62 protein-coding genes and 1 other annotated feature (2 of these 63 running past the window's edge) are annotated in these 55573 nt (G+C 39.9%); of the genes, 37 read left to right on the top strand and 25 right to left on the bottom strand.

Annotated features, from left to right (window positions below; all coding sequences use genetic code 11):
• The 5 genes from CEF22_RS14105 to CEF22_RS14085 all read left to right on the top strand — a co-directional run.
• Positions 1-329, top strand: partial view of an ABC transporter ATP-binding protein gene (locus CEF22_RS14105; protein ID WP_100403369.1) — the 3' portion only. It extends 568 nt beyond the left edge of the window; only the last 329 of its 897 coding nucleotides appear in the window; its start codon lies off the left edge, out of view; the stop codon is at positions 327-329.
• Positions 322-1569, top strand: coding sequence for an ABC transporter permease (locus tag CEF22_RS14100; protein ID WP_100403368.1), 1248 nt, complete (start codon positions 322-324; stop codon positions 1567-1569). The genes CEF22_RS14105 and CEF22_RS14100 overlap by 8 nt, the downstream gene beginning before the upstream one ends.
• Positions 1570-1690: 121 nt before the next feature.
• Positions 1691-2887: an MFS transporter gene (locus CEF22_RS14095; RefSeq protein WP_100403367.1), complete on the top strand. Its 1197-nt coding sequence runs from the start codon at positions 1691-1693 to the stop codon at positions 2885-2887.
• Positions 2888-2936: 49 nt separating this feature from the next.
• Positions 2937-3881 (top strand): 3'-5' exoribonuclease YhaM, encoded by a 945-nt coding sequence (gene yhaM / locus CEF22_RS14090; RefSeq protein ID WP_100403366.1) that lies wholly within the window; start codon positions 2937-2939, stop codon positions 3879-3881.
• 80 nt (positions 3882-3961) lie between these two features.
• Positions 3962-4135, top strand: coding sequence for a sporulation YhaL family protein (locus CEF22_RS14085; RefSeq protein ID WP_100403365.1), 174 nt, complete (start codon positions 3962-3964; stop codon positions 4133-4135).
• A gap of 49 nt (positions 4136-4184) precedes the next feature.
• Here CEF22_RS14085 and CEF22_RS14080 read toward each other — a convergent pair whose 3' ends face one another.
• The 5 genes from CEF22_RS14080 to CEF22_RS14060 all read right to left on the bottom strand — a co-directional run bounded on the left by CEF22_RS14080 (position 4185) and on the right by CEF22_RS14060 (position 7353).
• Entirely contained in the window at positions 4185-5093 is a 909-nt protein-coding gene (locus CEF22_RS14080; RefSeq protein ID WP_100404025.1) for a peptidylprolyl isomerase, read from the bottom strand.
• A 154-nt stretch (positions 5094-5247) separates the two neighbouring features.
• Positions 5248-5427, bottom strand: coding sequence for a hypothetical protein (locus CEF22_RS14075; protein WP_094836735.1), 180 nt, complete (start codon positions 5425-5427; stop codon positions 5248-5250).
• A 109-nt stretch (positions 5428-5536) separates the two neighbouring features.
• A complete protein-coding gene (locus tag CEF22_RS14070) occupies positions 5537-6091 on the bottom strand; it encodes a DUF3267 domain-containing protein (protein ID WP_100403364.1) in 555 nt (184 codons plus the stop codon).
• 183 nt (positions 6092-6274) lie between these two features.
• On the bottom strand, positions 6275-6841 hold the full coding sequence (locus CEF22_RS14065; RefSeq protein ID WP_095479893.1) for an HTH-type transcriptional regulator Hpr: 567 nt from the start codon (positions 6839-6841) through the stop codon (positions 6275-6277).
• 134 nt (positions 6842-6975) lie between these two features.
• The gene (locus tag CEF22_RS14060; protein ID WP_100403363.1) at positions 6976-7353 is read right to left on the bottom strand and encodes a YtxH domain-containing protein; all 378 of its coding nucleotides are present in this window, start codon (positions 7351-7353) and stop codon (positions 6976-6978) included.
• A gap of 179 nt (positions 7354-7532) precedes the next feature.
• Between CEF22_RS14060 and CEF22_RS14055 the strand changes: the two genes are divergently transcribed.
• Positions 7533-7730: a hypothetical protein gene (locus CEF22_RS14055; RefSeq protein ID WP_100403362.1), complete on the top strand. Its 198-nt coding sequence runs from the start codon at positions 7533-7535 to the stop codon at positions 7728-7730.
• 66 nt (positions 7731-7796) lie between these two features.
• Here CEF22_RS14055 and CEF22_RS14050 read toward each other — a convergent pair whose 3' ends face one another.
• Positions 7797-8216, bottom strand: a complete 420-nt coding sequence (locus CEF22_RS14050) for an HIT family protein (protein WP_100403361.1) — start codon at positions 8214-8216, stop codon at positions 7797-7799.
• A gap of 148 nt (positions 8217-8364) precedes the next feature.
• On the opposite strand from CEF22_RS14050, the gene CEF22_RS14045 reads away from it, so the two are divergent.
• Both CEF22_RS14045 and CEF22_RS14040 read left to right on the top strand, forming a co-directional pair.
• Positions 8365-9099 carry an ABC transporter ATP-binding protein gene (locus CEF22_RS14045; RefSeq protein WP_100403360.1) on the top strand — a complete coding sequence of 245 codons (735 nt, stop codon included), beginning with the start codon at positions 8365-8367 and terminating at the stop codon, positions 9097-9099.
• A complete protein-coding gene (locus tag CEF22_RS14040) occupies positions 9096-10322 on the top strand; it encodes an ABC transporter permease (RefSeq protein WP_232726129.1) in 1227 nt (408 codons plus the stop codon). The genes CEF22_RS14045 and CEF22_RS14040 overlap by 4 nt, the downstream gene beginning before the upstream one ends.
• Positions 10323-10370: 48 nt before the next feature.
• Here CEF22_RS14040 and CEF22_RS14035 read toward each other — a convergent pair whose 3' ends face one another.
• Complete coding sequence (locus CEF22_RS14035; protein ID WP_100403358.1) at positions 10371-10886, bottom strand: antibiotic biosynthesis monooxygenase family protein; 516 nt, start codon at positions 10884-10886, stop codon at positions 10371-10373.
• A gap of 712 nt (positions 10887-11598) precedes the next feature.
• Positions 11599-11724, bottom strand: a complete 126-nt coding sequence (locus tag CEF22_RS18950; protein WP_269799386.1) for a hypothetical protein — start codon at positions 11722-11724, stop codon at positions 11599-11601.
• 363 nt (positions 11725-12087) lie between these two features.
• On the opposite strand from CEF22_RS18950, the gene hemE reads away from it, so the two are divergent.
• The 9 genes from hemE to CEF22_RS13990 all read left to right on the top strand — a co-directional run bounded on the left by hemE (position 12088) and on the right by CEF22_RS13990 (position 22339).
• Positions 12088-13128 (top strand): uroporphyrinogen decarboxylase, encoded by a 1041-nt coding sequence (gene hemE, locus CEF22_RS14030; RefSeq protein WP_198508112.1) that lies wholly within the window; start codon positions 12088-12090, stop codon positions 13126-13128.
• A gap of 75 nt (positions 13129-13203) precedes the next feature.
• Positions 13204-14148, top strand: a complete 945-nt coding sequence (gene hemH, locus CEF22_RS14025) for a ferrochelatase (protein WP_100403357.1) — start codon at positions 13204-13206, stop codon at positions 14146-14148.
• Positions 14149-14166: 18 nt separating this feature from the next.
• Positions 14167-15582: a protoporphyrinogen oxidase gene (gene hemY, locus CEF22_RS14020; protein ID WP_100403356.1), complete on the top strand. Its 1416-nt coding sequence runs from the start codon at positions 14167-14169 to the stop codon at positions 15580-15582.
• 228 nt (positions 15583-15810) lie between these two features.
• On the top strand, positions 15811-16383 hold the full coding sequence (locus CEF22_RS14015) for a TetR/AcrR family transcriptional regulator (protein WP_100403355.1): 573 nt from the start codon (positions 15811-15813) through the stop codon (positions 16381-16383).
• A gap of 78 nt (positions 16384-16461) precedes the next feature.
• On the top strand, positions 16462-18765 hold the full coding sequence (locus CEF22_RS14010) for a YhgE/Pip domain-containing protein (RefSeq protein WP_100403354.1): 2304 nt from the start codon (positions 16462-16464) through the stop codon (positions 18763-18765).
• Between the two features lie 119 nt (positions 18766-18884).
• Positions 18885-19850: a YncE family protein gene (locus tag CEF22_RS14005; RefSeq protein WP_100403353.1), complete on the top strand. Its 966-nt coding sequence runs from the start codon at positions 18885-18887 to the stop codon at positions 19848-19850.
• Positions 19847-20527 (top strand): response regulator transcription factor, encoded by a 681-nt coding sequence (locus CEF22_RS14000; protein ID WP_100403352.1) that lies wholly within the window; start codon positions 19847-19849, stop codon positions 20525-20527. The genes CEF22_RS14005 and CEF22_RS14000 overlap by 4 nt, the downstream gene beginning before the upstream one ends.
• On the top strand, positions 20524-21918 hold the full coding sequence (locus CEF22_RS13995) for a sensor histidine kinase (protein ID WP_100403351.1): 1395 nt from the start codon (positions 20524-20526) through the stop codon (positions 21916-21918). Before CEF22_RS14000 ends, CEF22_RS13995 begins: the two co-directional genes overlap by 4 nt.
• 13 nt (positions 21919-21931) lie before the next feature.
• Positions 21932-22339, top strand: coding sequence for a FixH family protein (locus tag CEF22_RS13990; RefSeq protein ID WP_157843241.1), 408 nt, complete (start codon positions 21932-21934; stop codon positions 22337-22339).
• A 116-nt stretch (positions 22340-22455) separates the two neighbouring features.
• Here the strand turns inward: CEF22_RS13990 and yhfH are convergent, their stop codons facing one another.
• On the bottom strand, positions 22456-22590 hold the full coding sequence (gene yhfH / locus CEF22_RS13985) for a protein YhfH (RefSeq protein ID WP_100403349.1): 135 nt from the start codon (positions 22588-22590) through the stop codon (positions 22456-22458).
• Between the two features lie 201 nt (positions 22591-22791).
• Here yhfH and CEF22_RS13980 point away from each other — a divergent pair, with 201 nt between their 5' ends.
• The 3 genes from CEF22_RS13980 to CEF22_RS13970 all read left to right on the top strand — a co-directional run bounded on the left by CEF22_RS13980 (position 22792) and on the right by CEF22_RS13970 (position 25934).
• Positions 22792-23523 carry an MBL fold metallo-hydrolase gene (locus CEF22_RS13980; RefSeq protein ID WP_100403348.1) on the top strand — a complete coding sequence of 244 codons (732 nt, stop codon included), beginning with the start codon at positions 22792-22794 and terminating at the stop codon, positions 23521-23523.
• Between the two features lie 13 nt (positions 23524-23536).
• Complete coding sequence (locus CEF22_RS13975) at positions 23537-24526, top strand: lipoate--protein ligase (RefSeq protein WP_100403347.1); 990 nt, start codon at positions 23537-23539, stop codon at positions 24524-24526.
• A gap of 145 nt (positions 24527-24671) precedes the next feature.
• Positions 24672-25934, top strand: a complete 1263-nt coding sequence (locus tag CEF22_RS13970) for a M48 family metallopeptidase (RefSeq protein ID WP_100404023.1) — start codon at positions 24672-24674, stop codon at positions 25932-25934.
• A 137-nt stretch (positions 25935-26071) separates the two neighbouring features.
• On the opposite strand, the gene CEF22_RS13965 is transcribed toward CEF22_RS13970, so the two are convergent.
• The gene (locus tag CEF22_RS13965; protein WP_157843240.1) at positions 26072-26260 is read right to left on the bottom strand and encodes an IDEAL domain-containing protein; all 189 of its coding nucleotides are present in this window, start codon (positions 26258-26260) and stop codon (positions 26072-26074) included.
• Between the two features lie 200 nt (positions 26261-26460).
• Between CEF22_RS13965 and CEF22_RS13960 the strand changes: the two genes are divergently transcribed.
• The 4 genes from CEF22_RS13960 to addA all read left to right on the top strand — a co-directional run bounded on the left by CEF22_RS13960 (position 26461) and on the right by addA (position 35002).
• Entirely contained in the window at positions 26461-26949 is a 489-nt protein-coding gene (locus CEF22_RS13960; RefSeq protein ID WP_095479875.1) for a competence protein ComK, read from the top strand.
• 109 nt (positions 26950-27058) lie between these two features.
• Positions 27059-27670 carry a TVP38/TMEM64 family protein gene (locus CEF22_RS13955; protein ID WP_100403346.1) on the top strand — a complete coding sequence of 204 codons (612 nt, stop codon included), beginning with the start codon at positions 27059-27061 and terminating at the stop codon, positions 27668-27670.
• 119 nt (positions 27671-27789) lie between these two features.
• On the top strand, positions 27790-31272 hold the full coding sequence (addB, locus tag CEF22_RS13950) for a helicase-exonuclease AddAB subunit AddB (RefSeq protein WP_100403345.1): 3483 nt from the start codon (positions 27790-27792) through the stop codon (positions 31270-31272).
• Positions 31265-35002: a helicase-exonuclease AddAB subunit AddA gene (gene addA, locus CEF22_RS13945; RefSeq protein ID WP_100403344.1), complete on the top strand. Its 3738-nt coding sequence runs from the start codon at positions 31265-31267 to the stop codon at positions 35000-35002. The genes addB and addA overlap by 8 nt, the downstream gene beginning before the upstream one ends.
• A gap of 62 nt (positions 35003-35064) precedes the next feature.
• Here addA and CEF22_RS13940 read toward each other — a convergent pair whose 3' ends face one another.
• Genes CEF22_RS13940 through CEF22_RS13915 form a run of 6 tightly spaced genes read right to left on the bottom strand, consistent with a single transcriptional unit; the run spans position 35065 to position 36900 of the window.
• Complete coding sequence (locus CEF22_RS13940; protein WP_100403343.1) at positions 35065-35283, bottom strand: spore germination protein; 219 nt, start codon at positions 35281-35283, stop codon at positions 35065-35067.
• A 14-nt stretch (positions 35284-35297) separates the two neighbouring features.
• Entirely contained in the window at positions 35298-35663 is a 366-nt protein-coding gene (locus CEF22_RS13935; RefSeq protein WP_100403342.1) for a spore germination protein GerPE, read from the bottom strand.
• Positions 35664-35679: 16 nt separating this feature from the next.
• Complete coding sequence (locus CEF22_RS13930; RefSeq protein ID WP_100403341.1) at positions 35680-35847, bottom strand: spore gernimation protein GerPD; 168 nt, start codon at positions 35845-35847, stop codon at positions 35680-35682.
• Positions 35848-35852: 5 nt separating this feature from the next.
• A complete protein-coding gene (gene gerPC / locus CEF22_RS13925; protein WP_100403340.1) occupies positions 35853-36419 on the bottom strand; it encodes a spore germination protein GerPC in 567 nt (188 codons plus the stop codon).
• Positions 36420-36445: 26 nt separating this feature from the next.
• On the bottom strand, positions 36446-36667 hold the full coding sequence (locus tag CEF22_RS13920; RefSeq protein ID WP_095479869.1) for a spore germination protein GerPB: 222 nt from the start codon (positions 36665-36667) through the stop codon (positions 36446-36448).
• An 11-nt stretch (positions 36668-36678) separates the two neighbouring features.
• The gene (locus CEF22_RS13915; RefSeq protein WP_100403339.1) at positions 36679-36900 is read right to left on the bottom strand and encodes a spore germination protein; all 222 of its coding nucleotides are present in this window, start codon (positions 36898-36900) and stop codon (positions 36679-36681) included.
• Between the two features lie 89 nt (positions 36901-36989).
• Here CEF22_RS13915 and CEF22_RS13910 point away from each other — a divergent pair, with 89 nt between their 5' ends.
• The 4 genes from CEF22_RS13910 (at position 36990) to CEF22_RS13895 (ending at position 41203) form a co-directional block, all read left to right on the top strand.
• The gene (locus tag CEF22_RS13910; protein ID WP_100403338.1) at positions 36990-38144 is read left to right on the top strand and encodes a DUF418 domain-containing protein; all 1155 of its coding nucleotides are present in this window, start codon (positions 36990-36992) and stop codon (positions 38142-38144) included.
• A 19-nt stretch (positions 38145-38163) separates the two neighbouring features.
• The gene (locus CEF22_RS13905) at positions 38164-39039 is read left to right on the top strand and encodes a fumarylacetoacetate hydrolase family protein (RefSeq protein ID WP_100403337.1); all 876 of its coding nucleotides are present in this window, start codon (positions 38164-38166) and stop codon (positions 39037-39039) included.
• Between the two features lie 74 nt (positions 39040-39113).
• A complete protein-coding gene (locus CEF22_RS13900) occupies positions 39114-39476 on the top strand; it encodes a YisL family protein (protein ID WP_094834618.1) in 363 nt (120 codons plus the stop codon).
• Positions 39477-39697: 221 nt separating this feature from the next.
• Complete coding sequence (locus CEF22_RS13895; protein WP_100403336.1) at positions 39698-41203, top strand: alpha-amylase family glycosyl hydrolase; 1506 nt, start codon at positions 39698-39700, stop codon at positions 41201-41203.
• Positions 41204-41256: 53 nt separating this feature from the next.
• Here the strand turns inward: CEF22_RS13895 and CEF22_RS13890 are convergent, their stop codons facing one another.
• Together CEF22_RS13890 and CEF22_RS13885 are read right to left on the bottom strand one after the other, a co-directional pair.
• Positions 41257-41748 carry a YajQ family cyclic di-GMP-binding protein gene (locus CEF22_RS13890; RefSeq protein ID WP_100403335.1) on the bottom strand — a complete coding sequence of 164 codons (492 nt, stop codon included), beginning with the start codon at positions 41746-41748 and terminating at the stop codon, positions 41257-41259.
• 70 nt (positions 41749-41818) lie between these two features.
• Positions 41819-42634 carry a Cof-type HAD-IIB family hydrolase gene (locus CEF22_RS13885; RefSeq protein ID WP_100403334.1) on the bottom strand — a complete coding sequence of 272 codons (816 nt, stop codon included), beginning with the start codon at positions 42632-42634 and terminating at the stop codon, positions 41819-41821.
• 167 nt (positions 42635-42801) lie between these two features.
• On the opposite strand from CEF22_RS13885, the gene CEF22_RS13880 reads away from it, so the two are divergent.
• A complete protein-coding gene (locus CEF22_RS13880) occupies positions 42802-43110 on the top strand; it encodes a metal-sulfur cluster assembly factor (RefSeq protein ID WP_100403333.1) in 309 nt (102 codons plus the stop codon).
• Between the two features lie 47 nt (positions 43111-43157).
• Here the strand turns inward: CEF22_RS13880 and CEF22_RS13875 are convergent, their stop codons facing one another.
• From CEF22_RS13875 to CEF22_RS13865, 3 genes are all read right to left on the bottom strand, one after another.
• Entirely contained in the window at positions 43158-43388 is a 231-nt protein-coding gene (locus tag CEF22_RS13875) for a hypothetical protein (RefSeq protein ID WP_100403332.1), read from the bottom strand.
• 130 nt (positions 43389-43518) lie between these two features.
• Positions 43519-44211 carry a Crp/Fnr family transcriptional regulator gene (locus tag CEF22_RS13870; protein WP_100403331.1) on the bottom strand — a complete coding sequence of 231 codons (693 nt, stop codon included), beginning with the start codon at positions 44209-44211 and terminating at the stop codon, positions 43519-43521.
• 203 nt (positions 44212-44414) lie between these two features.
• Complete coding sequence (locus tag CEF22_RS13865) at positions 44415-45185, bottom strand: undecaprenyl-diphosphate phosphatase (RefSeq protein WP_232726209.1); 771 nt, start codon at positions 45183-45185, stop codon at positions 44415-44417.
• A 224-nt stretch (positions 45186-45409) separates the two neighbouring features.
• On the opposite strand from CEF22_RS13865, the gene clpB reads away from it, so the two are divergent.
• Complete coding sequence (clpB, locus tag CEF22_RS13860) at positions 45410-48007, top strand: ATP-dependent chaperone ClpB (protein WP_100403329.1); 2598 nt, start codon at positions 45410-45412, stop codon at positions 48005-48007.
• Between the two features lie 36 nt (positions 48008-48043).
• Here the strand turns inward: clpB and CEF22_RS13855 are convergent, their stop codons facing one another.
• Complete coding sequence (locus tag CEF22_RS13855) at positions 48044-48226, bottom strand: YjzD family protein (RefSeq protein ID WP_095479857.1); 183 nt, start codon at positions 48224-48226, stop codon at positions 48044-48046.
• A 198-nt stretch (positions 48227-48424) separates the two neighbouring features.
• Here CEF22_RS13855 and CEF22_RS13850 point away from each other — a divergent pair, with 198 nt between their 5' ends.
• The 6 genes from CEF22_RS13850 (at position 48425) to CEF22_RS13825 (ending at position 53143) form a co-directional block, all read left to right on the top strand.
• Positions 48425-49399 (top strand): BMP family ABC transporter substrate-binding protein, encoded by a 975-nt coding sequence (locus tag CEF22_RS13850; RefSeq protein WP_100403328.1) that lies wholly within the window; start codon positions 48425-48427, stop codon positions 49397-49399.
• Positions 49396-49584 carry a ComZ family protein gene (locus CEF22_RS13845; protein WP_100403327.1) on the top strand — a complete coding sequence of 63 codons (189 nt, stop codon included), beginning with the start codon at positions 49396-49398 and terminating at the stop codon, positions 49582-49584. The genes CEF22_RS13850 and CEF22_RS13845 overlap by 4 nt, the downstream gene beginning before the upstream one ends.
• A gap of 176 nt (positions 49585-49760) precedes the next feature.
• Positions 49761-50693 (top strand): beta-ketoacyl-ACP synthase III, encoded by a 933-nt coding sequence (locus CEF22_RS13840; protein WP_100403326.1) that lies wholly within the window; start codon positions 49761-49763, stop codon positions 50691-50693.
• 39 nt (positions 50694-50732) lie between these two features.
• Positions 50733-51974 (top strand): beta-ketoacyl-ACP synthase II, encoded by a 1242-nt coding sequence (gene fabF, locus CEF22_RS13835; protein WP_100403325.1) that lies wholly within the window; start codon positions 50733-50735, stop codon positions 51972-51974.
• A 111-nt stretch (positions 51975-52085) separates the two neighbouring features.
• Positions 52086-52307 carry a hypothetical protein gene (locus CEF22_RS13830; RefSeq protein ID WP_100403324.1) on the top strand — a complete coding sequence of 74 codons (222 nt, stop codon included), beginning with the start codon at positions 52086-52088 and terminating at the stop codon, positions 52305-52307.
• A 74-nt stretch (positions 52308-52381) separates the two neighbouring features.
• Positions 52382-53143 carry a YjbA family protein gene (locus tag CEF22_RS13825; RefSeq protein WP_100403323.1) on the top strand — a complete coding sequence of 254 codons (762 nt, stop codon included), beginning with the start codon at positions 52382-52384 and terminating at the stop codon, positions 53141-53143.
• 61 nt (positions 53144-53204) lie between these two features.
• Here the strand turns inward: CEF22_RS13825 and CEF22_RS18565 are convergent, their stop codons facing one another.
• From CEF22_RS18565 to CEF22_RS18945, 3 genes are all read right to left on the bottom strand, one after another.
• Positions 53205-53360, bottom strand: coding sequence for a hypothetical protein (locus CEF22_RS18565; protein WP_157843239.1), 156 nt, complete (start codon positions 53358-53360; stop codon positions 53205-53207).
• A 67-nt stretch (positions 53361-53427) separates the two neighbouring features.
• On the bottom strand, positions 53428-54420 hold the full coding sequence (trpS, locus tag CEF22_RS13820; protein ID WP_100403322.1) for a tryptophan--tRNA ligase: 993 nt from the start codon (positions 54418-54420) through the stop codon (positions 53428-53430).
• A gap of 60 nt (positions 54421-54480) precedes the next feature.
• Positions 54481-54706, bottom strand: a binding site (T-box leader).
• Between the two features lie 57 nt (positions 54707-54763).
• A complete protein-coding gene (locus CEF22_RS18945) occupies positions 54764-55168 on the bottom strand; it encodes a DUF3899 domain-containing protein (RefSeq protein ID WP_100403321.1) in 405 nt (134 codons plus the stop codon).
• A gap of 330 nt (positions 55169-55498) precedes the next feature.
• Here CEF22_RS18945 and CEF22_RS13810 point away from each other — a divergent pair, with 330 nt between their 5' ends.
• Positions 55499-55573, top strand: the 5' end (the start) of a protein-coding gene (locus CEF22_RS13810; RefSeq protein WP_100403320.1) for a peptide ABC transporter substrate-binding protein. The gene runs 1572 nt beyond the window's last position; only the first 75 of its 1647 coding nucleotides appear in the window; its start codon is at positions 55499-55501; its stop codon lies beyond the right edge, outside the window.

Genomic DNA, 55573 nt, shown 5'->3' with positions numbered 1-55573 from the left:
AGCATGTAGAGGAGCTATGTGAGCATTTATGTATTATGCATCACGGTCGTCCAGTGGTACATGGGAACTTGAGTGAAATTAAACGTTCATTTGGCAAGAAGAACGTGAAAGTGCATGCGGATTTTGATGTGAGCTTTTTAGCGAATGCTCCAGGTGTGTTGAAATCAACGAAGACGGCTGAAGGAATTGTTTTGCAAATTGCCGAGGAAGAGATCTCACAGCGAATTTTTTCAGAGTTACAAGGAAAAGGCTTCGTGCAGAGATTTGAATTAGAAGAGCCTTCTTTGAATGATATCTTTATTGAAAAGGTAGGTGCTTCGTATGAATAGTTTTTGGTTAATGCTATCTCAATCGTACATAAATAAATTTAAGACGAAAGCTTTTCTGTTGACGACGATTATCGTGGCCATTGTTATTATGGCTGGTGCAAACTTTGAAAAAATTGTTGGTGTATTTGATGAAGAAGATGAGAAGACAAAGCTAGCGGCAGTTGATGAAAGTGGGACACTTTTGCAGCCACTAAAGCAACAATTGTCCGCACAAAATAGTGATATTCAGTTAATTGAAGCGACGAAGCAAACGGAAGCCCAATTAACAAAATCTGTCGAAAACGAAAAATATGAAGGGTATATCTTGTTAAAAAGAAATGAACAAGGCCTACCTACAGCTACATATAAAGCATTAAGCGTCGCCAATAGCACATTAGTGAATGAGATCAGTCAAGCTTTACAAATGATTAAAGGGCAAGAAATGGCGAGTCAATTAAAGTTATCGCCAGAAGAAATGGCCCTTTGGAACGCACCTGTTGATGTCGAAAAAGTGGCGCTAGCGAAAGAAGCGAAATCAGAGGAAGAGATGATGCAAGCTCAGGCGCTTGTGTATATTTTATTGTTCTTTATTTATTTGTCGGTCATTATTTATGCGAATATGATTGCTTCTGAAGTAGCGATTGAAAAGTCTTCAAGGGTGATGGAAATTTTGATTTCAAGCGTATCACCGGTGAAGCAAATGTTTGCCAAAATCATTGGCATTGGCTTGCTTGGGATAACGCAAATGGCCGTTTGGTTCGGAGTGGCTTATTATGCGTTCTCTAGTCAATCAGACGATTCAGTCGTCAGTCTATTAGGACTAACAACGGTTTCCGCTCCGTTACTCATCTATGCGATCGTCTTTTTCATTCTTGGCTACTTTTTATATGCGACGATTGCCGCTTTATTAGGCTCGCTCGTCAGCCGGCTAGAGGATGTTCAACAAATGATGATGCCATTAACATTTTCGGTGATGATTGGTTTCTTTCTATCGATGTATGGCCTTGGAAATCCAGAATCTTCGTTCATTACCATTACTTCGTATATTCCTTTCTTTACACCGATGATTATGTTTGTTCGTGTAGGTATGTTAAATATCCCAATGTGGGAGGTCGCAACCGGGATTGGCATTTTACTCGTCTCCATTATTCTATTAGCTGTAATTGGCGCAAGAATTTATCGCGGCGGCGTGTTAATATACGGAAAATCTAGCTCGTTGAAAGATATTAAAAAAGCGATTCAATTATCGAAACATCAATAATGAGAGAGAGGCCTATGATATAAAAGGGCCTCTTTTCTGTTTTTTCTATAATAACTACTCGCACCTGAAGTAATAATTGGTTAAAATAACAATACTGCTACAAGTGAGAGAGGAATGTATTATGAAAAAAAACAAAGGCCCATTATTATTGCTCAGCTTTAATTTATTTATCATTATGGTAGGAATCGGTCTTGTCATTCCTATTTTGCCATTTTATGTGGAAGAGTTTGGAGCGGGAGCAAGGACACTAGGAGCTTTAATTGCGGTGTATTCTTTTATGCAGTTTCTTTTCGCACCGGTATGGGGAAAGCTATCTGACAAAATTGGACGGAAGCCGTTAATCACAGCTGGTTTGCTTGGCTTTGCGGCGGCTGAGTTCATGTTTGCCTTCGCGACTAATATAGGGATGTTATTTATTGCCCGAATATTAGCAGGAGTGTTTGGCTCTGCCTTAATGCCAACAGCAATGGCTTATGTATCTGACGTCACAACGGCTGAAGATCGTGGAAAAGGGATGGGGATTTTAGGAGCGTCAATGGGACTTGGGATTGTCATTGGTCCTGGTATTGGCGGGTGGCTCGCTGAATATGATTTATCATATCCGTTTATTTTTGCTGGAATCGCAGCCGTTATCGCGGCGACTGTGTCCGTGTTGATTTTACCGGAATCATATTCTAAAGAACAGCGGGAGCAGGATGCGCAGAAAAAAGCAAATGAACCGGCAGTCAATCAATGGGAACAATTTAAACAGACGATGTTGAGTCCCGCTGGATTTTTGTTATTTCTTGTGTTCTTATTAAGCTTCGGTCTTGCCAACTTCCAATCGATATTTAGTTATTATTCATGGGAGCGTTACAACTATGGACCGAAAGATGTTGGTCTAATTATGCTCATTATCGGCTTGATCGGTACAGTCGTTCAAGGATACGGTGTCGGGAAAGTAACAAAGAGGTTCGGGGACCGTAACACTGTGCTCGGTTCGTTAATGCTGAGTGCTATTGGCTTTGGGATTATGACACTCGCGACTAATTTTGTTGGTGTGTTAGTAACGACGGGTTTATTTTTCATTGGTAACTCGTTACTTCGACCATCGGTTAACTCTTTACTTTCCAAATATGCGGGTTCACAACAAGGATATATTATGGGGCTGAATAATTCGTTTATGAGCCTTGGAAACGTCGCTGGTCCGCTCGTTGCGGGTATGCTATTTGAATGGAATATTCATTCCCCCTATTTATTTGGAGGAGCTGTGATGTTAGTTGGCTTTCTATTTACTTATCGCTTTGCTATGAAGCACAAAGTACAAGAAGCAAAATAGCCTTTTATGTTATCATTTAATTATCGAGTTGAAGGAGGGAGAAGTAGGGATGTCTCAAGGTATTACACATTATGAAGCAGGACAAAGTGTCGAGTGCTATTTGTTAATTAAGTCTGCGACAAGAAGCATTGCAGTCAACGGCAATCCTTATTTAACGCTGATTTTACAAGATAAAAGCGGAGAAATTGAAGCGAAACTATGGGATGCAAAAGAGGAGACGGAAAAGTTATATCAGCCTCAGACGATTGTGAAAGTAACAGGGGAAATTCAAAATTATCGTGGGCGAATGCAATTAAAAATTCGCCAAATTCGCCCAGCAAATCCACAGGATGGCGTGCAGGTAAGTGAATTTATTGAAACGGCTCCGATGACGCAAACGGAGATGACGGATATTATCACTCAGTTTATCTTTGAAATGAAAAATCCACATATTCAGCGAATTACCCGTTTCTTATTGAAAAAACATCATGAGGAATTTCTCGAATATCCGGCGGCAACGAAGAATCACCATGAATTTGTTTCAGGGCTTGCTTTTCATGTCGTTTCGATGTTAAAGCTAGCGAAGTCAATTGCGGATCTGTATCCATCACTTGATCGGGATTTATTATATGCAGGTGTGATTTTGCACGACTTAGGGAAAGTGATGGAGCTTTCCGGTCCGGTCTCTACGACGTATACAGTCGAAGGGAATTTACTCGGGCATATTACGATCATGGTCAATGAAATTGGCAAGGCAGCAGACGAGCTTGGCATTGATGGGGAAGAGGCGATGATTTTAAAGCATATTGTCCTTTCTCACCATGGGAAAGCAGAATGGGGAAGTCCGAAGCCACCAATGGTGAAGGAAGCGGAAATTCTTCATTATATTGATAATTTAGATGCGAAAATGAATATGTTAGATCGTGTGCTAGAGCGTACGAAGCCAGGAGAGTTTTCTGAAAGGGTATTTGCCTTAGATAATCGTTCTTTCTATAAACCGAATTTTTCTTCTTAGCATGTCCTTAACGGGACATGTTTTTTTTATTCTAGAATATATATAGTAACGAATGCGAGTCCAAGAAAGGGGAGAAGGTCATGACATTTCCAATATGGATGTATGTCGTAGTAGCAGGAATTTTTTTTAGCGCATTTATGACAGTGAAAACATCAAAGGCTGAAAGAAAAGCTGAGATGGATTATATTGAACAGGAAGGGCAAGTGTATATTCAAAGGATGGAAAAAGAGAGAGATTTGAAAGTGAAAAATTAACGATAAAAGAGATGGTCCCACTAGTGGAGGGAACCATCTCTTTTTTAGATTATTTTTCTTCTTTGTTCTCTTCTTTCGGTCCGCCTTCAGCAGGAGCTGATTCGCTTTCGAAAGCACCTTTTAAGTCAGCATCTTCTACTTTAACGTCTGCTGCTTTTATTTCTTTATCTAATTTCTCTTGTAACTTAGCAGGGTCTACTTTAGAAGCTTTCAGTTCATCTGTTAATTCTGCTTTCATATCTTCAAACGATTTTTTCTCTTTTTTGTCAGTAATTTTGATGATATGGTAGCCAAACTCAGATTTCACTGGTTCACTAATTTGATCGACTTTTAATTTAGATAGAGCTTCAACAAACTCAGGAACGAATTGCTGGCGACCTTGGTTGTCGACCCAGCCTAGACTTCCACCATTTGCAGCAGAGCCAGGGTCCATCGAGTGTTCTTCAGCTAATTTATCGAACTTTTCTCCTTTATCAAGCTGTGCCTTAATTTCTTTCGCTTTCTTTTCATCTTCTACTAAAATATGGCTAACTTCGACTGGAGCTTCCCACTTGTCGTAGTATTCTTTTAGTTCTTTGTCAGACACTTTAATATCTGCCGTTGCGGCTTTCTTACGTAATAGTTCTGATTTGATCAGCTCTTTAAAGCCTTTTTCATCTATACCATATTGAGTTAGGAACATCTCATATTGATCTCCTAATTGTTCTTTCGCTTTCTTTAATTCTTCATCTAATTCTTTATCGGATACAGAATACTTTTCAGAAAGGACTTTTTCGTACACAAGACTTTGAAGAGTTTGTTCCATTTGCTGTTTGTTGTTTTGTTTCATTGCATTGTAAAGTTCGTCTTTCGTCACATCTCCAGCTTTTGTTGTAGCAACAACGTCATCACTTGCGCCACACCCAGCAAGGCCGACTGCGCCTGCTGCTAAAGAAATAGATAGTAGCCATTTTTTCATTCTCATTAACAACTCCCTGATAAATTAGCCAGCTTTTTGGTAAGCCGCCGCTTCTGCAATTTCATTCTAGCACATACTATAACATATTTTCATGAAGTAGCCAAAAATTTGAACGAGCAAATAAAACGAGCCGAAGTTAAACATACGGCTCGTTTTATGTATAAAGTATTTCTACATAGGATGAAATCAATAAAATCGTAATATAAATATTTATTGTACGGAAGATCTTCGGGTGTTTCTCTTCCGGAATCTCCTTTTGAGTACAAAGAATGCTCGTTAATCGGTTGATGTTAAACAAGATGAGTGCAGAAAATATCACGAATACAACGATAATAGTGATCAAATGGTTTCCCTCCTCGTTTGATTATATGTAAATAACATACCAAAAAGCGCTCCAAAAAGATAGAAAAACAGTTAGGAAGAGGAGGAAGTAACCTTTTTCGCTAAACTGTTTGTTTGATCTCTTGAGGAATTAAAATTTCATACCCGCGGTCATGCTCTTCGATGACAGATGACTTCGGCGAGGTCACTAACGCTTTTAAATAAATAAAATCCATCACACAAATTCCTGTATGAAAAGCAGAAAGCATCGTAAAATAATGCAAATAATGCGGGAAGAGAACACCACTTAAAAGCAGCACTGGGTTTATTATGAAAAAAGGCAACACTAAACTAAGCATAAACCTGTTCTTTGGCACAGGCTTCTTAATCGTGATGAAAATAACGGGAAGACAGCCTAATTTCAAACTATATTTAAACGTCATATGCGGCAAATAACGCAGAATGGGTAGCATATGCACAAGTTTATGGAGTGGGTAAATTGCTAGCAATAGGATCAAAAATAACTCAAAATACGAAGAGTATAACGTTTCAGCATACAACGATTGCATGAACGCAAAGCTAAAACTAAAAAACATCATCATTAGGATGAACGAAAAAATGATGATTTTATTGAAACCGTACCTTCTTTCAAAATCAAACGTACGCCAACACTTCATAACAATCGTCCCTCCAATTGACGAAAAGATGATATGATTATTCCACTAATTTACGATGATTGAAGGGAAAAAGCAATATTTATTTTCATAAAAATAGGGTGAGAATATGTGAAGGAATGAACAAAAGCGGGCAGAATGAAGCACGGAAGGTCTTTCTTCCGTACTATAGATCTGTTGGAGTGATTACCTTGGCTGAATTGTGGCTTTGACGAGCTTCCCATCTTCTTCTAAAAAATCCTTGTCGATATTATGGATTGATTTCTCAAAAATATCCATAAAGTCTTCGCCATAAATATTTTTGACGATCGTCATAAGTTCCACTAAATCAGGAAATTGGCCAAAAAGCTCTCGTAGTGGCGAGGTTCCTGCGAACACAGAGTTTTGATGAGGGTCATAGCTCTCCATCAGATCTAGCAAGACGTGTTCACCGCTTGCTGTAATTTCTATATACGTATTACGTTTATCATTTTCCTTCTTAGAAAACTTCAAATAACCTCTCTCTTCTAATTTTTTTGAAAAATTAAAAGCGGTTGAGACGTGCATCACACCAAACTTGGCTACATCTGAAATCGAGGCTCCTTTTAAATGATAAGCAATCCATAAAATATGATGCTCGTTAATATTTAAATCGTACGGTTTAATCCATTGCTGCCAATCCTTTTCGACAGCCTTCCATAATGCCTTGCTTAATTGTGCCATCCGCTGGCTGAATATAAGCGCTTCTTTCATAGAATATTGATGATTGGACATATCTGCACCTTCTTTTTCTAAATTATTCACTCCCAATAGACAAAAAATATGAATATAGTTAATATTATTATGCCAATAAAATAAAAAATAATAAAGATATAAATTTACTAAATTTTCGAAAAAAACAAGGAATCTTATTTAGATTCCTTGTTTTTAGGTAGTTGATTTTGTAATTCAGTTAATTCTTCCACTGTTGATTGGATCTCTCCTAGTTCTTGTTGAAGCTTTTGAATCGTAGGTTGCGTACTTTCCTGCCATAAAGATACACTCGTTTTTAAGCCGCTTGTTACTTCAGTAAATGTCTCCTTGCTAATTTCCGTGAGGGCCTTCACTGAAGATTTGACTTCGTGTAAATCATTGCTGATGTTATTGATCGAGCATTTTGCACTATGTAGTGAAGTTTTTATTTTTTCTTGTGCTTCTTTACCTGATAACGGTGTGTTCCATAAAGTAGCCGCAACCCCAGCTGCTGCGCCGGTGAGCACTCCGAGTAATAATGCTTTTTTATCCATATGTCTTCACCTCATTTCTTTCAATTCTCGATAAATGATCAAATTCCTTCATTTCCTCTCGTAAACAGGTTCATTGTCGCTCTTTGTATGCATAGTATGTAAGAAACGTCATCCTTTATTGTAATTGTTACCATCAGGGGAAAGCAACGATTAAGGAAAGAAGTAGAGGAGTGACATCGATGGAAGGCGTCATTTTTGCATGCTATGCGATTAGTTTTATTCTGTTGATGAGCATGGTCAACTACATTCGTGAAATTTGCAAGCCAGGAATATGTATGTCTAAGCACGTAGCGAAACAAAGAATCAAAATCTTTGGAATAGCAGGAGGCGTTTTTTTAGTATTAGCTGTTTTACTTACCTATATGTGGAATGGGTAAGCAAGGCAGATGAATGAAGGGTCAGCTCTTTAGGAGCCTGACCCTTCCCTAGAAAGTCCGCTAGTTTTAGATATGCTGAGCAATACTTTGAGCGATTTGTTGGAATTCTTCTTTCGAATATTCGCCGCTATGGTCTTGAAAGATCGGATGAAACCCATCCTCTTTGCCGTAACGTGGAAGCAAATGAATATGGGAGTGGAACACGGTTTGGCCGGCTACTGCACCGTTATTGTTTAAAATATTTAACCCTTCGACTTGAAATTCTTTCTTGATCGCCTGGGCAATTTTCGGTACCACTGCAAAGAAACGAGCTGCTTGATCAGACGTCAATTCAAAGACATTTTCCTTATGCTCTTTCGGAATAATAAGAGTGTGTCCTTTCGTGACTTGACTAATGTCTAAAAACGCATACACATGCTCATCTTCATATACTTTGGCAGAAGGGATTTCTCCGTCAATAATTTTACAAAAAATGCAGTCGCTCATTTTTTTCATCCTTTCTAATCATGTAATTGTCAAAATTTTAACACACAACCAAGATTTAATAAATAGACAAGCTATGAGACAATCGATGAGTTTTATGAAAGAATTTGCTAAAATAGGAGTAATCAAATGATGAGAAGGGACGTTTTCTATGTCTTTATTAAAAGTTGAGGATCTGGTCGGTGGATATACACGTAAGCCAGTGTTGAAAAATATTTCTTTTTCGATTGAAAAAGAAAGTATTGTAGGATTAATCGGTTTGAATGGAGCGGGTAAAAGTACGACCATTAAACATATCATCGGGTTGATGGAACCGAAAGAAGGAAGCGTATTGATTAATGGTCATACGTTGAAAGATGGACCAGAAAAGTACCGCCAACAGTTTTCTTACATTCCGGAAACACCTATTTTATATGAAGAGTTAACGTTAGAAGAACATATGAAGCTAACAGCGATGGCTTATGGGTTGAGCGAAGCGGAGTATGAACAGCGAATCGGTCCTTTGTTAAAGGAATTTCGTTTGCAACAGAAAATGAATTGGTTTCCGGCTCATTTTTCTAAAGGGATGAAGCAAAAAGTGATGATTATGAGCGCGTTTTTAACGGAGCCTTCTCTTTATATTATTGATGAACCCTTTGTTGGACTAGACCCACTTGGCATTCAATCGTTGCTTGAGTGGATGAATAAAATGCGTGATAACGGAGCGGGCATTTTAATGTCTACGCATATTTTGGCAACGGCCGAAAAATATTGTGACTCGTTCATTATTTTGCATAATGGCGAAATTCGTGCGCAAGGAACGATCGCGGAGCTTCGAGAACAATTCCATTTGCCGGATGCTTCTTTAGATGATATTTATATTCAACTGACAAAGGAAGAAGAATGATGAAAAACATTGAGCAATTATGGAAAAGTAGGCTCGATTCTTATTCTGGTGAGCTGCGCAAATATTTGCGTTATATGCTAAATGACCACCTTTTGTTTGTGCTCGTATTTGGGCTTGGTGCGCTGCTTTATTACTATAGCGGCTGGGTGAAAACACTTGATAACAACTTTCCAGCACCGCTCGTTATGGCTGTGATACTTGGTGCACTATTAGCTTGGAGCCCGGTCTACACCTTTTTAATGCGAGCAGATACCGTCTTTTTATTACCGCTTGAAGAAAAGATGAACAGTTATTTTCAGAAAGCAATTCGGACAAGCTTTTTTTCACAAATTTATTTATTGATTGCAGGGATGGCTTTCTTGATGCCAATGTATACTCAAGTAAAGGGAGAGTCTGCTCAATCATTTTTTCTTTGTTTGCTCGTTTTATTAGGCTTGAAAATATGGAATTTACATATTCGTTGGTATGTGCTCAAACAGCAGGAGCGAGAAAGCCATCGAGTCGATTTAGTGATTCGTTTGCTCTTAAATGGTGCCTTACTTTATTTCTTATTTTCTAACTCAAATCTCCTTTTTGTTGCGGCGACAGCTGTCATTATGATCGGATATTTCCTATATTTTAAAAAAGCGGCCGAGCGACTGACATTAAAGTGGGAGACGCTTGTGGATTTAGAAGAGAAAAGAATGGCTGCCTTTTATCGCTTCGCCAATTTATTTACCGATGTTCCTCATTTAAAAGGAACAGTTAAACGACGTCAATGGCTTGATCCGCTGTTAGGGAAATTGCCGTTTAATCAAACATCGACATATGCCTTTTTATTTCGCCGTACGTTCGTCCGAATGAGCGAATATTTTGGGCTATATGTCCGTTTGACAATGATTGCCGCACTGGTGATCGGCTTTAGTGATCAAGTGATATTGCAACTGATCATTGCTTTGTTATTCATTTATTTAACAGGTTTTCAACTGTTGCCGATGATTCGGCGTCATGAAATGAAAATATGGGTCTCTCTTTATCCAGTTCCAACATCTGAGAAAAGAAAGGCGTTGTTGCAGCTTTTAGGTGGCTTACTCATGAAGCAGGCCATTATTTTTGGAGGGGTAACGGTGATTAGTCAAACACTTACTCAAGGAGGTCTTGTTTTAATAGCGGGTCTACTTTTTGCAGTGGTTTTTACAAAACTGTATGCTCCATCTCGCTTGAAGAAGATGGAAGAACTATAAAAATGGCGGCACCACTGACGGTGTCGCCATTTTCCTTTATTGTTACTGTTATTGTTGATCTTCTTTCGGAACGCTGTAGGTGGTGACGTATGATGGGTTAGCGAAGACTTTCGGTTGCTTATCGACTCCGTCTGCCGATCCACGTTTTTCATGGGCTTTATTATAAGCTTGTGAGTTTTGCCATCCTTGAAACGATTGCTGATCTTTCCATTGGGTCATAATAATATACGTATTCGAGTTCATGGGACGAAGTACACGAATCGCAATAAACCCTGGCACTTCTTCAATGAGACGAGCTCGATTTTTAAAGCGATATTCAAAAATAGGACGACCTTCATCTGTTACTGGAATATTGTTGAAGACGACATAACCGTGATCCGCTAATTCACCTGATGCATCAATAGCTTCATACTTACGGGGTGATTGAAAAATCGTTTTTTCTTCTGTTTCATGCAAAAGTGTAGCTCCCTCTGCATTCTCCATCACAATCATCTTTTCATCAGCATGCTTGTCTTTCAGTTTCTTTAAAAACTCAAATGTTCCAGATGTAATATATACATTCATTTTCGTCACCTCAACTGATATAGTAGTTACTCTACTATATCACTTTACATTTGAAATTTTCCATGTATTCGCTTTTCGAGCTGTCTAGCTCCGCCTCCTAGACACTCGAGTCAAATGCCAGCCTGACTGCATGGCTGAAGAACGCCATTCCGTCATCCTGTGAGCTGCGTGTAGTGTCTGAACAGACGTCTCCGCTGTTCGGTGTTGTCCAGCTCCCGGCGCTAGCGACTAGTGAACTTCCACGATCCTCGTAGCGATAAGTCAACATCGATTCACTAGCGTTCCTCGCGGTGACTGTGTCTCGGGCGGGTCGTTCCAGTTCATACGTCGCTGCGCACCACCTTCCGCTTTTCGTGCTGTCTAGCTCCGCCTCCTAGACCCTCGAGTCCAATGCCAGCCTGACTGCATGGCTGAAGAACGCCATTCCGTCATCCTGTGAGCTGCGTGTAGTGTCTGAACAGACGTCTCCGCTGTTCGGTGTTGTCCAGCTCCCGGCGCTAGCGACTAGTGAACTTCCACGATCCTCGTAGCGATAAGTCAACATCGATTCACTAGCGTTCCTCGCGGTGACTGTGTCTCGGGCGGGTCGTTCCAGTTCATACGTCGCTGCGCACCACCTTCCGCTTTTCGTGCTGTCTAGCTCCGCCTCCTAGACCCTCGAGTCCAATGCCAGCCTGACTGCATGGCTGAGGTACGCCATTCCGTCATTCTGTCATTTGCTTGTCGTGTCTGAACAGTCGGCTCCGCTTTTCGGTGTTGTCCAGCTCCCGGCGCTAGCGACTAGTGAACTTCCACGATCCTCCTTGCGATAAGTCAACATCGATTCACTAGCGTTCATCGTGTTTCCTTTATCTCGTGCGGGTCGTTCCAGTTCATACGTCGCTGAGCAGCACCTTCCGCTTTTCGTGTTGTCTAGCTCCGCCTCCTAGACACTCGAGTCAAATGCCAGCCTGACTGCATGGCTGAAGTACGCCATTTCGTCATTCTGTCATTTGCTTGTCGTGTCTGAACAGTCGGCTCCGCTTTTCGTTGTCTTTGGCGAATTTATGACATTTGTGCGGTCTTGCTATACTTTTATTCGTAAAACATCTATAGTGTAAATCGTACAAAAGACAGGGATTTTCATTTATTTCCGAGTAAGGATTTTATATAATGAGGGATAGTGACTTTAAATGCGGGGAAAGGTGGAAAAATAAACGTGATGAGAACGATTAATGATACTTTTTTAAAAGCAGCAAGAGGGGAACAGACAGATTATGTTCCAGTATGGTATATGCGTCAGGCTGGACGTTCACAGCCAGAGTATCGCAAGTTGAAAGAAAAATATTCACTGTTTGAAATTACCCATCAGCCAGAACTATGTGCGTATGTAACGAGATTGCCGGTTGAGCAGTATGATGTCGATGCGGCGATTCTTTATAAAGATATTATGTCACCGCTTCCAGCGATCGGTGTCGATGTGGATATTAAGTCTGGAATTGGACCGGTGATTAGTAATCCGATTCGTTCATTAGCTGATGTGGAGAAGCTTGGAGAGATTGATCCAGCCAATGATGTTCCTTATGTATTAGAAACAATTCGTTTGCTGACACAAGAACAGCTGAACGTGCCGTTGATCGGCTTTGCTGGAGCACCTTTTACATTAGCAAGCTATATGATCGAAGGTGGACCGTCAAAAAATTACAACAAAACAAAGGCGTTTATGTATGCTGAACCAAAAGCATGGTTTGCTTTAATGGACAAATTAGTAGAGATGACGATCACTTATGTGAAAGCTCAAATTAAAGCGGGTGCTCGCGCGGTGCAAATTTTTGACTCTTGGGTTGGGGCACTAAATGTACAGGATTACCGTACATTTATTAAGCCTGTCATGGAGCGTATTTTTAATGAGTTACGTCCAGAAGGAGTTCCATTAATTATGTTTGGTGTTGGTGCGAGTCATTTAGCGATGGAATGGCATGACCTTCCGTTAGACGTCGTTGGCTTAGACTGGCGTTTACCGATTCAAGAAGCACGAGCAATGGGAATAACTAAAACGGTTCAAGGAAATTTAGATCCAGCTATTTTACTAGCTCCGTGGGAAGTGATTGAGGAACGAGCAAAAGCAATCATTGACCAAGGAATTCAACAACCTGGCTACATCTTTAACTTAGGTCATGGGGTTTTCCCAGAAGTAAACCCGGACACATTAAAGCGTTTAACTACATTTATTCATGAATATAGTGCCGAAAAGCTGAAATAAGAAGATTCTTTTTGGAAAACTTAAAGAAGATATGTTGAAATAGAAAAGTATTTCTATTCCTATGAGGTGAAAGCAATGACAAAAAGAAAAATGGGTTTATTAGTAATGGCTTATGGCACGCCATATAAAGAAGAAGATATTGAGCGATATTATACTCACATCCGTCGCGGGCGCAAACCATCTCCAGAAATGCTTGAGGATTTGCGTTCTCGTTATGAGGCAATCGGAGGGATTTCTCCGCTTGCTAAAATTACGCAAGAACAAGGGGAAAAGTTAGAGCAGCATTTAAATACTATTCAGGATCAGATCGAATTCAAAATGTATCTTGGACTTAAACATATAGAGCCGTTTATTGAAGATGCTGTTGGACAAATGAAAGAGGACGGAATTGAAGAAGCGGTATCGATCGTATTAGCTCCACATTTTTCTACGTTTAGTGTGAAATCTTATAATGGACGAGCAAAAGAAGAAGCGGAAAAGATCGGTGGGCCGGCTATTGTGTCTGTTGAAAGTTGGTACAAGGAGCCTAAGTTCATCGAGTACTGGGCAGAAAAAGTAAAGGAAACCGTGGCATCTATGACGGAGGAAGAACGTGAAAACTATACATTGATTGTTTCAGCACATAGTCTTCCAGAAAAAATCATTCAAATGGGCGATCCGTATCCTAACCAGTTGAAAGAAACAGCCGATTTAATTGCCGAAAAAGCGGGCGTGAAAAATTATGAAATCGGCTGGCAAAGTGCCGGCAATACGCCTGAACCATGGATCGGGCCAGATGTGCAAGACTTAACTCGTGATTTATTTAATGAAAAAGGCTACCAAGCATTTGTTTACGCACCAGTCGGATTTGTCTCTGATCATTTAGAAGTTCTGTATGATAACGATTATGAATGTCAAGTAGTTACGAAAGAAATTGGGGCAAGCTACTATCGCCCAGAAATGCCAAATGCTCAGCCACTATTTATTGAAGCTATGGCGAGTACCATTATGAAGCATTTACAAACGAACGCAAAATTATAAAAAGAAGGCGATGCAACTGTGTTGGAAGAAAACAAGAAAGTAGTTGTAATCGGTGGGGGGATTACCGGTTTAACAACAGCTTATTACTTGCAAAAGCAAGCAAAAGAAAATCAGCTTGCGCTCGATATCACATTAATTGAGGCGACTCCTCGTCTTGGTGGAAAAATTCAAACCGTTCGAAAAGATGGCTTTGTGATTGAAAGAGGGCCCGACTCTTTTCTTGAAAGAAAGGCAAGTGCGGCTCGACTAGCAAAAGAAGTCGGACTTGGAGAGCAGTTAGTCAATAACTCTACCGGCCAATCTTATGTATTAGTGAACGGAAAGCTTCATCCAATGCCAGGAGGCTCTGTGATGGGCATTCCAACACAGATCGCTCCTTTTATCACAACTGGTCTTTTTTCAATCCCTGGAAAAATGAGAGCGGCGGCTGATTTTGTTTTACCGAAATCCGATCCTCAAACGGACCAATCTTTAGGTCATTTTTTTAGAAGGCGTCTCGGAGATGAAGTGGTAGAAAATTTAGTCGAACCTTTATTATCAGGAATTTATGCTGGTGATATTGATAAGTTAAGTTTAATGTCGACGTTTCCGCAATTTTACCAAGTTGAGCAAAAATATCGTAGCCTTGTATTAGGGATGAAGAAAACGACACCAGCTCCGCAGAAGCAGGCTGGGACGACAAAGAAAAAAGGTATTTTCATGACGGTGAAAAATGGACTAGAGTCGTTAGTGGAAGCGATCGAACATAAGCTGAATGAAGGCTCTGTTTTAAAAGGAACTAGAGTCGAGGCGATTGAACACAAACAGGATGGGGGATATGCACTGAGTTTAAATAGTGGAACGATCCTCCATGCGGATAGTGTTGTCGTAACGACTCCTCATTTCACTTTGCCGACGATGATGCCGCAATATCGTTTTTTCGACGGACTAAAGGATATACCAGCTACATCTGTTGCGACAGTGGCGATGGCTTTTCCAGAAGAAGCGATTACAAAAGATATTGATGGTACAGGATTTGTCGTGTCTCGAAATAGCGACTATACGATTACGGCTTGTACGTGGACGCATAAAAAATGGCCGCATACAATACCAGATGGCAAAGTATTGTTGCGCTGTTACGTTGGACGAGCGGGGGATGAAGCTGTCGTCGATTTATCAGATGCTGAAATTGAACAAATTGTGCTTGAAGATTTGAACAAGACGATGGCAATTACAACGACACCAGATTTCACGATCGTTAGTCGTTGGAAGAAAGCGATGCCACAATATACAGTTGGGCATAAACAGCGCATGGCGGATATGTATGAGCAGGTAGACAAAGAGTTACCAGGCCTATTTATCGCTGGAAGTTCTTTCGAAGGGTTAGGGCTGCCAGATTGCATTGACCAAGGAGAAGTAGCTGTTCAAAATGTGCTGCAATTTGTCTCGCATTAACAGGTTATAAGACTGCCACTGATTGAAGTTTCACTTTATAAGATAGTCGAAGAACGAAGGTGTCTCTTTGGGAGATGCCTTCTTTTTCATTACATACTTGGTGGCAGGGAAACTAATTTTCTCTCCTTGCCGACTATAAAAAATGTTGCAATTGCTGTGTAGATATAGTAAATTAAATTACATGAAAAATGACCAATTCGTTCATTTGGTCAGAAAAGGGGCGATGACATGTCTGTTGACCGAAAGCAGCAAATTATCGAAGCGGCTACGAAATCTTTTTCGCTTTTTGGTTATAAGGCAACAACAATGGATCAAGTAGCAAAGCTAGCGAATGTCGGTAAAGGGACAATTTATACTTTTTTTAAAAATAAAGAAGAGCTTTTTGATGAGATTGTGCAGTCACTTATTTCTGATATGCGCTATCAAGCGGAGGCGGCAGCGGATCCAAACAGCTCTTTTCATGAAAATGTTCATCGAGCTCTCTTTCAAATTTTGCAATTTAGAAAAGAGCATCAACTAACGATTAAATTGTTCCAAGAGGGCAAAGAAATGGGGACACCAGCTGTGCTCGATGTAATGAAGAAAATGGAAGATGCTGTTCTTTCTTTCATTAAAGAAAAAGTTGCTTGTGCTATTCAAGCTGGAGAAATTAAGCCTTGTAACCCAGAGATTACGGCGTTTATTATGTTTAAGCTCTATATTTCCTTAATCTTTGATTGGGAGCAGCATAAGGAACCTTTGAGCGAAACGGATATATTAAGCTTATTTGAGCTTCATTTATTTGAAGGATTATCCTTGTAAGGAAAATCCTTTTCTTTTCACTAAAAATGACTATATGAACAAAACAGTCATAAATTACTGAATTTATAGGAGGAAAAGATGAAACAATCATTATTTATGGCTGAAATGAAAGCCATTGTGACTAACCGTAAATTGCTAATCCCAATTGCAGCGGTGCTTTTTATTCCACTTTTGTATGCAGGAATGTTTTTATGGGCGTTTTGGAATCCATACGAAAACTTAAAAGAGTTACCTGTAGCGGTTGTTAATAAAGATAAAGGCGCTAATTTTGAAGGTGAGAAGCTAGAGCTAGGTAAGGAACTAGAAAAAGAAATAAAGAAAAGTGATGATTTTGATTTTCATATTATAAGTGAGGACGAAGCACAAAAGGGGCTTAAAAACTTAAAGTATTATATGTTAATTGAAATTCCAGCTGACTTTTCGAAAAATGCAACGACTTTACTAGACGATCAGCCGAAGAAGCTAGAATTAAAATATATCCCTAATGAAGGATATAATTTCTTATCTTCGCAAATTGGTGAAACGGCGATGAAAGAAATTCGAGCTTCGCTTCAAGAAAATATTACTAAAACGTATTCAGAAACGATCTTTGATAAAATTAAGCAAATGGGTGATGGGTTAGCAAAAGCGAGTGATGGGGCAGGTGAGCTAGATGAAGGGGCGCTTGACCTGTCAGATGGTGCCAAAAAAATTAAAGAAAACTTAGCTACGCTTGCTGAAAAGTCTGTTCAATTCTCGCAAGGGGTATCTAAAGCAGGAAATGGAACAAAAGAGCTCGCATCGGGTGCTTCTCAATTGCACTCCGGTTTGGCTCAGCTAGAAGATGGCGGAAATAAACTTGTAGCCGGAGGACAAGAGTTGCAAAGTGGTACAGGAGAGCTTGCGGAAGGAATTTCTAAAGTGCAAGGTGGCCTGCATACTGTGGATGAGAAGATGGGGGCGTTAACAGCTGGAACAGAGCAAGCTAAAGCAGGTGTTCAACAATTCCAAGAGAAGCTTCCGGCTCTTACACAAGGTACGCAAAATTTAGCCACTGGTGCGGACGAATTAAATAATGGTTTAAATCAGTTTGAACAGCAATTAATTTCTCAACTAAATAGTGGCATGAATCAACAGCTAGAGCAATTAATGCCGGCATTGCAGCAAAGTATGACGCCAGAACAAATTGCTGGATTGAAGCAACAAATGGCTCAGCAGCAACAGCAAATGGAGCAGCAAGTGAAAGGCGCTGTTGGTCAGCTGAGATCGGGTACCGAGCAACTAGCTGCTGGTTCTAGAGAATTAAATGGAGCGATTAGTGGACAACTAGCTCCTAATATTAATAAATTAAATAGCGGATTGGGAGAATTACAGCAAGGACAGCAACAATTAAAAGCCGGTGTTCATGAGTTAGCATCGGGAGCTGATCAATTGGCCACGGGTGTTGACAAATTACAGGCTGGACAAAAGGAATTGGTGGGCGGTGTTGGTCTATTGTCTAGCAAGCTGGGTGAAGCAGAGGCTGGCGCAGCTGAGCTAGCAGGCGGTGCGACAACGTTAAGCAATGGCTTTGGTCAACTAAATGAAGGATCTAGCAAACTATCTGAAGGAACGAAACAGCTAGCAGACGGTTCAAAGCAACTAGCTGATGGAACAACAAAACTAGAAGAAGGAACAAATGAGCTTCATACGAAATTAGAAGATGCAGCTAATCAAGCAAACGAAGTAAACGCAAGCGATAAAACATACGATATGGTTGCTAATCCAGTAAATGTGGAGAGAGATGGTATTAATAAAGTGCCAAACTACGGTACTGGTTTTGTTCCATACTTCTTATCACTAGGATTATTCATAGGGGCTATCATATTAACGATCGTTTTCCCATTAAGAGAGCCGGCTGTTCGACCTAAAAGTGGGTTTAGCTGGTTTGTAGGTAAATTCGGTGTGTTATGTGTGTCAGGTGTCATACAATCACTCTTAGCGATAGCGATTTTACTATTTGGTTTGAAACTAGAAGTTCAAAATGTACCGTTGTTTATAGTGATCACAATTATTACGAGCTTAACGTTTATTGCGCTCGTGCAAATGCTTGTGACGATTATGGGAGACCCAGGACGATACCTTGCGATGTTAACTTTAATTTTCCAATTAGCAACAAGTGCAGGGACATTCCCATTAGAGTTAATTCCAAAAGCATTACAACCGATTCATTTTTTCCTTCCGATGTCTTATTCCGTTTCTGCGTTTAAAGCGGTCATTTCAATAGGAGACTATACATTTATGTGGCAGAACGCTGCCATTTTAGGAATGTTCGCTGTTGTTTGTCTATTGGTGACAATTATTTTCTTTAGAGGAATGTATAAACGTCAATATGGTCATCAACCAGTAACAAGTGAACAGTAAAAAAAATATATGCTGAAAAGCGGCTTCGCTTTTCAGCATTTTTTTTGTTTTTTCTTCAAATATATTTCACATTTTTTTCTTATAATAGAAGGTAAAAAGAAAGCTGGAGGAGGAATATTGTGAAAATTCGCTTGTTTTTGTTCGTTGCGGTTTGGATATGGCTCATAGCCGGCTGCAGTCATTCTTCTTATCCGGCCATTAAAGAGGAAAACTATTTATTGACGTTGAATTTAAGAGATTCCTCTTTAACGTTTATTAATCAAAAGGGAGAGCGAATTGCGGATTGGTTTTTTGATGATATGTATACAGGAGGAGTCTTATTTCCAGATGGCGACCGCTTACTGCTCTATGGTACGCAACTAGACCGTGCAGCTATTTTTTCATTATCTGAAGGTAAAATGCTGGATGAATGGAAGGTTCATGAAGGTACAACAGGTGCTCTTTATTTAAAGGATAGCAAGGAAGTAGTGCTTGCTAATAAAGGAGATCGTTCACTCCACTTTTATAGTGAAAAGGGAAAAGAAACAGACATTGTGAAAACAGGGAAGTATCCGATGTCACTTGCTGAATACCAAGGGATGCTTTATGTCATTAATTATCAAGATACGATTCTTTCGGAAATAGATCTTGAGAAAAAGAAGGTGGTTAGAGAGTTTGCGATTCCTTCTTCCTCAACAGGGCTAATGATTGAACCGAATCAAAGGGAATTGTGGATTGGTGGACATGGTCATGGGAAGGAGCCACAATCTAAAGTTCAAGTGTATTCGCTAGACACTGGACAAAAAACCGAACGAATCAATACGCCAATGATGCCTGTTAACTTTGCTTCTGATGGAAAGTATCATTATGTTGTTAGTCATGGATCGAATATGATTTATATGTTGAACGACAAGAAAGAAATAAAAGCAAAGCGTGAAGTAGGGGCGAATCCGTTTACGATTGAGCCATTTGCTAATGAAATCATCGTAGCGGGATATGACAGTGACGAGCTTTATTTTCTTGAAAAGGAGAGCTTAAAGCTTGTCAAAAAAGTGAAAACAGGAAAAGGCCCATTTGTGATTTTTGTAAAGGAGGGGAACAAATGACTCATATTTTAATTGTTGATGATGAAGAAGATATGCGCCATCTTATCGCCATGTATTTGGAGAATGCTGGTTTCATGGTGAGTCATGCAGAAGATAGTATAGAGGTAAGTAAACAATTGGAAAAAGGAAACATAGATCTTGTACTATTAGATATTATGCTCCCGGGAAAAAACGGCTTTGACATTTGTGCAGATATTCGTAAAACAAGTGAAATTCCGGTTATATTTTTAACAGCAAAAGGGGAAGAATGGGATAAGGTGAAAGGTTTGCAAATTGGCGGTGATGATTATATTGTTAAGCCGTTTTCACCAGGTGAATTAACAGCGAGAATTCGGGCGGTGTTACGGCGTTCTCATAAGGAAGATGAACAAGCAACTACTATTGAAAAAGCAGGTATTTTAGTAGATTTAAGCTCTCATGCAGTGAAAGTCAAGCAAAAGTCTGTTCCATTGACGTTAAAGGAGTTTGAGCTATTGCTATTGCTGATTAAAAATGTCGGTCGCGTCTTTTCTCGTGAACAGCTGTTAACGACGATTTGGGGCGATGATTACAGCGGTGGGACTAGAACGGTAGATACTCATATTAAAACGTTGCGAATGAAGCTCGGTAAGGAGGCGGGGTCGGCTGTGGCAACCGTGTGGGGAATCGGTTATAAATTTGAGGAACCAACTGCATGAGCTTAGCGAAAAAGCTGTGGCTGACTTTATTCATTACGTTGTTGCTTTCGATCGGTTTTGCTTATGCCCTGTCTTATACGCTTTATCAAAAGTTATATGTTGACAGTGTGGAAAAGGAAATGCTCCAAGTTGGCAAAAGTTTGGCGCTGGATTATGACGGTGGGGAAATGACTGATGAATTGATCAAGCAGATCGATTGGTATAATGAGAAAGCTAAGTTTGAAGTGTTTGCGGTTCGAAACCCAAGGGAACTAGCTGCTTGTGTCCCTTTTGAAATTGATTATGACACATTAATCGGTCCAGCTGAGCGCGAACAATTGTTGAAAAATGATCCGGTCAAAAAGGTCGGGTATATGGCTCGGTTTGACCGAAAAATCATTTCAGTTGTTGTTCCTTTATTAGAAGAGCAAAGATTGCAAGGGATTATATATTTATATTTGCCACTTGAAAACATGGAGGAGTTAACAGCTGATTTAACAATTTATTGGGGGATAGGTGCTGCTTTATTTTTGATCCTCTTGTTAGTGATTGGAACAAAATGGGCAAGATACTTAACACGCCCGCTTGAAGAAATGAAGCAAGCAGCTGTCAAATTGTCAGAAGGTGATTTTTCGACACGAGTCCATGTGAAGACGAAGGATGAAATTGGTCAGCTTGCTGAAACCTTTAATCATATGGCAGAATCGATTGATAAGGAAGATGAAAAACAAAAAGAATTTCTCGCTACCGTTTCTCATGAACTACGTACTCCACTTAGTTACATAAAAGGGTACAGTGAAGCTCTTTCATCTGGTATGGTTAAAGGAGAGGAAGAAGAGCAACAATATGTTCACATCATTACGAGAGAAGCGAAAAGGATGGAACGACTCGTTAATGATTTGCTCGAACTAATTAAGCTAGAAGGAGACTCCTCCGCTATCGAAAAGGTTCCGTTACCGTTAGCTGAAACGATTCATCAAACCCTTCAAAAGTTGATACCCGCAGCTAAACAAAAACATGTTGTGCTCACAGAAGAGCTTGATCATGATATCATTATTGAAGGAGATGAAGGTCGTCTTGAGCAAGTGATCGTGAACTTAGTCGATAATGCCTTAAGATATACAGAGGCAGGCGACTTTATTACTGTGCGCTTGTTTGAACGAGAGGACAAAGCGGTGATGGAATGTAAAGACTCTGGGACTGGCATTCCAAAAGAAGACTTACAAAAGATTACAGAACGATTTTATCGTGTCAATAAGGCGCGGACAAGAGCAGATGGTGGGACAGGTTTAGGGTTATCAATTGTTGAAAATATTGTGAAAGGCCATCAAAGTCGATTGATGATTGCTAGTGAGTATGGTCATGGAACGACGGTAACGATTGAATTCCCTTTGCTTGAAGATGATGAATAAAGGAGAAGAAACAATGAAGAAACAATGGATGATGATGGTTATGATTTGTGCCCTCTTTCTATTAGGGGCTTGTGGCCAACAAAAACAACAAAATGAAAATGCAGCACCACAACCAATTGAAGCACAATTAACTGTACCTGACACAGCGGCAGTGAATGAAGAAGTCACATTTACAACGAAAGTGACTCAAGGAGAAGAAACGGTAGAGGATGCCGATGAAGTGCTGTATGAAGTGTGGCAGGAAGGTAAAAAAGAAGATAGTGAAATGATTGAAACGGAGAAAGATAAAGAAGGAAACTACATCGCGAAAAAAGCATTCACACAAGACGGTGTTTATCAAGTCCAAGTTCATGTAACCGCTAGAGGACTACATACAATGCCTAAAAAGCCGATCACTGTTGGACAGCCAACAGCTTCGTAAGAAACAGAAGAACATCAATAACATTCTTAAATATAAAAAGAAGAAAGAACCCACTCAAGGCGACGGCGGGTTCTTTCTTTTTTATGTTATGGAATTGGAGTTAACGATTTGAAAGATTAAATGTCTTGAATATCTGTGCAGTCATCACAATGGTTGCCGTAGCACTCATGTTGTTCCTCAATATAAGAACCGCATTTCGTGCATTGTTTTGCAGGGATATTTTTGAAAAAATCAACAATGTTTTTCATCATTTTTGTGTTCCTCCTCATTTTTGTTATATAACTGATCTATTTGATATGTTAATTGTATTATAACAGAAGGGAGTCGTCAACGGTTTTTTAAAATTTTCAGAAAAAATAATTAATAGAAAGAAAAACTCGATCGGTTGAAGTAAGAAGAGTTGCGGAATAAAATGAGAGAGAAATGGAATTGAATAGAGAGGTGTGTAGGGTATGAAAGTTACGATCATCGGGTGTTGGGGCGGTTATCCGAAAGTCAATGAAGCAAGCTCTGGTTATTTATTTGAAGAGGAAGGGTTTAAACTGCTCGTTGACTGTGGCAGTGGAGTATTATCGAAATTGCAACAGCATGTAGTGCCAGAGGAATTGAACGCAGTACTACTTTCTCATTATCATGCCGATCATATAGCAGATATCGGTGTATTACAACACGCTTTATTGATTCAGAAGCATTTAGGGAAAGAAGTGACCACCTTACCTATTTACGGTCATAACGAAGATTCTGCATTTGCTTCACTTACATATAAAGATTTGACAGAGGGAAGAGCCTATCAACCGAATCAAACATTAACGCTTGGTCCGTTTACGGTCGAGTTTTTACGTACTGTTCATTCTGTTCCATGTTTTGCGATGAAAATTTCAGCTCATGATCATACCGTTGTTTACACAGCAGACTCAGCCTTTCAACAACAGTTTATTCCGTTTGCAAAAGAATGTGACCTGCTTCTTTGTGAAAGCAATTTTTATAGTGGAATGGATGGCCAAGCAGCTGGCCATATGACGAGCACAGAAGCGGGGAGATTGGCCCGTTCTGCTCGCGTAGGGACCTTAGTGTTAACGCATTTGCCGCATTTTGGTGAGCTAGCTAAACTGAAAGAGGAAGCAGAAGCTGAATTTCGTGGTACAGTATTATTGGCGAAGCAAAATTTAGAAATAGAGATATAAACGGGGGATGAACATGCTATTTATTGACAACCAAGGAATCACAGATCCGAGAATCAACTTAGCGATTGAAGAATATGCGGTGAAGCATTTAGATATTAATGAAACGTATTTGCTCTTTTATGTAAACGAGCCTTCGATTATTATCGGTAAAAATCAAAATACGATAGAAGAAGTAAATATGGACTATGTCGAAAAAGAAGGTATTCATATTGTGCGCCGCTTATCCGGGGGCGGTGCAGTGTACCATGATTTAGGAAATTTGAATTTTAGCTTTATTACAAAGGATGACGGAGATAGCTTTCATAATTTTCGCAAATTCACTGAACCAGTGATCGCTGCCTTAATTAAGCTTGGGGTGCAAGCGGAGTTAAGTGGAAGAAATGATATTTTGGCGAATGGATTCAAGATTTCTGGAAATGCTCAGTTTTCGACGAAGGGGCGGATGTTCAGTCACGGGACATTACTTTTTAATACGAATATGGACGAGGTTGTTTCCGCTTTAAAGGTAAGAAAAGATAAAATTGAATCGAAGGGAATTAAGTCGATTCGCAGTCGGGTCACGAACATTGCTGAACTGATGGAACAGGATATGAGCATTGAAGAGTTTCGCTTATTTTTATTACAAGCGATTTTTGAACAAGAAGAGCCAATTCCACAATATAAGCTTGAAGAAAAAGATTGGGAAGTCATTCGACAAATTTCCGAAGATCGATATAAAAATTGGGATTGGAATTTTGGGAAATCACCTGCTTTCAATATTCAACGTTCTCATCGCTTTCCGGTAGGCTTGATCGATGTTCGATTGGATATTAAAAATGGACGGATTCAACATTGCAAAATCTTTGGTGACTTTTTTGGTGTTGGGGATGTGCATGAAATTGAAGAGAAATTAATAGGGGTACGCTATGAAAAGAGTGAGATGGCTCAAGTATTGGACCGATTGTCGATCCCTCATTATTTCGGGAACATGACTCAGGAAGAGTTTTTACAGTTGCTGTATTAAAAAATAAGTATAACAAAGCTTCTTCACCTAACTAACAGATTAGTTAGGTGAAGGAGCTTTTTTAGGTCTAAATTTTCTGCTCTAGGACTACATATAATAGAGGAAGAAGAAAGGAGGGAATCAAGTGAAGATAAAGTGGACTGCGATGGTCATTGTAGGCTACTTGTTGTTTTCAGCGTTTATGTACTACTATTTATTTGTGATGTCGACTGGAGATCTTCCTGATATTTATAAAGGGACAAGTGCTGACCCGTCTACTTTTTTAAACGAACAGGAACGTTCCTTAAGCGGAGAATTTTCCAAAATCAAAAATTTGCTCTTCTTTCTGAGTACGCCACTTGAATGGCTCATCTACTTTTTTATTGTTCTTTTTGGTTTATCTCATCGATTTGAAAAATGGGCACAGGAAGCAGTGCGCATCACTTTTTTGCGAACGTCGATTTATTTGTTTTATTTGTCTGTTTTTACGTTTATCGTGACATTCCCACTACAGTATATAAGCTTTCACTTTTCTAAAGCATATAATATTTCTGCGCAAACTTTTTCTCAATGGATGAAGGATGAGTTGATTGATTTTTGGATCGGTTATGGCTTGATGATGATTCTGATCTTTGTCATGTACGAGCTAATGAAAAGGTTCAAAAAAAGATGGTGGCTAGCGGCTTGGATGCTCTTTGTGCCTTTTACGATCTTTTTAATGTATGTTCAGCCCGTCTTCATTGATCCGCTTTATAATGAGTTTTATCCGCTAAAAGATAAACAGCTAGAAGCGAAAATTTTATCGTTAGCTGACCAAGCGGATATTCCCGCTAATCACGTATATGAAGTAAATATGTCCGAAAAGACACATGCTTTAAATGCTTATGTCACTGGAATCGGCAGCAATGCTCGTATCGTTTTGTGGGATACGACGTTAAATAAGCTAAATGAAGAGGAAATTTTGTTTGTGATGGCTCATGAAATGGCCCACTATGTGAAAAAGCATATTTATATTGGGATCGCTAGTTACTTAGTTCTTGCCTTTATCGGCTTCTGGTTCATAGCTAAAATGATGGAATGGTTGATCAGTCGGCAAGGAGAAAAGTTAAATATAACGGATATCGCCCAATTGCGAACGTTGCCGTTAATTTTTATGATGATCTCGATGCTTTCGTTTGTTGCCAGTCCATTTTCAAATGCAATTTCTCGATTTGAAGAGAAGCAGTCCGATGCGTATGCGATTGAAATGACAGGCAATAAAGCAGCTGCCATTAGCGCGTTTCAAAAGCTCGCAAAGGAAGGCTTATCCGAAGTAAAACCACCATTGCTTGTGAAAATTTTTCGTTATGGTCACCCTTCGATGGCAGAAAGGATTTATACGATTGAGACGTATCCATTGAAAGAAACGAAGCAGAAAAAAGGGAAATAATTAAAGGGATATGTAGAACATACTGATAAGTGCCGGGCTTCCTCTTTTTAAAAGGGACTCGGCACTTATCTTAAGTTCATGTCTTATGCATTATAGGAGATTTTTGGTAGAAGAGGAACTCAACGAGAAGAAAATCATTAGGAATTGAAATTTCTCTCTAATTCATTCAACTTATGGGATAGCTTCATAAATGCTTCGCGATCTCCTTTGTCGAGGGTTTGATCAATTGCAACCATGATCCGTTGTTTTTCTTGTTTAAAAAGAATGTCATTTAGCAATTTGTCGATATATACATCGGTAGCATTTCTTTCTTTCTCACGTGGCATCGGGGACCTCATCATTTCAGTGAAATAGTTGTTGTTTTCCATTTTTCATCACCTCGGATACCTTTTTCTTATTATATATGATTTAAAAATAGTAATCAACAGAAATTTTTAAATTTTTAGAAAAATTATTTATTTGTTCTTTGAGACATTAATAATTAAGGGGTGTTATGATAAATGTAATAAGTCGAAAGGAAGTGTAAATGGTGAATCATACCCATGATGACTACATTATTCGTCCTGAAGTAATGTTCATTAAGGCGGTAGAATGCAGAGGGAAAGAACATACACTTGTCGTCGAAGAAAAGCGAACATTTGAATTAACTATGAAACCTCTAGACCTCATCAAAAGAAGCTGTATTGCCTACGGAGCCACTTATAATGGTAGAAGGGGCGCTAGTAAACATTGGCTAGCTACAGACAAAAAACTCCCCATCAACATCGATCATTTTGAAGGAACATATCTATTCCCGCTTGCTTCCCACATCGCTAAAGGGAATTTGTGGATTTCCTTATCCAAAGTAGACAGTTTTTCAAAATTGGATAGTAAACACACATCGATCTTATTTACAAATGGTCAACGCTTCTCTTTCCCTATCACTGAACGATCGTTAAAGAATCAGCATGGAAAAGCTTCAAGATTAAATATTCAATTAAAACAACAGATACATAATTCATATAGATGGGACTAAAAAAATACATTCATTGGATGAAAACCTCCAGATTAAGAAACCGTTCATCACTGTTTTTATCGATAAATGTGATAAAATGAGAAGAAACTAATGTAGAGGGTTAGCTGCTATGGATTTGAACAATATTAGAGAGTGGTTCACACTCGAACAGATGATGGATTTAATTGATCGTTATCAGTCATTCGGCCCGATTCCAGGATTTATTTTACCGTTGTTAGAAGCGTTCCTTCCATTTTTGCCACTATTCGTCTTTGTGCTGGCAAACGTCAATGCTTTTGGCTTATGGTTTGGATTTATTTTGTCTTGGGGAGGAGCGGTGACGGGTGCGTTTATTATTTTTTTACTCGTCAGAAATTATGGTCAGCGACGGATGCTTTCCTTTTTGCAAAGGCATGGACAAGTCAAGAAATTAATGAATTGGTTGGACCGTCATGGGTTTGGTCCCGTGTTTTTGCTTCTTTGTTTTCCGTTTACACCTTCTGCCGTCGTCAATATTGTGGCAGGGCTTTCTAACATTAGTGTGACACAATATTTATTAGCGGTTATGACGGGTAAGTTTGTGATGATTTTAACGATTAGTTTTATTGGATATGATGTGGCGGCACTTATTGAGCAGCCGATACGAACAGCGATCGTAGCAACGGTTATTTTCATATTATGGCTAGGTGGAAAGAAAGTAGAAGCTCGCCTAAATAAACAAGAAATGAGAGAAAGGGGCTGATCATATGTCAGCTCTTTTTTGCTTGCTTATGTAAGGAAATGTTTTGATAGACTATGCTAAAAAATTAATTAGCTTTTTCGTTATAATAAAAATAGTAAATATGATGGGAGGAGAAAGGTATGTCGATTCAGTTTATACTCGGTCGGTCTGGAACGGGGAAAACAGCTTCTATATTAGAGAATATAAAGAATCAAGTGAAAGAACAACCGATAGGGGAGCCTGTCATTTACCTTGTTCCGGAACAAATGACCTTTTTGTCAGAATACAATTTAGCGGCTGATCCAGCGCTTGGTGGAGTCATTCGTGCACAAGTTTACAGCTTCACGCGTCTTGCTTGGCGTGTACTGCAGGAAACAGGAGGAATGAGCCGAAAGCATATCTCCTCAGCGGGGTTAAATATACTCATTCGAAAAATTATTGAAGACCAAAAAGAGGATTTGAAAATTTTTGCTAAAGCAGCGGATAAAAATGGATTTGTTAGCCATGTAGAAGCGATATTAACAGAGTTTAAACGCTATTGTGTGACACCAGAGGAGTTAGCTGAAATACGAGAGGAAGTTGACTCTAAAGCATTAGCGGATAAACTTCATGATTTGCAAACGATCTATAGCGAATTTGAGAAGTCTCTCATTGGCAAATATGTCGACTCTGAAGATTATTTACGTTTGCTAGCAGAGGCAGTGGCTTCGTCCGATTATTTACAAAAAGCAGAAGTGTATGTCGATGGATTTCATAGCTTTACTCCACAAGAATATGAGGTCATTGGACAGCTGATGAAGCATGCCAAAAAAGTAACGATCGCTTTAACGGTCGATCAAGCGTTTCGAACAAATATCCCGGAAGATACGCATTTATTTAGACAAGCGGGTGAAACGTATTCGATCCTTTATGAACTAGCGAAAAGTAACGGTGTGTCAGTGGAGAAAGATCAAATGTTGACGATGCCAAGACGTTATGAAGAAGAGAGTTTGATCCATTTAGAAACTCATTTTGATCACCGACCAGCGATGGCGTATAACGGTTCGACGTCGATTTGTTTCTTAGAAGCGACGAATCGACGAGCTGAAATTGAAGGGGTTGCGCGAGAAATACGGAAGCTAGCACGAGAGGATGAATATCGTTATAAGCAAATGGCGATTCTTGTTCGTAACGGTCACGAGTATCAGCAAGTGATTGAAACGGTATTTCATGATTATGACATTCCTTTTTATATCGATAAAAAAAATCCGATGCTCAATCATCCTGTTATCGAGTTAATTCGCGCAACGTTAGAAATTTTGGCTAGTCATTGGCGATATGAACCTGTTTTTCGAGCGGTTAAAACGGACTTGTTATTCCCGTTAAAGAAAGATTGGAAAAGATTACGTGAGCAAATGGATCGCTTAGAAAATTACGTGCTGGCATATGGCATCAGAGGAGATCGCTGGACGAATGAAGAGCAATGGAGCTATCGTCGCTACCGTGGATTAGAAGGCGTTCATCTTGGGCAAACGGATGAAGAACAGCGGATCGAGAAGGAATTAAATGAATTAAAACTTATTATTTCAGAGCCGATTTCGCGTCTGTCTAGCCGACTGAAACGAGCGAAAACGAGCAGAGGATTTTGTGAAGCATTTTATTTATATTTAGAGGAGCTAGAGATCCCAAGAAAACTGGAAAATTTGAGCGTGGAAGCACAAGAGCGCGGTGATTTAATTACAGCGCGAGAACATAGCCAAGCGTGGAGTGCGGTGATTGAATTATTAGATCAGTACGTAGAAGTGCTTGGGGATGAAGCAATGACGGTGAAGAAGTTTGCGGCTACGATCGATGCTGGATTAGAAACACTGAAATTCTCAAACGTGCCTGCTGCTGTCGATCAAGTGATGGTAGCGAATCTTGAGCTTTCTAGGCTTGCGAATATTGATGTTGCTTTTATTATCGGTGTCAATGATGGTGTGTTACCTGGCAAGATGCAAGAGGATGGGGTATTAGCAGATGATGATCGTGAAAGATTGCTTTCACAAGGAGTGAAGCTTGCGCAAAGTAGCAAAACGAAGCTGCTGGATGAAGAGTTTATCGCTTATAAAGCCTTTACGACTCCAGCTAGCCAACTGTATATTTCTTATCCTCTTGCTGATGAAGAAGGCAAGGCATTACAGCCCTCTCTTTTTATAAAAAGATTAAAGGAAATGTTCCCGCTTGCAGAGACGAAGCTACTTGTTAACGAACCGTCGGACTTGCAAGAACAAGAAGGGTTGCAATACGTTTGCCACCCGAATCCGACATTATCGCATATCACGACTCAGCTTCAACAGAAAAGGCTCGGCTATCCAATGTACGATTATTGGTGGGATGTTTACAATTTTTATCTAAATACGCCAGAGCAAAAGGAAAAAGCAAGTATAGTATTTTCTAGCTTGTTTTATAAAAATAAGGCGGAAGTATTGGAAGAGCAAGTGAGTAAAAGCCTATACGGAGAAGAAATTCTTGCTAGTGTTTCAAGAATGGAATTATTCAATAGCTGTCCATTCTCTCATTTTGCTAATCATGGTTTGAAGCTGCGAGAACGAGATGTTTATCGACTGCAGGCACCAGATATCGGAGACTTGTTCCATGGAGCTCTGAAATGGATCGCAGAGGAAATTCAAAAGCGAGATTTAAACTGGGGGAAGCTGACAGAACAGCAATGTTTACAGTTGGCAAAAGAAGCAGTCGTTCATTTAACACCAAAACTGCAAAATCAAATTTTATTAAGCTCAAATCGTCATAGATATATCGGTCGTAAGCTTGAGCAAATTATCGGCAGGGCTTCTTATATGTTAAATGGCCAGGCTAAGGTGAGTGGCTTTGCGCCTGTCGGAATTGAACTTGGCTTTGGGCCGCAAGCGGAGCTACCGCCGCTTTCCTTTACGTTAAAGAACGGAACGAAGATGGCGTTAGCAGGAAGGATTGACCGCGTTGACCAAGCACAAAATGATGAAGAAGTATATTTGCGCATCATTGATTATAAATCGAGCAGTCGCGACTTAGATATGACGGAAGTATATTATGGATTCGCCCTGCAAATGTTGACGTATTTGGATATTGTATTAACACACTCACAACAGCTTGTTGGCAAAGAAGCACATCCGGCAGGTGTTCTATACTTCCATGTTCATAATCCAATCATTAATAGTAAACAAGTGATGACGATCGAGCAAATTGAAGAGGAAATCTTTAAAAGTTTTAAAATGAAGGGGCTTGTACTAGCGGAAGAAGAGGTTGTTCGGTTAATGGATACGAGTCTTGAGGGAGGAAATTCAAAAATTATTTCGGCCGGGATTAATAAATCCAATGGCAAGCTCGCGAAAAGTTCCAAAGTTGCTCATAGACAGCAGTTTGAGCAAATGCGTCAGCACGTTCGCAACATTTACCAACAATCAGGGGATGACATTGTCGCTGGTCGGGTTGATATTGCTCCTTATCAATACAAGAAACGAACCCCTTGTGATTTTTGTTCTTATCGACCTGTTTGTCAGTTTGATGACATGATCGAAGACAATCAGTATCGCACGATTATGCCGCAAAAGAAGGAAGAGATTTTTCAAAAAATGAGCGAAGAGAGGGATATATGTGAGTGAGCAATTGATACCGGAAAAGCCGGCGGGAGTGACTTGGACAGACGATCAATGGAAAGCGATCACAGCGACAGGCACCGACATTTTAGTAGCCGCAGCCGCTGGTTCAGGAAAAACAGCGGTGCTCGTGGAACGGATCATTCGTAAAGTGTTAAATGAAGACGAGCCTATCGATATTGATGAGCTTCTTGTTGTGACGTTTACGAACGCCGCAGCCGCTGAAATGAGGCATCGAATTGGGCTTGCCTTAGAAAAAGCGATGGAATCTGATCCGACCTCTAAACATTTGCGGAAACAATTAAGTTTATTAAATAAAGCATCGATCTCGACATTGCACTCTTTTTGCTTAGAAGTGATTCGTAAGTATTACTATTTGATCGATATCGATCCTTCTTTTCGAATTGCTGATGAGGCAGAAGGATTATTGTTAAGAGATGAAGCGTTAGATGATTTATTTGAAGAAGAATACGGCAAAGAAGGAAATGAAGACTTTTACCGATTAGTTGATACTTTTTCCAGTGATCGTAGCGATGCTCAATTACAAATGATTGTGGGGCGGCTGTATGACTTTGCTAAGTCGCATCCTCAACCAGAAGAATGGTTACATCGTTTGCCGCAGCTATATGATGTCGATGAAGAGACGACTAATATCGATGATTTGCCGTTTATGGAAGCGTTGAAATTTGATATTGAGCTACAGCTTGAGGGGGCGGAATTGCTCGTTAATGAATTAGTAGCAATAGCGAATATGTCAGGTGGTCCCTCTCCACGAATGGTGAATTTCATTGCTGACCAACAAATAGTTCAACGGCTTCGCGAGTCTATTTCCTCTTGGCGAAAGTTATATGAAGAAATGCAGACGGTGAAATTCTCCACATTGAAAACTTGCAAAGGTGAGGAATATGACCAGGAGCTAGTAGATAAATCAAAGGATGTCAGAAACGAATTAAAGAAAATTATCACTTCTTTAAAAGAAGACTATTTTTCTCGCAAGCCTGAAAGCTATTTGCGTGATATGAGGGAAATGAGAGACATTATTGCTTCTCTGGCTCAGCTAGTCTGCAAGTTCACCGATAAGTTTCAAGCGATGAAGCGGGAAAAAGGGCTTGTTGATTTCGGTGATTTAGAGCATTTTGCTTTAGCGATTTTAGCTGAACGAAGAGAAGGCGAAGGTGAATTAATTCCTTCTGAAGCGGCACTATTGTATCAGAAAAAATTTAAAGAAGTGCTCTTAGACGAATATCAAGATGTCAATTTCGTGCAGGAGTCGATTATTCGTCTTGTCACGTCGGGGGCAGAAGAAAAGGGCAATTTGTTTATGGTTGGGGATGTAAAACAAAGTATCTATCGCTTTCGTTTAGCAGAACCAAATCTATTTTTGAGCAAATATAGAAGGTTTTCAACAACAGGTGAACACACAGGTATGCGGATTGATTTAGCGAAGAATTTTCGAAGTCGTCAAGAAGTGCTTGATGGAACGAATTATTTATTTAAGCAGATCATGGGTGTGAAAGTGGGAGAAATCGAATATGATCCACAAGCTGAACTGGTCAAGGGAGCTGACTATCCAGAGGAGCCTGTTGTTCCTGTAGAAGTGACGATTATCGAGCAAGAGGGGGCAGCGGTTGAGCAAGAGGATGAAGTGGGTCTAGAGGATGCCGAACAATCGCAGCTGGAAGCAAGATGGATCGTGCAAAAGATTAAGGAGCTGGTGCAATCAAGATATCCAGTCTATGACCCGAAAACGAAAACTGAGCGTCCAATCCAATATCGTGACATTGTGATTTTGCTGCGCTCTATGCCTTGGGCAGGGGAAATCATGGAAGAAGGAAGACGGTCGGGCGTTCCAATCTATGCGAAGCTGTCTGGTGGTTATTTTCAAGCGACAGAAGTGGTCATTATGCTGTCGTTGTTAAAAGTGATCGACAATCCGTACCAGGATATTCCGCTTGCTTCGGTACTGCGCTCACCGATTGTGAACTGTTCAGAAAATGATTTAGCGACGATTCGTCTTGCCTCTAAAAAAGGCACATACTATGATGCTGTTCAAGCGTTTGCTAAAAAGAAGCCAGCTGCAGAGCATGAAGCCATTCATGAAAAGATAAATAAGTTTCTTGAGAAGTTATCGAATTGGAGAACGATCAGTAGAAATGGAGCGTTATCTTCTCTTATTTGGCAGTTGTATCGAGATACTCATTTTTACGATTTTGCGGGTGGAATGCCAGGTGGAAAACAAAGACAAGCGAACCTTCGTGCGTTATATGACCGAGCTAAACAGTATGAAGAAACCTCCTTTAGAGGGCTGTTCCGCTTTTTACGATTAATTGAACGGATTCAGGAGCGAGGCGATGATTTAGGGGAAGCGAAAGCATTAAATGAGCAAGAGGATGTCGTTCGTTTAATGACGATTCATGCCAGCAAAGGATTGGAATTTCCAGTTGTTTTTGTGGCAGGGCTTGGTCGACAATTTAACTTGATGGATATTCGTCAGTCGTATTTATTCGATAAAGACTACGGAATTGCTGCTAAATATACGAATATAGAAAAACGCATTAGCTACCCATCTTTGCCACAGCTCGCTTTAAGGCGGAAAAAGCGACTGGAGCTGTTAGCGGAAGAAATGCGTGTGCTCTACGTGGCGTTAACACGGGCAAAAGAGAAGCTATTTTTACTCGGAACACAGAAAAATGCAGACAAATCGCTAGTAAACTGGGAAAAAGGGTGGAGTAGTACCGACTGGCTATTAAGTGATACCGATCGAGCAGCGGCCATCTCTTATTTTGATTGGATTGGTCCAGCTTTAGTGAGACATCGGGAGTGGACACTTAGTGATCACCCGAATCTTGATCATTTTGCAGACATCCATCATCATGCCTCGAGATGGAAGATTGAAATCGTCCATCCAGAAAGTTTGCTAGAGCCTGAGCAAGAGGTTGATCCACAACAAGTAGATTGGCAAACTAAAGTAGAAAACAGTGAGCCAATTGCCATTTCTTCACCGTATAAACAACAAATTATCGAGCGCATGAGCTGGCAATACTCGAATCCAGTGGCAACGAAACTGCGTTCAAAGCAGTCGGTATCTGATTTAAAACGGATGAATGAGATTTATAATGAAGGAGCAGGGAATGAATTAGTGAAAAGCTTTCAGCGTCCGATTTTCAGTCGCCCAGCCTTTATGCAGGAAAAGGCTCTTTCCCCGGCGGAAGTCGGAACAGCTGTACACACGGTGATGCAGCATGTGCCGCTACACGAACAGCCAACAGAGGCAGACATTCATTCTTTGCTAGAGGAGCTTATACAGCGAGAGCTATTAACGAGTGAACAGGCAGAGGTGATTGATCCGCATCGCATCGTTTCATTTTTTGAAACGGAAGTGGGGCAGATGTTGTTGCGGGCTGATCACGTATATCGAGAAACGCCATTTAACATGGGTGTGAAGGCAAGTGAATTGCATACCGATTGGAGCGGTTCAGAAGAAATCGTGCTCGTTCAAGGGGTAATTGACTGTTTAATAGACATCGATGGTCAGTTATACTTGCTCGATTATAAAACGGATCAAATTACCGGTCGCTTTGCGGGAGGGTTTGATGAAGCTCGTCCAGTGCTAGAGGAGCGTTACCGCATACAAATTGATTTGTATGCTAAAGCCATTGAACAAATTTGGAAACGAAAGATCGTTCGGAAATATTTATTCTTTTTTGACGGGGCTCATGCTCTACAAATAGAATAATAAACAGCCTAGCTTCTCCATCGCATACTAGATGGTTAAGAAGCTAGGCTTTCTATATAACCTTATAAAGTACCAACTATTGGTTGGTCGACGCCAGTACTGTCCAAAACAGTATTCGCATTTAAACAAGTGTAAGTGACGATAAATGGTCCCGTGTTAGACGAGCCTGCGCCTATCGAGGATTTACTACTCTCTTTAGGTGAGATCACTAATGTATCACCATAATGGACGACGCCTCCAGACACATTAAATATTTGTAAAGGACCGATAATGGCAGGCATAAAAACTCCACCTTTTAACTTTGAATTTGTTTAGATTTTAATTTTCGTACGTGTTGAATTCTGCAATATCCTGTCGCCTCGTTAGCGGACCCAATAAGGCCAACAGCAGCAGTCGACATACCTGTAATATGCACTTGACCGACATGAATGAATGGGTAAGCATCAATAATAGATGCTTTTCTCTGCTTCTTAGGACAGATGACTGTCGGAGGTGGCAATACAACACTCGGTCGTCGAGAGGTATCGATAAAGCCTTTGCTAGGCTCTTGAACCGCATAGATGGTTGAATAGGCTTGTGATTGATTCGTGTCGCCAATTTCTAACACTGAGCTGATAAAAACAGTGTTTGCTTCAAAGTGATCAACGATAGATAGACGCATGATGTGTTACCTGCAATTAAAGCGGTACAAAAGGACTGATGATTAATGATTCAGGAGGTGTATCAAACGATGAATACAATGTGATCATATCGGTGTCTCCAACTTGAAAATAAGAAGAACTTGAGACAGCGATAATTGAAATTTGCCCCACTTCTAATTCACGATTCATCACTTGTAAATTCAAAGCACTCACTCCATTTCTGGTATTTTACTAATAAATACTGCTAGGGCTTGCTCGATATCTGCTTTTATTTTCGCTAGAACTTTTTCCTTTACTACCTCAGGAGGTTCTTCTTTACATTGATTTAAATAAAAACCAATTCTTTCAGGTAATTGCTTTGTAAGATCCCTTTTAATATGTTCTTTCATTTCAGGAGCTATCGATCTTTGAAATTGTCCTTCATATGTTTCAATCAATCGATGTAAGTTTTCATCGATAAAGCGATTAGAAGCATCTAATAATTGCGGCAGTAATTGCTGATGATCGGGTGGATTTTGCCCTTTTACATTAACAGCGTAATCTTTAATACCAGATAGTTCGCTAGGGCTTAAGCCGATATTTAACGTACCGGCTAGTGTTTCAACTTTTAATTGGTCAAAGGAATATTCAATTTTATCGACTGAAACGGGAGGGCGCTTTTTTAACTCAACGATCTCTTGTTGAAGTGTTTGCACTTTTTTCGTCAAAGAATCGATTTGTCGCTGCTGCTGTTGAATGTACTGCCAAAGAGTTTGGATGTCTTGCAATCGAATCATAAAAGTCCCTCCGTTCAAAAAGAATATTACTGTGGAAGTGGAATAAGAAACGGCGGTGTTGGGCTAGCTTCTAAAGTGACGGTTTCTTCTGTTGCTGGAGGTGCTTGTTGAGTGAAGCCACCTGTGTTTAATAAGTAAGAAGCTTGCTCTACTTGACCGCTTGTGCCGATTTGGAGCATCGAGGAATTAGTAATACTAGTAATATTAATGAAACGAATATTTATCGTTTGGGAAATATGAATGTTCATGATTTACCTCCTTACACAGAGCCAATGATACCTTGGTCAATGCCATCCATATCTAGTGTGTTGGTACTAGATATGTTGGAAGATACCGTTAATCCATGACCAGTATTAAATGAACCAGCTCCAGAAAAGGTTTTTGTTTGTGCGACGGGGTGGATTTGGAATACATCGCCGACATTGAAAACGCCGCTTGAAGAGACAGTGATCACAGTTATTGTTCCAACGAGTGCCGGCAAGACAATTCACATCCTCTTTCTTTATATTTAATGATATGATATGTAAATAAACAAAAATTGTGAAAATGAAAGGGGAGAAGTGTGTTTGTATGGCAACTGTAGAAGAAAAACCCCGCATTCAATCATTGGATAGTTTGCGAGGGTTGGCATTGCTCGGGATTTTTTTAGTGAATATGATCTCTTTTCATTCTCCGTATTTGTACTATAATCCGTTTGAATGGTGGGATGCGGCGACAGATTTTCAAAATTATCGTTGGATTGATATTTTCGTTCAAGCAAGCTTCTATCCATTGTTTGCGATGATGTTTGGGTTTGGGGTTGCGATGCAACGAGAAAGTGCAATGGGGCGAGGAATGTCGTATACTTTAATAGGGGTTCGACGTTTTTCTTTTCTGTTGTTCATTGGAGTCATTCATGCGTTTTTGATTTGGTCTGGTGATATTTTAATTAATTATGCAGTGCTGGGCTTTTTGCTTTTAATGTTTTTACGCTTATCTGGAAAAACATTAATAATAATCGGAAGTTTACTATTATTTATTCCTACTGTTTTTCTAGGCGTACTTTCGTTATTAATGGCGAAAGTCGATCCTACTGGTGTGGTGCTGTGGACCGATATTATGGGAATTAATCAGTCAATGGCTGCGTACGGAAGCGGTAGCTTTATGGAGATTACTGATCAGCGTTTGACGGACTGGTTAGTGACGAACGGACCGGATTCAGTGGTTTTTCAGTTGATTACTATCTTTCCTCATTTGTTAATTGGTGCTGGCGCTCAGAAATTGAATGTGTTTTCCAGATGGAGTGAGAGACCAAAGTGGGCGATGATGACATTTATATCATTCTTTTTGACGGGTGTGATATTGAAATCATTGCCATATGTCGTGGAACCGAATCTTGCTTACGTACTCATTCAAGATTTCATCGGTGGACCGCTGTTGGCGATTAGTTATGCGGCATTGGTCATTGCTTTGGGGAAATGGAAGTATGCAGAAAAAATAGGGAGACCGTTCGCCTCTGTTGGCCGAATGTCATTAACGAACTATTTATTGCAATCTGTCATTGGCACATTGATTTTCTATCATTATGGACTAGGGTTTTATGGTCAAATTACATTAACAACAGGAGTTTGGCTCGTATTCGCTATTTTTGCCGCACAAGTGGTACTTTCTGAATTATGGTTATCTAAGTTGAAACGAGGCCCGATGGAATCTCTATGGAGAAAGGTCACGTATTTGACTAAATAAAGAATAAGGGGGAAAAATGATGAAATTTATTAGTTTTCGCGTAAATGGACAAGAAACATATGGGGTATATGATGAAAAAGAGAAGCTTGTTTGGGATTTAGTTGCATTAGCTGGTGAGCAATTGCCAACTACGCTCATTGAAGCGATTGACAAAGTAGAGAATTTATCAAGTGTTGCTGCGAAATATGTGGAGAAAGCAGGAAGTGATGCAGCTATCGCCGCGAGTGATATCGAGTGGCTAGCACCGATCCCACGTCCATCAAAAAATGTGATGTGTATCGGTAAAAACTATCGTGATCATGCGATTGAAATGGGTGGGGAAGAAAGTATCCCTACTGATTTAATGGTATTTACAAAATCACCAACAGCAGTCATTGGTTGTCAAGACGAGATTCCAGCTTATTCTGATTTAACGGAGGCACTTGATTATGAAGGGGAACTAGGTGTCATTATCGGGAAGCGTGGAAAAGAAATTAACAAAGAAGACGCACTTGATTATATTTTCGGCTATACGATCATTAATGATGTGACCGCTCGCGATATTCAAAAGCGACATAAGCAATTTTTCCTTGGCAAAAGCTTAGATGGCACTTGTCCGATGGGACCATGGATTGTGTCTGCTGATGAAATTGAAGACCCGCATCAACTAAATATTGAGACGAAAGTGAATGGGGAAATCCGTCAGCAATCGAATACAAAGTATTTTATTTTTCCGATTGATGAAATTATCTCCACACTCTCTAAAGGAATGACGTTAGAACCAGGTGATGTCATTGCGACAGGAACTCCAGCTGGTGTAGGCTTTGGTATGAACCCACCTAATTTGCTGAAAGCTGGCGATACAGTGGAAATTACGATTGAGCAAGTTGGTACTTTACAGAATAATGTTCGCTAAAAAGGAGCCTTTACTTTTCTTCTAATTCCGGAACGTGTTACTATGAAAAGGGTGAGAAAGGAGGGGGAGCAAACGTGGACGCTTTATTTTTTAACAGTACCCATTTACATATTACAACATGGGTGATCGCAGTCATCTTGTTTTTTATCGCACTTGGAAAATATTCAACAGGTGCACATATGGGATTAAGATTATTTTATATTCTTGTGTTAGGCACAGGTTTATTGCTTTTCATCAAACATCATTCGATCGATGACATGCTGTATGGTATGAAGATGCTTGCGGGTATTTTAACGATTGGTCTAATGGAAATGGTGTTAGTGCGCAAGAAAAAAGGAAAAGAGACAAGCAAAGTGTTAATTGGTGCTGTTTTGTTACTAATTATTACTCTTTACTTAGGATTTAAATTGCCAATGGGACTGAACTTCTTAGCTTAATATGTATAACCATCTAGCTCCTCCACGGTTTAGTGGAGGAGCTAGACTTTTTTAGATTAATAGGTGGATGGAGGTTTCTTCGACCATATGCCACACTTCTCCAAATTTCCAAATATTATTTGTATTTTTGTTGAATTTTCTTTATTGTGATTTGACGTAATGTGTACAAAAGCGTAATCTTAAAAGCGGTATGATCATTTAGATATGGGGGGGAAGCGGAAGTGAAAAGAAGATTGTGCTCGCTTATACTGTTACCGTTTCTTCTTTTATACGCCTTTCCTGTTAGTGCGGCAGAAAAAGAAGAACGCAAGTGGCAAGATGAAACTATGTATTATTTAATGGTGGATCGCTTTAATAATGGTGATAATCAAAACAATCAGGAAGTCAATAACAATGATCCTTTAGCTTATCAGGGCGGTGATTTTACAGGGGTCACTGGTAGGATGGATCATATAAAGGATATGGGATTTACGACGGTGATTTTAAGTCCGATTTTTCAAAATGAAAAAGGTGGCTATCATGGCTACTGGACGACCGATTTTTATAAAACAAATAAGCAATTTGGCACGATGAAAGAGTTGAAAAAGTTAGTTAATGAAGCACATGAGCGTGATTTAAAGGTGCTGATCGATCTTCCGGTGACACGTGTGAGCACAACTCATCCTTGGACGAAAGATGATAAAAAAGCCGACTGGTTCACTAATAAGCGTGAAGTCGCGCCTGAGAAATGGCTTGGGGAAATGGCGACACTTAATTTAGAAAATCAGGCAGTAACGAAAGAGCTCATCCAAGTGGCGAACTATTGGAGCGAGCAAACAAAGATCGATGGTTATTATTTAAGCGATGCGATATATGCTCCTGTTTCTTTCTGGGCAAATTTCTCTGAAGGATTGAATAAAGACCTCTATTTGCTTGGTGAAAGCAATGAGCAAGATATGAATGTAAACAAACTCGCAGAATACCAAAAAGCTGGCTTAGATGGAATGATGAATGGGTCTATGATGTCTCCATTACGCGAACAATTTAAAAACGTGAACGAAAGCTCAAGTGAAACTCCGAAGCTGTTAAAAGAAGTAGAAGTTTCATGGAAAGATCCGCAATTATCTGCTCATTATTTAGATACGAATAAGACGACAAGATTTACTCGTGATATTGTTCAGGAAAATATGTTTCCAGGTACTCGTTGGATGCTCGCCTTAACCTATCTTTATACGATCCCAGGCACACCGGTTGTTTATTACGGATCTGAAATCGCTCTTGATGGAGGAGAGGGAGTAGAAAATCATGGTCTCATGAACTTTAGAATCGATAAAGAGCTGATTGATTATATGAAGAAAATTGGTGATCTTCGTCAGCAATTGCCAGCTTTGACGAGGGGTTCATATGAGCCGCTATATGAAAAAAATGGCATGGTCGTTTTTAAGAGAGAATATCAAGATGAAACGCTTATTGTAGCGATCAATAATACAGATGAGACACAAAAAGTAACGATTCCAGCTAAAGAACTTGCGAGTGATAAAGAATTACGAGGTTTGCTTAATGATAATTTATCGCGAGCGGAGAATGGGAATTTCACGGTTATCCTGGATCGGGAACAATCAGAGGTATTTGCTTTAACTGAAAAATCAGGAATTAATATCTCCTTTATTGCTGCATTAGCGGCTGTATATATTATTTTTATGGTATTTATCTATCTTGTTTGGAGACGTGGAAGAGCAGCAAGATAAGAAAAAGGCTTCGAAGCTTACAAGAGCTTCGAAGCCTTTTTTGAGATGAAAAATTAGCGGAAGTTCACAAATTGAACGTCTACTGACAAGTCAGCTCCTCGAACAGCTGCCATCACTTGTTGCAGATCATCTTTGCTTTTTCCAGTCACACGCATTTGATCGTCTTGAATTTGAGATTTCACTTTTAATCCGCTTTGCTTAATGAGGCTATTAATCTTTTTCGCTGTATCTTTATCGATGCCTTGTACCATTTTCGCTCGTTGTCGAACAGTACCTCCTGATGCTCCTTCTACTTTTCCGTAGTCTAAGTTTTTGATAGGAACGGATCGTTTAATTAATTTGCCAATTAAAACATCCTTCACTTGATCTAACTTATACTCATCATCGGATACTAATACAAGTTCTTCTTTATCGAGCTTGATTTCACTTTTGCTACCTTTGAAATCATACCGTGTTTGAATTTCTTTCATCGCCATTTGAATCGCATTCGTTACCTCTGAAAAGTCTACTTTAGAGACAATATCAAATGAATTTTCTTTCGCCATAGGAACCTCCAACAATTAAGTATTTACCACTTATTATAATGGAAGGCTATGTAACCAGCAAATGCTATCTTTACTTTGACAAACCTAACCGATCTTCTAAAAAGATAGCGACCCCATCTTCTTCGTTCGTTAACGTGATTTCATTAGCAATGTTTTTCAATGGAGCGATGCCGTTGCCCATAGCGACACCGATTCCAGCGTATTCAATCATTTCTAAATCATTATCTTCATCTCCAAAAGCGATGATACGTTCTTGTGGAATGTGAAGGTCAGCTGCCGCTCGTTGAATGCCGACTGCTTTATTTAAGCCAGCCTTTACTAATTCAATAACGTGCCAAGGAGCGCCCCAGCGACGATGGTCAATTAATTCGGCGTGAACATCGCTTAAATGCTTGCGAATATTTGGTACATGTTCTTCAACAGCATGAATCAACAGGCAAGTGGGATGCTCTGTTAATACGCGTCGAAGATCTCCTGTTGTAACTGTAGGATTCCCCATGCTAAAGACGTCAATGAGTCGCTCATCATGATAATGGAAGTATAAATTGTCCATTACTTCGGCAACAATATTATGGAAATTAAAATCATGGCAAGCTTCAACAATTTCAATCGCTGTTTTTGCATCCATTGGTTCGTGATACATCCCCCAAGCATCATTTCTTGGATGGTGAACGAAGGCGCCGTTAAAGTTCACGATCGGAGTCGTTAAGCCGAGCTCTTTATAGTAAAGCTCGCTGGAGCGATAAGGACGACCGGTCGCGATCATCACTTCATGGCCTTGCTCCATGGCTGTTTGGAGTGTTTGTTTCGTTCGAGGAGAAATTGTTTTGTCATCGGTAAGCAATGTTCCATCTAAATCTAATACAATTAAATGCTTTTCAGTCATCAAGCGGCACTCTCCTTTTTTCGATATATTTACTTCTTTAGTGTACGCTTTAATAAATCAATATGTCCAATAGGAAAGCTATCAATAATTATAAGCTTAAAGGGTGATAATTGATTCTTCCTTTTGTTATAGTAGAAATAGTGGAATAGAAAGAGGAGGGAAAACGTATGGATCAAGATTTAAAAGAAAATATTATGGGGGCGCTTGAACAAGTCATCGACCCGGAGCTGGGCATTGACATTGTCAACCTTGGTCTCGTGTATGATATTGATATGGAAGAGGACGGAAAGACGATTGTTACGATGACGTTAACAGCGATGGGCTGTCCGCTAGCAGGGGTCATTGTCGATCAAGTGAAAGCTGCATTGGCTGACATTCCTGAAGTGAAAGAAGTAGAAGTAAATATTGTTTGGAATCCGCCGTGGACGCGCGACAAAATGTCTCGTTATGCCAAAATCGCTCTTGGTATTCAATAAGAGCATATTGGTTAGAAGGGGCTAAGCACATAATAAAAAGGATGTAGCTACAGTGTGTAGTTGCATCCTTTTTTATTTGCTTGTCTAGCTCCAGCCCATACGTCACTAAACGGCGCCTTCCGCTTTTGATAATGTCTAGCTCCGCCAACTAGCCGCTCGAGGTCAAAAGCCAATCCGTCCAAAAGGTTAAAGACCAACCTTTCAGCCGGCTCGTCTTTTGCTTGTCGCGGCTGACCAAGTTGGCTCCGCTTTTCGGCTAGTCTAGCTCCAGGCGCCAACGACTAGTGGGCTTCTGCACTCCTCCTTGCGATAAGTCAACATCGATTCACTATCGTTCATCGTGTTTCCTTTATCTCGTGCGGATTGCTCCAGCCCATACGTCGCTAAACGGCACCTTCCGCTTTTCGATTAGTCAATTTGGCATATTTCTATTGGACAGTTTTCACAGTCGATTTCTTTTTTTAAGTATTGAATGTCGTGTATGATTAGTTGGCTTTTTTTAATGGATAGAATATTTTTTTTACGGAGGTCGCTGAACATGCGATTAACGACTTCACGAGATGTGCCGCATAGGTTAGCGATTTCTTGATTCGTTAATGTAACAGTGATAAGGATTCCATCTTCGGTTTGTTCCCCGAATGTATTGCTTAATCGGATGAGTGTGGAGTACACGCCGCCTTTTTTTCCATGTAAAATTAAGTCGCGCAATTTTGATTGTGTTTTTTGGTTATCTAGTTGGGTGTATTGAAACCAATTCATCATTAGTTGAGAGTCAGAGGAAATCATTTCTTCCAATCGTTTCTTTGTCATGACAAGAGCTTCGCCATTTTCTAAAGCTTTTGCGTTAGACGAATATTGTGTATCTCCAGTAAATAGAGGGAATTCGACGATGATATCATCTTTTCCACAAATACGTAACGACAATTCACGACCATCTGGGACTACTTTACTAATTTGTACTTTTCCGCTTAACAGTAAAAAAAGCTCTTTTGCTTCAGTTGCTTCTTGGAACAAGTGATCTCCTTTTCGGAAGAGTTTCACTGTGTTCTCTTCTTCAAATAGCTGGACAAACTTTTCTGAAAGAGAAAGGCATCTATTCATCAAATTCTCCTTCTGTAAACAAATTTAATAACACCTATTTTAATAGTAAAAAAAGTAATAAACAACCCAAGAGGCAAAAAAAGTATTTTATTTCTAGAAATGGTGCAAAAGTTTTGTGAATTAAGTTGTGGTATTTTTGGTTAAAACACGAGATAGTAAGCGAAAGGGGAGACCAAGTAAAATGGTCTCCCCTGTTTGGTGATTTAGGTGAAAAAAAGTACAAGTGGTCCGACGATAAAGCAGTAGATGGCAAAGTACTTTAAATTTCCTTGCGCCATAATATTCATAAACCACTTTAATGAAAAGTAAGACATAACAAATGAGCCGATAAAGGCAAGTGCATAAGGAATCGCCAATTGAGTAAGCTGTGGATCACTTAAAATATCTGAAAAGCTTAAAATAGCTCCTCCAAGGCTCACAGGGATAAACAGTAAGAAGGAAAAACGAAGTGCCGTTTCTTGCTTCATTCCTAGCCCCATCGCCGCCACAATTGTTGCACCGGAACGGCTAATACCAGGAATTAAAGCAACAGCTTGAGCAAAGCCGATGATTAACGCATCTCTTAATTTCATATCGCCATCATTTTTACGTCCGCGTAAGTTACGAATTGTCCATAAAGCAATTCCGGTAATGATTAACGTGATAGCTACCGTACGAACAGAAGATAATTTGTCTTCAATAAAATCCCCAAAGACAACGCCAATTATTCCAGCCGGGATCGTAGCAATAATTAAATAGACGATAAACATAAATTCAGAACGATCATCTGGATTTTTCGTTTTCACATAGCTTAACCCATTGGTTGCAAGGCGAATAATATCTTGACGATAAATTGCCAACACGGCAAGTAAGGAAGCGGTGTTCACCATCAACTCAAACGTTAAACCTTTAATTTCAATTCCGAAAAAATGTTTCGCTAATTGCAAATGTCCACTTGATGAAATCGGAATCGGTTCTGTAAATCCTTGAAACATTCCTAACAATAAATATTTTAATAACAAAATAGCATCGTTCACGGTCATAAACCTCCAACAAATAGTTAACCTTCATCATTTAACACTAAAGAAAGGGAGACTGTAAAGCATTTTGGTTGAAACCACCTTTTTTCTCCAATTATCAGCATATCACTTTACAATTATATTGGTAAACAAATATAATTATGATAAAGGTCAAAAATGGTCAAAAGAGGTGAGCGACATTGGATATAGAACGGATGACGCATTCTTTGCAGCAAGGATTAGCTGATGCCCAAACACTTGCGAAAGAGCGTGAGCATACAGAAATCGATCTTTGCCACTTATTATTAGTATTAATGAACAGACCGGATAGTTTATTGGTCAGAATTATGGAGCGTGCCGGAAGCAGTGAAACTAACTGGAAGGCTTTTTTAGAAGAACGACTAGCCAAAAAGCCGGTTATTTCAGGAGCAGGTGTTCAATACGGAGCTTATTTATCCGCTAGTGTACAAGCATTGATGAGAGCGGCTGACCAGATGAAAGAAGCATGGGGAGATGAATATTTATCAGTTGAACATTTGACTCTTGCTTTAGCCAATACAAACGATTATGAAATGAAGCAGTTTTTAACGAAGGAAGCGTTAACGAAAAAGAAAATAGAAAAGGTTATTCATGAGATAAGGGGGAATCAAAAAGTGACATCTCAACATCCAGAAGCAAGTTATGAAGCGTTAAGTAAATATGGACGTGATCTAGTAGAAGAAGTTCGTTCGGGAAAGCTAGATCCAGTCATTGGGCGTGATCAAGAAATTCGCCATGTCATTCGGATTCTTTCGAGAAAGACGAAAAACAATCCTGTCTTAATAGGTGAACCTGGTGTGGGGAAAACGGCGATTGTCGAAGGTTTGGCTCAACGGATTGTTCGTAAAGATGTCCCGGATGGGTTAAAAGATAAGGCGATCTTTTCACTAGATATGAGCTCTTTAATTGCTGGAGCTAAATTTCGCGGAGAGTTTGAAGAGCGATTGAAGGCTGTACTGAATGAAGTAAAGAAAAGTGATGGACGTATTTTGCTGTTTATTGATGAAATCCACACGATTGTTGGTGCGGGGAAGACAGAGGGGGCAATGGATGCTGGCAATATGCTAAAGCCAATGCTAGCACGTGGAGAGCTTCACTGTATCGGAGCGACAACGTTAGAGGAGCATCGCAAATACATTGAAAAAGACCCGGCACTTGAGCGTCGTTTTCAACAAGTGCTTGTACAAGAGCCAACGGTGGAAGACACGATCTCCATTTTACGCGGCTTGAAGGAGCGCTTTGAAATTCACCACGGAGTCAATATTCACGACCGAGCGATTGTTGCAGCAGCTACATTATCGAATCGCTATATCACGGATCGTTTTCTACCAGATAAAGCGATTGATTTAGTCGATGAAGCGTGTGCGATGATTCGGACCGAGATTGATTCGATGCCAAGTGAACTCGATGAAGTGACTCGCCGGGTGATGCAGCTAGAAATTGAAGAGGCCGCGTTGAAAAAAGAAAAGGATCAAGCGAGTAAAGACCGCCGCATTCAATTACAAGAAGAATTGGTCAATTTAAAGGAAAAAGCAAATGAAATGCGAGCAAGGTGGGAAGCCGAAAAAGAGGCCATTCACCGCGTACAGGAGAAAAGAGAACACCTTGAGAGATTGAGACGAGAGCTAGAAGATGCGGAGAATCGTTACGATTTAAATAAAGCGGCTGAACTACGCCACGGCAAAATTCCGATGGTGGAGAAGGAACTTCAAGATTTGGAAAAAGCCATGGTTGCTTCTGAAAACAATGAAAAACGGTTGTTAAGGGAAGAAGTAACCGAAGAAGAAATCTCTTCCATTGTTTCGCGGTGGACAGGTATTCCAGTGACGAAACTTGTGGAAGGAGAACGAGAAAAGCTGTTGCGTCTTGAGAGCATTATGCATGAACGTGTTGTCGGACAAGATGAAGCAGTTCAACTCGTCAGTGATGCCGTGTTGCGAGCACGTGCCGGCATTAAAGATCCGAACCGTCCAATTGGCTCATTTATTTTTCTCGGTCCAACAGGCGTAGGGAAAACAGAATTGGCGAAGACGCTCGCGCACACGTTATTTGATAGCGAAGACCAAATGATCCGAATTGATATGTCGGAATACATGGAAAAACATGCAGTTTCCCGCTTAATCGGTGCACCTCCCGGATATGTTGGATATGAAGAAGGGGGACAATTAACGGAAGCCTTACGAAGAAAGCCGTATTCTGTCGTGCTACTTGACGAGATTGAGAAGGCGCATTCAGAAGTATTTAATATTTTACTGCAAATGTTAGATGACGGTCGTATTACGGATTCCCAAGGTCGAACGATCGATTGTAAAAATACTGTTGTCATTATGACGTCTAATATTGGTTCGGAATTTTTGTTAGAACGAAAAGAAAACGCAGAAGAAATCCAAGAAGAGACGAAAGAGCAAGTGCTTCAACAATTACGGCGCCATTTCCGACCGGAGTTTTTGAATCGTGTCGATGATATTGTGTTATTTAAGCCGTTAAGTCTTGCTAATATTAAAGGAATTGCTGACCGAATGCTCAATGATTTAAGAAAACGACTAGAAGAGCAGCAAATTAGACTAGAAGTGACAGAAGCGGCGAAGGAATTGATTGCGAAGGAAGGGTTCGATCCTGTATATGGAGCTAGACCTCTGAAACGCTTTATTCAGCATCACTTAGAAACGAAGCTTGCTCGAGAGATGATTGCTGGAAAAGTTTCCGCTCATGAAACGGCTATTATTGATGTAGAGAATAATGAATTGATGGTGAAATGAAAAAATAGGCTGTCCACATGTAGGACAGCCTATTTTTTAATGATGTTCTACCGGATCGTTTGGAACAAGGGCAGAAATAACAAATAGAAGAATAGCTACGATGATTGAAATGATGGTACCAGGCATCCAAGCAAATTCCACTCCGTTCATGGAACCAACAACGTAACTTAACATTTGAATCAGTAAGAAAGACCAAAAGAAAGTCATAATATATTGCACCGAATTTTTCCTCCTTCAATGAAAATCTTTTTGTCACTCACCCTTAATCTTAGCACATCAATTAGATCTCAATAAAGAGATATTTTCGCTCATTTATATTTTTATTTGTTCTTAATAAAAGATTTCTCTTTTTCTCTTTGTGAAATAACAGTAAGATAGAAAAGGGAGTGATATCTATTTAGAAGGAGTACGGAGTTTATGATAAGAAAAATAATGTTGATGACACTCACTGCTCTTTTGTTAGTAATTACGATGGGATGTCAAACAAATGATGATTCAGAAGTACTTGGAAAAATAGGATTGCTTGTTCCTAAAACGATTAATGATCAAGTGTGGGGAACGAAGGGCTATAAGGGCATGATGAAAATTCAGTCTGAATACGATTCTGAAATCTTTTATAAAGAAGGAATGGACTCCCAAGCTTTAGTGGAGCGAGCAGTTGAAGAGTTCGAACATAAAGGTGTCACACTTGTATTTGGGCATGGCAGTGAGTACGCTGATTATTTTAATAAAATTGCACCAGAATATCCCGATATGCATTTTGTCAGCTTCAATGGCAATGCGAAAGAGAAAAACACAACAAGTTTAAAGTTTGAAGCTCATGCCATGGGGTTTTTTGGTGGGATGACAGCGGCCCAAGCATCTAAAACAGGGACGATTGGTATTCTAGCTACTTATAAATGGCAGCCAGAGGTGAAGGGGTTTGTCGAAGGGGCAAAATTTGAACGTCCAGATATTCAAGTTGTCTCAAAGTATGTAGGTGACTGGGATGATTCTGAAAAAGCGCTTATATTGTTAGAACCGATTATGGCTCAGCATGCGGATGTTGTCTATCCAGCGGGAGATGGATATAATGTACCTGTTATTGAGAAATTAAAGGAGCAAGGACTATATGCCATCGGTTTTGTTGCTGATCAATCTAACCTTGGGAAAGAAACGGTATTAACGAGTACAGTGCAGCATGTGGACAAGTTATATTTACTCGCTGCTACGCGCTTTGTTAAAGGAGAATTGAAATCAGGGAACCTTCACTTTGACTTCCAAGATGGAGTGATTTCATTAAGTGAATTTAGTCCGGTACTGGGAGTTGATTTTGTCAATAGAATCAACAGAGATATTGATCACTATATTGAAACCGGTAAGCTTCCAAGAAAAGCGGAGGAGAAAAAATGAACGAAAATAAAAATTTAGAGTTTATGCAAATTGCGATGAAATACCTTCCAGAGGCACAGGAAAAAGTAAAAGAAGCAGGCATTGAGTTCTCAATGGATCTGATGGAGCCTTTCATGGGAATGTTTTTACAAGTGATGAACGAAGCCTATGAGCTAGGAAAAAAAGATGCCGAAGAGAATAACTAAATCGAAAGAGAGACATCTATTCAATGGATGCTCTCTTTTTTCATGGGAAAATAGTTCACTCGACCTCACTCTACAAATTCCCCCTATTGCAAAATGGAGTTGTTTTCAGTAAAATTAGTACCAAGTCTTAATAATTGATATCATCTTAAAAAGATGTTGAAAGAAGGGAAAACCTTATGAATACTGGTATTCTTGGAATGGGGCGCTATGTGCCTGAAAAAGTTGTAACAAATGTAGATTTAGAGAAAGTGATGGATACGTCGGACGAATGGATTCGGACCCGGACTGGAATAGAAGAGCGAAGAATTGCTGGAGAAGAAGAAAGCACCTCTGATATGGGGGTGAAAGCAGCGAAAAAAGCGGTGGAGCAAGCTGGTATCCATCCAGAGGAAATTGATTTAATTGTCGTTGCTACGGTCACGCCGGATTATTCTTTTCCTTCCGTTGCTTGCATGATTCAAGAGAAAATCGGGGCGAAGAAAGCGGCAGCCATGGATGTTAGTGCTGCTTGTGCAGGCTTCATGTATGGAATTGTGACAGCTAAACAGTTTATTGACACAGGTACTTACAAATATGTGTTGGTAGTGGGCGTTGAGAAATTATCTAAAATACTAGACTGGAATGATCGTAATACGGCTGTGCTGTTCGGAGATGGTGCTGGTGCTACTTTACTTGGCCCCGTTTCAGAAGGACGCGGAATTTTATCATTTGAGCTTGGCGCAGATGGTGCGGGCTTCAAACATTTATATCAAGATCAATATGTTCAAATGAACGGGCGAGAAGTATTTAAGTTTGCTGTACGTCAAATGGGAGAGTCTTGTATCAATGTGCTAGAAAAAGCCGGATTACAAAAAGAAGATGTTGATTTTCTCTTGCCGCATCAAGCAAATATTCGTATTATTGAAGCTGCGAGACAACGTTTAGATCTTCCGACAGAAAAAGTCTCGGTTACGATTAATAAATATGGAAATACATCAGCAGCTTCGATTCCTCTTACTTTTGTTGAAGAATTGGAAGCTGGTAAAATTAAAGACGATGATTTACTAGTGATGGTAGGGTTTGGCGGAGGCTTAACCTGGGGTGCCATTGCTATGAGATGGGGACGCTAAAACGAAAAACTTTTTTATGAATGCATGAGGAGTGGGAACATGGAAAAACGTAGAGTAGTCGTTACAGGGCTTGGTATTGTCTCTCCTGTAGGAAGTTCATTAGAAGAAGCATGGGCAAATGTATTAAGCGGGGTAAGTGGAGTGAAGCCGTTAACGCGAGTGAATCCTGACGATTATCCGGCAAAAGTAGCGGCTGAAATTAATGATTTTGACCCTGAGCAATTTATGGACAAGAAAGAAGCACGTAAAATGGACCGCTTCACTCAATTTGCTGTCGCCGCGGCAAAAATGGCTGTGAAGGATGCAGATTTAACGATTGATGAAACAAATGCTGAACGAATCGGTGTTTGGGTAGGCTCTGGTATTGGTGGGATGGAAACATTTGAAAATCAATTTAAAACATTTTTAGAGCGTGGCTATCGTCGTGTAAGTCCTTTCTTCGTACCGATGATGATTCCAGATATGGCAACAGGTCAAGTATCTATTCAACTTGGAGCGAAAGGCGTAAACTCTTGTACAGTGACAGCTTGTGCAACAGGGACAAATTCGATTGGAGATGCCTTTAAAGTGATTCAGCGCGGCGATGCCGATGCAATGGTTACAGGTGGAAGTGAAGCACCAATTACGCAAATGTCAATGGCAGGATTTTGTGCCAATACGGCGCTTTCTACCAATCCAGATCCAAAGACAGCGAGCCGTCCATTCGATGCGAATCGCGATGGATTTGTCATGGGTGAGGGAGCAGGAATCCTTGTACTTGAAGAACTTGAGCATGCTTTAAAGCGTGGAGCAAAAATTTATGCAGAAATCGTAGGATACGGTTCAACAGGGGACGCTCACCATATTACAGCACCAGCTCCAGGTGGAGAAGGTGGCGCAAGAGCGATGCAAATAGCGCTTAATGATGGCGGTATTTCCCCGGAAGACGTTGATTATATTAACGCTCACGGAACGAGCACGCCTTACAACGATAAATTTGAAACGATGGCGATTAAGGAAGTGTTTGGCGATCATGCGAAGCAGCTTTCCATTAGCTCAACGAAGTCAATGACTGGTCATTTGCTTGGAGCTGCTGGGGGAGTGGAAGCTATTTTTACTGCGTTAGCGATTAAAAATGATATGATTCCACCAACAATTAATTATGAAACACCAGACGTTGAATGTGACCTTGACTATACGCCGAATGAATCTCGGAAAAAAGAAGTTCGCGTTGCCATTAGCAACTCTTTAGGATTTGGTGGTCATAACGCGACGATCGCTTTACGTAAATATAATCAATAATAATAAAAGAGATAACTAAAATTCCATTTTAGTTATCTCTTTTTTGCATGTTTCCATCACTCCATCATACATATAGGACAAGCACAAAAAAATAAATAAAGGAAGAAGCTAATGGCCTTTCGTCTCGTGCTCTTTTTAATCGGGTTTGGATTGACGGTTCTCGGAGGAGTTAGCTGTATTATGTATTTGAATTTGTTGACAGCTGGTTGGACGTTGAAAGAATATGCAAGCTTTATTGTAGGTCGCTCAGAATGCTATTTGCTCATTATCGGATTCGCGTTGATGGCCATTTCTATCTATTTCCCGTCTAAGTGGAAAGTTGAGAAAATATAGACTTACAAGGAATAATATTACTTTATTTTGCCCATACTTTAAGACAAATAGATGAAGAAGTGAGGAGGGTCATTATGTTGTATCTTCATGATGTCTGGGTGAATTGGTTTGAAGGAGAGGAAAATGGCTATAATGTATGTCATTTTCACGAATGGCGCAAAGATGACGCTGTCGAGTTATTAGACCAGGTGCCAGTCGTATTAATTGAAGAGCCATTATTTGATTATATTGAGAATCAATTATCTGAACTACCGAAGCAACTACTTGAAGATGTAAGAAAAAAAGCCTTTCTACGTAGAAATCACGAACGAATTCAACTCGAACATTGCTTTGTTGTTTCAGATGGAAAGGGAATTTTAGCGATTGACACAATGGGGTATACGATCCCTGTTAGAAAAAGTCGCCTCGTTCCTCGACAGGAACAACTTGTGTACGAAATGTTCCAAGTTCATCCAGTTGAAAAGTACGAATTTGATTCCACTTCAGAAAACAAAGAATACCATACGCTATCTCTTGAGCCGATTAGCATGAAAGGATTAACACGTAAAGAAAGACAGTTGAAGCAATTGCTGTTTATGGCTTTAGATCAACTGTTTTCATCAAAAAATTCAGCCGAAATTCGCTATTGGTATACCGAATGGGCACCTGATAAGTATGAGGAAATTCAATCGATGGACTTTGAAGAAGTAAAGCAAGCTTTTAATCAAGAGACAAAGACGGGCTGGTCGAAACACCACTACCGTTTATGCGAAAATCTGATTAAAGGACAAGCTTTTTTCGAAAAGCTATGGGAAGTTGAAAACGCTTCCAAAATTAATCAATCGAGTAATCAATGAACGTAAAAAGGAGCTATCCAGAAAGTCAGTTTTCACTGATTTTCTGGAGGCTTCTTTGACCTTACAAACGGTTTCTTCGACTTTTTTGGACACTCCCTTTGCTTGTCGTGTCTGAACAGTCAGCTCCGCATTTCTTTGTCCAGCTCCAGGCGCTAGCGACTAGTGTACTTCCGCCCTCCTCCTTGCGATAAGTCAACATCGATTCACTGTCGTTCATCGTGTTTCCTTTATCTCATGCGGCTCGTTCCAGTCCATACGTCACTAACCGGGTCCTTCCGCTTTTGTTACTTTCTTTTTCTTCCTAGTCCCATGGCGTTTTCCATTTTTTTGATCATTTTTGAAGCGACTTTATTGGCTTTTGTTGCTCCTTCATCAAGAATACGGTCGAGTTCTTCTGAATCAATTAATTCGTAATAACGTTTTTGAATTGGTTCAAGGTGGCGAACGACCACTTCGGCTAAGTCTGCTTTAAACTCTCCGTAGCCTTTGCCTTCATAGCGCTGTTCAAGCTCCTCGATAGAAACTTGTTCTAAAACAGAATAAATGGAAAGCAAGTTAGATACACCTGGCTTGTTTTCTTTATCAAATTTGACGATGCCTTCTGAATCGGTAACAGCACTTTTAATTTTCTTTTCGATTTGTTTCGGTTCGTCTAACAGGGTAATAAACGCTTTCGAATTCGGATCTGACTTACTCATCTTCTTTGTCGGATCTTGAAGTGACATGACGCGTGCGCCTGATTTTGGAATACGCACCTCTGGAATGGTAAAGATATCATTGTACTTACGGTTAAATCTTTCCGCTAGATCACGAGTAAGCTCAAGATGCTGTTTCTGATCTTCACCAACTGGAACTAAATGTGTGTTGTACAGTAAAATATCAGCAGCCATCAATGGAGGATACGTTAATAAACCCGCAACGACCGCTTCTTTCCCTGATGATTTATCTTTAAATTGTGTCATGCGCTCAAGCTCCCCAATGTAAGCGACGCATTGAAGCATCCAACCAGCTTGTGCGTGAGCAGGTACTTCTGATTGAATAAATAACGTCGCTTTCTCTGGGTCAATCCCAACTGCAAGATAAAGAGCAGCTAAGCTACGAATGTTTTTACGAAGTTGAAGCCGATCCTGAGGTACAGTAATCGCATGTTGATCAACGATACAAAAGTGACAATTATAATCATCCTGTAGTTCTGTAAATTGCTTCATCGCTCCAATGTAATTGCCTAATGTAATCGTGCCGCTCGGCTGAATACCTGAAAAAATATTTTCCATCATTCATTCTCTCCTTGTTATTGAATAGTTAAAAATAAACATAAAAAAACCATCCATCCCCAAAATAGGGACGAATGGTTGGATCCGCGGTGCCACCCTAAGTTGCTTAAGCTCTGTCGCTAAGCCTCTTTAGCCATTTAACGCATGGGGTACGCCATTTTGCTACTATGCTATGTTCGCAAAAGGAGCATCGAAAGTCCATTCCAAACAGTTTGGCTACCTGCTCACACCAACGCAGGCTCTCTGATAACCAACTTCTGTATGTACTCTTCTTTCTTATACGCTTCAAATATGAGTTGACCCGATTATAAATTAAACAAAAAATGGAGTCAAGAGAACAAAGCATCTAGTTGATCACAAATGCAATGATAGATGTAGCGAGGGTAAGGATTCCACCACCAACTAGAAGTGGATAAGTCCAAGTAAACACGCTCTTTTTAGGATATTCTTCATAAACTTCTTTTGTATCATCTAAATCATCAAAGCTAGCTATATATTCGCCTTCCTTCGATGACTTTCTCAACTTCTTGACACTATAACGAATCCCATTAAAAAAGCCACCTTCAATCACAAACAAACTAGCTCCCACCGTTAAGCTGATCAGTGAGAAAAAGAAAGCATAGTCTAGAAGGCTCTTTAAGAAATTGGACGAAAACAATGAAAATAATATAGAAAAAATTATATTGAAGCCGATAACTATACACAACAATCGAAGAAAAGTCTTCAAAATCGTCCCCCATTTCCTTTCCATATAAACGAACAGAATTATAGCTAAAAGCCGCTATCTAATCAATATCATCATAATATATTTAAATATTATTATACATATAAAACAATATTGAAGGAAAATTTTCAGAAGAATCGGAAATTGAAAGCGCTTTAACGCGGTGAATGGTTATTCAACTAAAATATAAACCTTACTCCATCAAAAGAATTTACAAAAAAACAAAAAAGTATTGAATTATGACAACAGTGTAAATAAAATATAAAATAATTATTGCAAAAAAATTAAGATAGTTTATAATTAGTTATGAAATCTTCTGAATAATCAGGAAGATACTTTGATTGAGGGGGTTACCAGATGAAGAAAAAAAGTACAGCTCTTTTTCTTGTACTTCTGCTAGCGATGAGCACTTTTCTAGCTGCTTGTGGCGGT

It is taken from the genome of Bacillus sp. FJAT-42315 (genome assembly GCF_002797375.1).
Taxonomy (GTDB): Bacteria; Bacillota; Bacilli; order Bacillales; family Domibacillaceae; genus Bacillus_CE.
Note: the sequence above shows the minus strand (reverse complement) of the source record. Positions and strands in the feature narration are given on the sequence as shown.

What these genes read in the sequence shown, in the direction of transcription:
- CEF22_RS14100 (WP_100403368.1), top strand. Translation starts at nt 322, where the DNA reads ATGAATAGTTTTTGGTTAATGCTATCTCAATCGTACATAAATAAATTT.
- CEF22_RS14095 (WP_100403367.1), top strand. Translation starts at nt 1,691, where the DNA reads ATGAAAAAAAACAAAGGCCCATTATTATTGCTCAGCTTTAATTTATTT.
- yhaM (WP_100403366.1), top strand. Translation starts at nt 2,937, where the DNA reads ATGTCTCAAGGTATTACACATTATGAAGCAGGACAAAGTGTCGAGTGC.
- CEF22_RS14085 (WP_100403365.1), top strand. Translation starts at nt 3,962, where the DNA reads ATGACATTTCCAATATGGATGTATGTCGTAGTAGCAGGAATTTTTTTT.
- CEF22_RS14080 (WP_100404025.1), bottom strand. Translation starts at nt 5,093, where the DNA reads ATGAAAAAATGGCTACTATCTATTTCTTTAGCAGCAGGCGCAGTCGGC.
- CEF22_RS14070 (WP_100403364.1), bottom strand. Translation starts at nt 6,091, where the DNA reads ATGAAGTGTTGGCGTACGTTTGATTTTGAAAGAAGGTACGGTTTCAAT.
- CEF22_RS14065 (WP_095479893.1), bottom strand. Translation starts at nt 6,841, where the DNA reads ATGTCCAATCATCAATATTCTATGAAAGAAGCGCTTATATTCAGCCAG.
- CEF22_RS14060 (WP_100403363.1), bottom strand. Translation starts at nt 7,353, where the DNA reads ATGGATAAAAAAGCATTATTACTCGGAGTGCTCACCGGCGCAGCAGCT.
- CEF22_RS14055 (WP_100403362.1), top strand. Translation starts at nt 7,533, where the DNA reads ATGGAAGGCGTCATTTTTGCATGCTATGCGATTAGTTTTATTCTGTTG.
- CEF22_RS14050 (WP_100403361.1), bottom strand. Translation starts at nt 8,216, where the DNA reads ATGAGCGACTGCATTTTTTGTAAAATTATTGACGGAGAAATCCCTTCT.
- CEF22_RS14045 (WP_100403360.1), top strand. Translation starts at nt 8,365, where the DNA reads ATGTCTTTATTAAAAGTTGAGGATCTGGTCGGTGGATATACACGTAAG.
- CEF22_RS14040 (WP_232726129.1), top strand. Translation starts at nt 9,096, where the DNA reads ATGATGAAAAACATTGAGCAATTATGGAAAAGTAGGCTCGATTCTTAT.
- CEF22_RS14035 (WP_100403358.1), bottom strand. Translation starts at nt 10,886, where the DNA reads ATGAATGTATATATTACATCTGGAACATTTGAGTTTTTAAAGAAACTG.
- CEF22_RS18950 (WP_269799386.1), bottom strand. Translation starts at nt 11,724, where the DNA reads ATGAACGCTAGTGAATCGATGTTGACTTATCGCAAGGAGGATCGTGGA.
- hemE (WP_198508112.1), top strand. Translation starts at nt 12,088, where the DNA reads ATGAGAACGATTAATGATACTTTTTTAAAAGCAGCAAGAGGGGAACAG.
- hemH (WP_100403357.1), top strand. Translation starts at nt 13,204, where the DNA reads ATGACAAAAAGAAAAATGGGTTTATTAGTAATGGCTTATGGCACGCCA.
- CEF22_RS14015 (WP_100403355.1), top strand. Translation starts at nt 15,811, where the DNA reads ATGTCTGTTGACCGAAAGCAGCAAATTATCGAAGCGGCTACGAAATCT.
- CEF22_RS14010 (WP_100403354.1), top strand. Translation starts at nt 16,462, where the DNA reads ATGAAACAATCATTATTTATGGCTGAAATGAAAGCCATTGTGACTAAC.
- CEF22_RS14000 (WP_100403352.1), top strand. Translation starts at nt 19,847, where the DNA reads ATGACTCATATTTTAATTGTTGATGATGAAGAAGATATGCGCCATCTT.
- CEF22_RS13995 (WP_100403351.1), top strand. Translation starts at nt 20,524, where the DNA reads ATGAGCTTAGCGAAAAAGCTGTGGCTGACTTTATTCATTACGTTGTTG.
- CEF22_RS13990 (WP_157843241.1), top strand. Translation starts at nt 21,932, where the DNA reads ATGAAGAAACAATGGATGATGATGGTTATGATTTGTGCCCTCTTTCTA.
- yhfH (WP_100403349.1), bottom strand. Translation starts at nt 22,590, where the DNA reads ATGATGAAAAACATTGTTGATTTTTTCAAAAATATCCCTGCAAAACAA.
- CEF22_RS13980 (WP_100403348.1), top strand. Translation starts at nt 22,792, where the DNA reads ATGAAAGTTACGATCATCGGGTGTTGGGGCGGTTATCCGAAAGTCAAT.
- CEF22_RS13975 (WP_100403347.1), top strand. Translation starts at nt 23,537, where the DNA reads ATGCTATTTATTGACAACCAAGGAATCACAGATCCGAGAATCAACTTA.
- CEF22_RS13970 (WP_100404023.1), top strand. Translation starts at nt 24,672, where the DNA reads ATGGTCATTGTAGGCTACTTGTTGTTTTCAGCGTTTATGTACTACTAT.
- CEF22_RS13965 (WP_157843240.1), bottom strand. Translation starts at nt 26,260, where the DNA reads ATGCCACGTGAGAAAGAAAGAAATGCTACCGATGTATATATCGACAAA.
- CEF22_RS13960 (WP_095479875.1), top strand. Translation starts at nt 26,461, where the DNA reads ATGGTGAATCATACCCATGATGACTACATTATTCGTCCTGAAGTAATG.
- CEF22_RS13955 (WP_100403346.1), top strand. Translation starts at nt 27,059, where the DNA reads ATGGATTTGAACAATATTAGAGAGTGGTTCACACTCGAACAGATGATG.
- addB (WP_100403345.1), top strand. Translation starts at nt 27,790, where the DNA reads ATGTCGATTCAGTTTATACTCGGTCGGTCTGGAACGGGGAAAACAGCT.
- CEF22_RS13940 (WP_100403343.1), bottom strand. Translation starts at nt 35,283, where the DNA reads ATGCCTGCCATTATCGGTCCTTTACAAATATTTAATGTGTCTGGAGGC.
- CEF22_RS13935 (WP_100403342.1), bottom strand. Translation starts at nt 35,663, where the DNA reads ATGCGTCTATCTATCGTTGATCACTTTGAAGCAAACACTGTTTTTATC.
- gerPC (WP_100403340.1), bottom strand. Translation starts at nt 36,419, where the DNA reads ATGATTCGATTGCAAGACATCCAAACTCTTTGGCAGTACATTCAACAG.
- CEF22_RS13920 (WP_095479869.1), bottom strand. Translation starts at nt 36,667, where the DNA reads ATGAACATTCATATTTCCCAAACGATAAATATTCGTTTCATTAATATT.
- CEF22_RS13910 (WP_100403338.1), top strand. Translation starts at nt 36,990, where the DNA reads ATGGCAACTGTAGAAGAAAAACCCCGCATTCAATCATTGGATAGTTTG.
- CEF22_RS13905 (WP_100403337.1), top strand. Translation starts at nt 38,164, where the DNA reads ATGAAATTTATTAGTTTTCGCGTAAATGGACAAGAAACATATGGGGTA.
- CEF22_RS13890 (WP_100403335.1), bottom strand. Translation starts at nt 41,748, where the DNA reads ATGGCGAAAGAAAATTCATTTGATATTGTCTCTAAAGTAGACTTTTCA.
- CEF22_RS13885 (WP_100403334.1), bottom strand. Translation starts at nt 42,634, where the DNA reads ATGACTGAAAAGCATTTAATTGTATTAGATTTAGATGGAACATTGCTT.
- CEF22_RS13880 (WP_100403333.1), top strand. Translation starts at nt 42,802, where the DNA reads ATGGATCAAGATTTAAAAGAAAATATTATGGGGGCGCTTGAACAAGTC.
- CEF22_RS13870 (WP_100403331.1), bottom strand. Translation starts at nt 44,211, where the DNA reads ATGAATAGATGCCTTTCTCTTTCAGAAAAGTTTGTCCAGCTATTTGAA.
- CEF22_RS13865 (WP_232726209.1), bottom strand. Translation starts at nt 45,185, where the DNA reads ATGTTTCAAGGATTTACAGAACCGATTCCGATTTCATCAAGTGGACAT.
- CEF22_RS13850 (WP_100403328.1), top strand. Translation starts at nt 48,425, where the DNA reads ATGATAAGAAAAATAATGTTGATGACACTCACTGCTCTTTTGTTAGTA.
- CEF22_RS13845 (WP_100403327.1), top strand. Translation starts at nt 49,396, where the DNA reads ATGAACGAAAATAAAAATTTAGAGTTTATGCAAATTGCGATGAAATAC.
- CEF22_RS13840 (WP_100403326.1), top strand. Translation starts at nt 49,761, where the DNA reads ATGAATACTGGTATTCTTGGAATGGGGCGCTATGTGCCTGAAAAAGTT.
- fabF (WP_100403325.1), top strand. Translation starts at nt 50,733, where the DNA reads ATGGAAAAACGTAGAGTAGTCGTTACAGGGCTTGGTATTGTCTCTCCT.
- CEF22_RS13830 (WP_100403324.1), top strand. Translation starts at nt 52,086, where the DNA reads ATGGCCTTTCGTCTCGTGCTCTTTTTAATCGGGTTTGGATTGACGGTT.
- CEF22_RS13825 (WP_100403323.1), top strand. Translation starts at nt 52,382, where the DNA reads ATGTTGTATCTTCATGATGTCTGGGTGAATTGGTTTGAAGGAGAGGAA.
- CEF22_RS18565 (WP_157843239.1), bottom strand. Translation starts at nt 53,360, where the DNA reads ATGAACGACAGTGAATCGATGTTGACTTATCGCAAGGAGGAGGGCGGA.
- trpS (WP_100403322.1), bottom strand. Translation starts at nt 54,420, where the DNA reads ATGATGGAAAATATTTTTTCAGGTATTCAGCCGAGCGGCACGATTACA.
- CEF22_RS18945 (WP_100403321.1), bottom strand. Translation starts at nt 55,168, where the DNA reads ATGGAAAGGAAATGGGGGACGATTTTGAAGACTTTTCTTCGATTGTTG.